Raw genomic sequence first — 56021 nt, forward strand, 5'->3', positions numbered from 1 at the left:
CACCGCCGAGGAATGGCTCGACGTCCACAACGAGCACATGGCCGTCGAAGACGCCCACCGCGAGGTCACCGCCGAACACGACCTCACCGACGTTGCCCAGCAGCGCGCCGACGACATCGACACCGTCACCACCGCCGACGATGCCGACGACTCGGCCGAGGTCGACGTGCCCGACATTCGTGAGGTCGCGGCCGACGAGGACCCGGTCGTGGAGTCCGACGAAGTTCGGGTGCCGTCGGCGGACGAGACAGCCGAGTCGGTCGAGCGCGCGCAGCGCGCGTTGAAGGAGATCGCCGCCCGACAAGCGGCCGAGGAACAGCACGCGCACGAGGAAGCTCAGGCGGCGGAGTTGTACCGCCGCAACACCGCAGATGCCGCCGAAGCGGACGAGATGGCAGACGCCGACGACGCGGCGGTGTACGGGGGATGAGCAGGTCAGCCCTGGGAGTGGGCGGGGATGTCGAGCGGCGGAACACCGCTACGGTGCCACGCCCACTCCAGGGTGGCCACGACCGAGTCGAGCCAGCCGGGCCGATTCACGAGGTAACCCGGGATCGGCCGGCGCAGCCACAGCCGTTGAGCGGCCAGGCATTCCGCTTCGATGGTCTCTTCGTGCGCGAGCCCGGTCCGCTCGGTAACGGGAGCGTAGGCGAGGAACGTGCGGCCGGTTTCGAGCCGGACGGTCGCGCAGGCAATCCAGCGGCACACGTCGACAACACCGAGCGCGGCCCAGGTGCGTTCGCGCTCGTACTGGCGTTCGGCGGTGAGCCACAGGCGCGCGAACTCCACGACCGGCACCCGCACATTGCGGCGGGGGATCCGGTCGAAGTCGCGCCCGGTCAGCTCCATGGAATCCATGGTGACACGCGCCCCCGACAGAAACCGTCCACCGACCGGGGCAATCCGCCGACGTTCGGTCGCCGCTACCGATAACCGCCCTCTGCGGGCGGAACAAGGTCCGCGCAAGCGCGGACTGTGCTTTTGAGCTTCGCAGCCCGGCTTAGCACGGCCCCAACCTCACGGTAAAGGGGCGCATTCCAAAAACTTTTCGGACGCGAAAAGCGTGCGCCCAAAAACTTTTTGGCCTGACCCCTTGANNAAGACCAAAGCCGAACTCGACGCCGAAGCACTCGGCATGACCGTTGAGAAACTCCACGAACTCAAAAGCCAGGTCGGAGCCGCAAAAGGACGCGGCAGGCGCCCGGCAGGGACCGCCGGAGCGGACACCAAGCTCGCGACCTGGGGGGACGTGGATGGGCAGTCCGAACTGTTCCCCGTCGAGTCGAACGGTGTCGCGTCATGAGCGCGGGTGTGACGGAAACCGTTGCGGTGAAAGAAGCCCGCACCGACTGGCACGAGACGTGCGGCGGACCCAGTACCGCCGTGCTCACCGAGATCGAAACCGCCCACGTCCACGAGTGGATCACCGACGCCGTCAACGAGATCCGCATGGGCTGCACGCACTGGAGCTTCTACGTCCTCGCCGGTCTGGCCACGTGCCTCGACTGCGGCCACCAGTGGCACGTCTGAGGAGGAGAACCACATGACTACGCCGCGCGTGCTGGTCACCGGCTCCCGCACCTGGACCGACACCACCGTCATCCGTGACGCCCTCGCGAAGATCTGGCAGTGGCGACCGGACACCGTCCTGGTCACCGGGGCCTGCCCGCGCGGCGCCGACCGGCTCGCCGAAGAGTGCTGGACCCACTGGGGCGGACAGATCGAGCAATGGCTCGCCGACTGGGACCGCCACGGCCGCGCCGCCGGATTCCGCCGCAACGAGCACATGGTCGCAGCCGGCGCCGACTACTGCCTCGCCTTCATCCACGACAACTCCCGCGGCGCCACCCACTGCGCACAAGCCGCCCAACGCGCCGGGATCCACACCGTCATCCACCGCAACTGCCACTCCTCGACCACAAAGGACTGAGCATCATGACTGAATCCATGAACCAGGCCGCATTCTTCGCCGCCCTGTCCGTGCACATCAACGCCCACCCGGGCCTCGCTGAACTGGCCAGTGTCTCGAACTCGACGCTTCAGATCTCCGGCGCTGAGGGAGTCCCAGCGGCGATCGCGTGGGCGCACACCCTGAGCGGGGACAACACAGTCACGTTGGGAGCCCATCCACACGGGGACGTCGGGGTCAAGATCACCGGCACGGTGGCCGGTCACCGCGTCACAGTCTTCACGATCGACGACGACCGGCTCCACGAACTACTCCCGCCTGATGTGGGACAGCCCTACTTCCAGCGCAAGTGCACGCTCACCCTGGCCGACCTCGAAGCCCACCTGGACACCGAAGCGTCCGCCGACGAGACCGACGCACCCGTCGTCCAGGCCGACGCCGAACGCACCGACCAGGACGCCCACCTCGCAGGGGAGGAGGCATGAGCCGCACGGCCACGCACCGGCCCGCGAAGCGCCGACGGCATTCCCGCCACGACGACCCGGTCGCGGTCGAGCTGTTCTCCGGGTTCGGGGGCTTGACGCAGGGGATCAAGCTGGCCGGGTTCGAGACGATCATGGCCGCGAACCACAACGAGTTCAAGGTCGAGGTCCACGAGGCGAACCATCCGGAGGCCGAGCACTGGATCGCGGACTTGGTCGATCCGGAGTCGGGGGACTATCACGACGCCCGCGACTTGCCCGCCGGTGACCTCCTCTCGGCCGGGGTGAGCTGCGTCAACCACTCGATCGCCAACACGATCAAGGCATACGAGCAGGGCCTAACGTTGTTCTCGATGACCGATCCGGAGTTCGAGGAGCGGGTGACACGGTCGGAGCGGGACCGGGCGACGGCCAACTGCGTGCTGCACTACGCCGCCGTGCACCACCCCCGGCTGATCCTGGTCGAGTGCACCACCGAGCTGACCTCATGGGGACCGGCGATCCCCGGAAAGCCGAAGGTGGGCGACGGGTCGACGTACCGGTGGTGGCTCAAGCAGTTCGACACGCTTGGCTACGACCACAAGATCATGTACCTGAACAGCATGTTCTTCGGAGTGCCGCAGTCCCGCGACCGCTACTACGCCGCGTTCTGGGACAAGAACCTCCCCGCCCCGGACCTGGAACACCGGCCGGAATCGTGGTGCGCCCGCTGCGACACGACCGTCGAAGCGGTGTGGTCCTGGAAAACCGGTGTCCCGGCCAGCGGGTCCGTGCGGTATGGCAAGCAGTACAACTACCGGTGTCCCCGGTGCCGCGTCGAGGTGTTCCCGCCGATGACGCCGTCGCTGGCCGCGCTCGACCTGACCAACCTCGGTACCCGCATCGGGGACAAGCCACACAGGAAGCAGCGGGACGGGTCGGTCGGGCCGCTCGCCGCGGCGACGATGGCCCGCGCGGAACGCTGCCGCCAGCGCTTCGCCGACTTTCCCGCCGTCCTCATGCCCGCGAAAGCCGTTCACGGTACGGAGAAGCACCTCTGGCAGCCGATGGCGACGCAGACCAGCCAGCAGGAAACCGCGATCCTGTCCACCGGTGCGGTGATCGCCGCGCACCGCCACAACGGCGACGGCCAGCACATCACCCGGCCAATGGACACCGTGACCTCCACCCACGAGAAGGCGATGCTGCTCGCGGTCGCGAACTTCCAGGGCGCCCCGCGCGGTGCGGGTGACCCGTTGCCGACACAGGCCGGGTCGGAGACGCTCGGCATGGTGTCGGCCGGGGTTGTGCCGTTCCGACAGAACACGATCCCCACCGTGCACACCGAGTCCATGCCCACCGTCACCTCCGACCAGATCCCCGGCCTGCTCACCGCCGCCGGGACGATCAAGAACAACGGCGCCATCACCGAAGCCGACTACCGCGCCCACCCCGTCAGCAACCCGCTCGGCACCATCGTGTCGACCGCCGCCAGCCAGGCCGTGTTGTTCTCCGGCTGGCACGGCACCGACGCCGCCACGGCCGCGAACTTGAACGCTGATTGGCGCGCCAAGCTCGTCGACCTCACCCTCGACGACTGCTACTTCCGGATGCTCGGCAAACACGAGATCGGCCGCGGCTGCGGCTTCGACGTGGACTTCCCCGGCTACCAGGGAACGTTCATCGTCTGGGGCACCGCCCGCGCCCAAACCGACGGTTTCGGGAACGCGGTGTCCCCGGCCGTCGGCGCGTGGATCGGCGCCCGGCTGCGCGCGGTTCTCGACACCCCGGAAGCGATCGCCTGACCACCATCACGTCCGAAGTCCACGCAGAAGTCTCCCGTCATCACGACGGGGTCTTCTGCGTTCGAGGTGTTGCGTAAGGTTTCCCGAGGCGGAGTCCGGCCGTGAACGTCGACGATGGTCAAGCAGCCGAACCTGGCCGGAAGGTCGAAGAGTGGTCAGCGCGGTGTTGTAACGCTTGCGCTTCCCCGGCGACTCCACGACGTGCGCCCGACGCAGGCGAACGTTTCGGCGCAAGCATCTGCTGATTTGTCGACCACTAGTGCGAATTGGGAACTTTAATCAGCGGAGATGCGTTCTTCCGCACCTGCATACGCACGTGCAGATGCGCGTGAACTTTTGTGTTCTGCGTCACACTGTCCGGTGACCGAACGCGCCGGTTGCTCAAAGTTACGCTACGTAGCGTTATTGCAGTACTCAACTACTACGCGGTAGCTTTGGGCTTTTCCGCTATGCGAAAAGTCGCCTGCCGGGTAAACCGGTCACCGTCTGTGCAGGTCTGAGCTGTGACAACGGTGACATGCGGGATGAAAGTGACGGCCCTTTCTCGGCCGCTTGGCGGCTTACCGTGCCTCGTGCGTCCTCGACCGATGTGACACCTACTCGCGTGGCGGCACCCACACTGTGTCGCACTGAGCCTGTACGCTCCTGAGCGGATCTCATCAATTGGGTTTCTTAGCTCTTCCTGGCCTCGAGGCAGCTTTAGTGCCGCGGCATGAACCTTCCTCGTGTTCATGGCAGAAAGGGCTAGGCCCGATGGATGAACCGCATGGCTCTTCGGTCGACTCGCCTGACGGCGAAGTGCCGGAGAGTAGAAGTCGCGACTGGTTAGTAACGATCCTTCGCGTCACTCAGGGAGCCGCTACAGCTGCGGAGATCTGGGGCGAGGCCTCTAACAAAGAGGCCCTGACGTGGATCGCCAGGGCCTCGCGGATGTCGCTCAACTTAGTTGTCGGCTGGAGGTTGCGAGCCCTGCGCCGACGCCGCTAAGTGGTGGTAGCGACTGAATGAGGAAGTCCGTCGGCGCACAGCCAGTGTGTCCGGCGGATTTCTCATGTTCGACTTCGATCCGCTATCGGTATCGTAGCTCGACTGATCAACTTGTGCGCAACAAGCGGACAAGCTCGTATCGTTGGCTGCTCACCCGTTGTCGCTTGTGGTTCGGCGCAATCATGGGGTACGGATTGCAGGTAGCGCCTGTGACCTGTAACACAGTTGTGTAAGCGTGACCAAGTGCGAGGAGTAGCTGTCGCAGATCAGAGAGTAAATCCGGTATGTCGCAACGCTTGTCCTGGAGAAGTTTCCTGCTGGTAAAGCAAGCGATTGCCATCTCTCGTGGCAGACTGTGGCGATCTTCATCCGATAGTGGTCACGCCACAGTGGTGCAGACCTTGTCGTGACGGTCAACAAAGTATTGACGTAGAGTGTCAATGAAATGTTGACACAGCGAGTGGGTTGATCATGAAATATAGCCGCGACGACCTGCGGGAGTTAGCTTCTCTGGCTAGCAACCTCGCGCGCCGTGTGGGGGCACGCCGCTTCGTGATGCGGCCGGGCAAGCTGATTCAGCTGCTGAATCAGATCGTCAACTCTCCACGAGTGTCAGGGCCGCCCGTCGGCAAAGATGAGCTAGCTGACGCGCTGAGACTGCTTCCTCTGGCTCAATATCAACTTGAGCAGATCGAACTTCGCCTTCTTAGTGAAGCTCGTGAACAGAAGATGAGCTGGTCTGACATCGCCGAGCACCTGTCATTACGCAGTCGCCAAGCCGCCGAACAGCGTCTTATGAGGCTAAAGACAGCACACGGCACGCCAGACGGCGGAAAAGATGTCGCGCCGGCGCGCGCCCAACGACGTCGGCACAACGAGGTGCTTGAGCTGCTGACTCCTCAACTGCCTTTGTTTCGAAGGCTTGCCAAGCTCCTGCCTGAGGCTTTCGAGGAGCACTTATATGCGACATCGACAGGGCCGATATCCAGGAGCACAGGTGCGACGTGGGATCGGCTCCCGGTTGATGAGCGAGCCAGCCGACGCGACAGGTTGCTGGGCGACGTATCCCCCTCGCTCCGGTTTCTCCGGTTCCTCGCTGCTGAGGAAGAGAACGACCCAGTCAGGTACTTCCGAGTGCTAGGCCAGCTCATCTACCTGCTCGACCGCGCTGGCTATCAGTTCGACGGATTCCCTGCCGATCTTCTTCAGGATGTCAACGCGCTCCGTGAAGTGCTGCTGAAGGTGGGTGCTGGGGTCATCGTTTCGCCCACGTCTTCGACCTGAAGGTAGCCCTGGCAGTCACAGCCCGGCATATCTCCGAAACTGACGAGGTAGTCACCGCGCGGTCAAAGCTCTTGAATCTGTGGGTCCGATGAGCTGCTCAGCGTCGTCTGACTCCAGCGGACGGCGTCTTTGGGATGGCTAGCGACCGAACGTCCGGTCATCCGTCGTCCTGTGTTAGAGAGAAGAGATCTGGCTCTTGACTGCCAGGCTCATGGGCGCCAGGGAAGTACGGCACGTCCACCCAGACGTCGTCGACCTGTGTGCCGATCGGGAAGTCATCCTTGTCGTAGGTCAAGAACACGTCCGCCTCAGCGGACAGTGCGCTGGCAAGATGAATGGCGTCGCAGGTCTTCAGTCCACGCTCCAAGACCAATCGCCGGGCGATGAGCGCTGTATATCGATCGAACTCGATGGGCAACAGCGATGGGCTGTCGAGGAACGACAGCACGCGGGCTTCGACGCCAGGGTCGTAGTTACTCGCCGGCGGCTGTCCGAGAGCTTCGACCAGCAGCAGCGGGGACACGAAGAGCGCGATAGTTCCTGCCTGATTGGCCTGCATGATCCGCTCGACCGAACTCCATCCCTCGCCGCGCGTGAAGTACCGGATGATCGCGGACGAGTCGAGGAACGCTTTCTGGTACGAGCTAGGACGTCCCACGTACCGACTCCAGGTAGGCGCGTACGGAAACACCACCAGTGAAATCGGGGAACTCGCCCGCGGCTTCGCTCAGCAACCTGCCCTGATCAGGCTCCGGCAGGATCTCCAAGGCTGCGAGATCGAGGACCATCGGCCTACCCCTGTAGTCCCTCTGAAGTACTCCACGTGCTTGGACGCGTTTACCCATCGCTTGCTGGACGGACAGTTGCTGCTCAGGGCCGAACTTAACGACGACTCGCTCGCCGCGGCGGTCCGTCCAGATGGCGCATTCCCGCTTCTGGTGCAAGGTCAGGCTCTCCAAGTGACCGATCACGCTGCCGATGCTGGAGCGACGGACACGGAGCGCCTTGAGGTTCTTCGCGGTCTGAGCTGTCAGCACGACTCGTGAAGAGTCGTCATGCACCAGACCGATCTCGGTGCCGGCCGCAGTCGCTGAGCTCAAGGCATCCGACGCTTTGAGTGCTGCATCGACCGCTGCGGCGTTCCAGCCAGAGGGCACCTGGATCGCTGTCTCCGTCACGTGGATGCCACGGACGAGGGCCTGGAACATTGCATCGACCGAGTCAGCGTCAATGCCTGGCGGCATGTCCAGCGCAGCGATCTGCGTCTCGACACTGTTGAGCCTCAGCTTCGAGAAACGCCAGGCAACATGCTGTCCGCCTGCGCGAGGTGGCTGGAGCGCACCTAGCAACGCTAGGAGACTGCGCAGGCCAGCCAGAACCTGCCCAGCATCAATCGAGTCCGGGTCGCCCCGCACGTAGACTGACAGCTCCGGTTCCATGTCCGCCAGCTTCGCATAATTCTCCCTTGCGAACAGCCCCCAATCGATCTACCAGCATCTTTATGGTGGTTGATCAATGGGGTCCACGATGGGTGCGAACCCAAGTCGGAAGGGGCCAGACATGCCAGTCCAGGCGCGTCCTGGGTCAGGTCAAGCAGCGACAGACGCCCCAGATGCCTACGACCAGCACTTTTGCAAGGCGGGGGTCAGGGGTTCGATTCCCCTCAGCTCCACGCGCGACAAAAGGTCTGACCGGAGAATTCCGGTCAGACCTTTTCTGTTACCCGCCATGCCCGGCTGACCGGGACTTGCGCTCAACCACGCTTCAGTTTGCACGCTGGTTCCGGCGGCGCGAAACCAGTGCCCGCCGGACTGGAGGGTCGTGGTGAGGAGAGAAAACGCGGGCTCGGTGCTCGAGGCCGCGTTGACGGAGCGGCGCACGGAAACGTCGGCGAGATCGCTCTGGCCGTCCACAAGGGACTCGCTGTACACGGCACCGCTGGATCGTCGGGCGCTCCGAACGGAGAACCGGCATGACGCCCAGTCGTGGTGAAGGCGCGGTCCTCGCCTTGGCCTGTGCCGGAACGTTCGTGGTCATCCTCGACGCGACCATCGTTTCCGTTGCCCTGCCCGCGATCCGGTTCGGGCTCGGGTTCTCGCCCAGCGCCCTGACCTGGGTGGTGAACGCGTACACGCTCGCGTTCGCCGGTTTCTTGTCGCTCGGCGGCCGGTTGTCCGACGAATTCGGGATACGGCGGATGTTCGTGCTCGGCATGAGCCTGTTCACCGTCGCGCGACTCCGGGCGTGCTGAACACCGTCCGCCAGACCAGCGGCGCGATCGGGCTGGCGGCGTCGACCGCGCTCGCGGCAGCGGTGACGGCGACCTGGCGGTCGGCCACCGGACCGGCGGAAGCCCTGGTCCACGGCTACACGGCCGCGTTCATCGCTTCCGCGGTCTGTCTCGCGGCCGCCGCGATCGTCGCGGCCGTGGCGATGCCGGGTCTCAGCTCGCTGCCTGTACGGGCAGGTCGACCCGGTCGCGGAACCAGGGGCAGTCCTCAAGGCTCCCTTCGCGACGACAGGTGAGGAGTTCGACGAGGTAGTCGTGCGCGGCGTCCAGCCGCGCACGCTCCTGTTCGATCTCGGCGAGCTGACCGACCACGACGTCGCGCCAGCGGTGCTCCTCGGCGAGCAGTTCGGTGAGCTTGGTCAGGCCGAGGCCGCCGATCTGCCGCCAGTGCTTGATCAGGGCGATGCGGTACAGCTGGTCGTCGTCGTAATACCGCCGTCCCGACCGGCGGAAGGCGGTGATCAGGCCGCGGCGTTCCCAGTAGTGCAAGGCCGAAATGGCCAGCCCGAAGTGGTCGGCGGCCTCGCGAACCGGCGTCAAGGCATCCACGTGAGCATTGCACCGCGCCACGATGAGTTAGGCACCCTAAGTTCGAAGTAATCGCTCGTCGAGCTTCGCCAGGTAGTCGCGGCCGAACTCGCCGTTCTCCAAATCGCGCCACAGCACCGGCGGCAGGTCCCGGGCCACCTCGGGTGACCGCGACGCGGCGGCCAGCGCGATGGTCGCGGCGGTGTCGACGTCGCCGGTGAACGCGACACAGGTGTGCAGCATCCGGGCGAGGCCACCGCCGTCGGCGAGCACGGTCAGCGCGGCGCGGACGCTCATCCAGCCCCGCGGCCCGATTTTGCCCGACCAGGGCCGCGCCCAGCCGCCGTGCCCGACGTCCTCGGGAAGCACCCCGTCGATCCACCGCGCGACCTCGGCCAGCGGGCCGAGCCGATGGTGGCAGTAGTGCACGGCGAGCGCCGCCGCCTGGGCCGCGGCGATCCCCGCCGGGGTGTCGTGCGTGATCCTGGCCTGCAGTTTCGCGTGATAGAGAACGTCGTCGACGGTCGGCAGGACCCCGATCGGCCCGGCGCGCATGGCCGCCCCGCTCTTGTCGCTCTGCGGTTGCAGCCGTCGCAGCAGCTCTTCACCGTCCCGGACCTCGCTGAGCAACTGGTGGAAGCGCGGCGCGTAGCCGTCGTGCGGATCGCGGTGGTAGGCGAGGACGAACTGCTCGGCGAGCAGCAATGGTGTCCACCGGCGACCCGAGACGAGCAGTTCGGCGATCGCGATCGTCATCTGCGTGTCGTCGGTGTAGCGGCCGCTCGGGACGCCGGGAGAGCCGGGATGCGGCACGTACCCGGTCAGCGTGTTGTGCTCGGCGACGAAGCTCGGGTACGCGTGTTCGAAGGAGCCTCCGTAAGCGTCACCGATGGCCAGTTCGACCAGCATCCGAACTCCTTCAGGCGGTGAGGCGGGCCGTCTCCGAAGGGAGTTTGCCGTAGGTCTGGCGGTAGAAACCGGAAAACCGGCCGAGATGCGTGAAGCCCCATCGCAGCGCGACGTCGGTGACGGTGCCTTCGGCCCGTCCCTGCGCGATCGCGAGCAGGTCCTGGTGCACGTAGTCGAGCCGGACACGCCGCAGGTATTCCATCGGCGTCAGCCCGAGTTCGGTGCGGAACGCCAGTTGCAGGGCGCGCACGCTGACTCCCGCGACCATCGCCAGCTCACCGATCGACACCGGGTCGGTGGCGTGTTCCTCGCAGTGGATCATCGCGCGGCGGACCGCCGCCGACTTCGGTCGTGGCCGTTCCCCGGCGAGGTCACCGGACAGCGAATGCGGTTGCGTGTCGAGCAGGCCGTGCAGCAGCAGCTTCTCGAAATGCGCGGCGGCCAGCGGTGACCGGTCGAACAGGCCGGAGGCCGCGGTCTCGCTGAAGGTGTGGAGCAGGGTGATCCACTGGCCCATGCCCGAAGTCTCGACGACCGCCGGATCGAAGTGCAGGGTCGACGTCGGGGTCTCGCCGAGCCGTTCGCGCATCGCGTCCGCCACCAGTCGCTTGCCGACCCGGAGCAGCAGGATGTCGGGGTGCTCGAATCTGGTCCGGAACCGGGTCTCCGGTCCGGTCACCACGTGGCGCGACGGCACGATCTCCTGGCCGAGGGTGATCTGGTTGCGGCCGTTCATGGTCACGATCACGGTGTAGGCGTCGGGGGTCTCCTCACCCTCCAGGACGACGTCGGAGTCCAGCGTCAGTTCGTAGACCGAGAGGCCGTTCGGGTCGATTCCGGGAGTGCGAAGGCCGCTGAGCTGCGAAATGTCGAAGAATCCGGTGGGTGCCGGGGTGTGCAGCTTGACCGTGTCCGGCGCGAGGAACGCCTGGAAGGTGTGCTCGAGCTCGTCGAAGTCGTCGCCGGTGATCACCGTCGACGCGATCGGAGAGCCTTCCGCGAACCGCTTGCGCACCTGTTGATTATCCAGAAATCGGCCATTCGGGGCACCGAAGAACAAAGTGGATCATGCTACAGGCTCATGGCGTCGCGAACGGTCGATCTCGAGAACCGAGCGGGATCAGGCCCCCGCCTCGTTGATCAGGATGTCGACGGCCTTGTCGTTGCGGGCCGTCTGCTCCGGGATCACCGAAGCGGGTGGGTAGAAGCCGTCGATTCCGCCGTCCTTCGGGTACATCTCGAAGGTGTAGCTGAGGATCTTGTGCTTGCCCCACGCCCAGTCGTTGACGTCGCCGTCGGTGACGTACAGATCGCTGGCCTGCTCCGGCGTGTAGCCGTTGGTTGCGGCCATCTTCTTGCCGACGTCGGCGAACCGCCGCGCTTCGGCCTCTGTCATCCCCTGCTCGGTCTCGTTCTTCGTGTAGCCGAAGGGCCAGAGCACCAGTTCCGAGAAGGTGTGGAAGTCGATGTGCGTCTTGATCTGCTGCGCGCCGCCGACCACCCGCGAGTTCACGAAGTCCGCGACAGCCTTGGTTTCGGACTCGGAGAACGCCGACGGACCGTGGTAGTCCTCGGCGGACGGGCTGTCGCTCGACCCGCCGCAGCAGTTCCACTTGTAGTCCCAGTTGCGGTTCGGGTCGGTGCCGACGGCGCTGCTGCCCGGCACCGGCTTCCGCGTCTTGCGCCAGCCCTGGTACTCGCCGCCGGAAATGTCGTACTCGGAACCGTCCGGGTTGACGTTCGGGATCACGTGGATCTCGTGCTCGTCCACCATCTTCCTGATGGCGGGGTCGCTCGCGTATCCGCTGGTAAGCCGCTGCACGATCCGCAGGCACATCTCGGTGGTGAGGTGTTCGCGCGCGTGCTGGTTGCAGGTGAACAGGACCTCGGGCTCGTTTTCGTCCGTGCCCGCGTTGTCGCTGATCTTCAGCAGGTTCAGCGCGCGGCCTTCGTACGACTTGCCGACGCTGGACAGCGTCGCGATGTCGCCGTGGTCCTTCGCGGCCTTCTGCAGATCAGCGGTCGTTTCGGCGTAGGTGTGGTACGCCTCGTCGCCCGGCGGGAAGTCGCCGGCGACCGCCGAGGTGCCCGCTCGGCCACTGCGCTGTTTCAGCATGCTGTCGAAGTCACCGAGCGACTTCAGCGTGAACCCGCCGGCGCGCAGGCTCGCGGCCTGCTCCGGCGTGGCGACGACGGTCAGCGCGCCACCGCGCGAGCCGGCCACGTCGACACCGGTGCGGGCGACGGCGGTGCGCTTGCCGGTGTCGTTCGCGCCCTCCACCGAATAAAGCCCTCTCGCCGGGTCGCCGTTCCGGGCGCTCGCGACGGGCGTCGTGACGGCCAGCAGGGCGAGCCCTGTGGCGGCCAAGGCGCCCCCGATGCGACGGCGTGTGGACATTTCGCCTCCGAACGATCATGGGACAACGTGACGTTCACCGTCGTCGAAGAGAATCCTCCACGACAACCCGACGATCGTCGTTACCGATTACCGGTTACGGCCAGAGGCGTTCTTTGCGCCAGGAGTCGTTCTCACGCCGATAGCGGAGACGCCGGTGCCGCCGATCGTGGCCTGCCTGCCAGAACTCCACTTCGGACGGTGTCACCAGATAGCGCGTCCAGGTTTCCGGTGCCACGCCGGGATTCTCCTCGACCCAGCGCTCCGCTTCCGCTGCCGCGCGGTCGAGGTCGGCCGGATCGTCGAGCACCTGGGACTGCCTGCCGATGAACGCCTCCACCCGGGACGCCGGCGGCCGAGCGGTGAAATCGGCCGCGGAGACTTCGGGATCGGCGACCGCGACCGGACCGCGCAGGCGGACCTGACGGCCGCGTCCCGGCCAGAAGAACGTCAGCGCGGCGTAGGGATTCTTCGTCAGCTGCACGCCTTTCGGGCTTTCGGAACTCGTCGCGACCGCCCAGGTGTCGCCGTCGACGTCCTTGAGAATCACGACCCGAGCGTCCGGTATCCCGTCGGCGTCCACTGTGGACAGAGTGACGGCATGCGGCGCCAGTACGTGTTCCCCGGCTTCGTCGAGCCATTCCAGGAAGAGCTCGCTCGGCATGTGCGGCGTCTTCTCGGTGTCGAACTCCGGCAACTCTTCGGGGAACGACGGCCAGCCGCGCAACGTGCGGTTCATCAGTATCCCGGCGGGCGCTGGCCGTGCGTCGGATAACCGGGCGCGGGCGGCGGGTAGTGCGGCGGATGCTGACCGGGCGGCGGTCCCTGCGCGGGCGGCGGCCCGACCGGGTACTGCGGCGGCGGTGGTTGCTGCGGCTGCCAGCCGGGAGGCGGCGGGCCCTGGTGCGGCGGCATCGGCGGTTGCTGTCCCTGCGCCTGCTGCCACTGCACCTGCTGATAGACCTCGGCGGGCTGCGGGAAACAGAACGTCAGTTTCGCGTTGACCGAGCCCTGCACCGCCGCGCCCCACAGCTTCCCGCCGACGAACGCGTACATCTGCGCCGCCGAAACGTCGACGGCCACCATGCGTGTTTCGCCGCCGAACTGGTTGCCGGACTTCGCCGACGCGGCCTGCGCGGCGTCCGGGTACACCCGATCCCCGATCAGCCCGGCGATGACCACGGAAGCCGCCGTCCAGCCGACCGTGCCCATCACGTTCGCCCGCGCGTGCTGTGTCGCCAGCCCGGTGAAGTCGTACAACGCGGGCGCCGTCACCTCCGGGATCGCCGCGGCGACCACGCAGTAGTTCATCGTCGACATCATCACGGATTCGGTGAACAGGCCGACGACGGCCGCGCTCGGGCCGATCTGGACCGTGTTCAACCTGCCACCGCTGCGCTGGATGCGTTCTGCCACCGCACCCAGGTACTGCTCCTTGGTGAGCACTGATGCCTCCTGAAGACCCGTCACGCATCGCCATCGTCGCATGAACAGGGCGGATGGTCGCACCGACGCGGTGATCCGATCTGCTTCACTGGACGCCACTATGCGACGTCTTCTGATCCTGCCGCTCGTCGTACCGCTCCTGGTGGCCTGTGGCCCGAAGGAACAGCCGCCCGCGACGAACCCGCCCGCGCCGTCGAGCAGCCCGGTGCCCCAGATCCCGCCGTCGCCGGAACCCACCGGCAAAGGCCCGTGCCCGTATCTGAGCGCCGAGTCCGTCTCGGACGCCAACGGGCAGAAGGTCTCCAAGGTCAAGACGTCGGCGGATCAACCGCATCCGACCTGTTTCTTCTACGCGCTCAGCGGGAAACTACAGCTCACGGTACGCGTGTACGTCGGTGAACCCGCCGTGGCGAAGGCGCTGGTGGACCAGGCGGCACCCATCGACACGTCCAACCCCGCCGACGAGCCGGCGGGGTGGAAAGGCGGCTACCAGCCGTCCGGTGACGGCGCCGTTTACGCCGTCGCGAAAGGCGGGAACGCGGTGGTCGTGACGACCAACCAGAAGCAGAGCGTCAAGGCACGCACGGTGGCGAAGGAGGCTATCGGTGAGCTGCGTCTCTAGGTAGTGGTATCCACACGTCAGAGTGAAGTTGATCTTGTACTACCCTGTGCCGCACGCGCGACGGTTCGCGGGACCAGCGCAACGCCAGATCCGGCGGAGGCCGCCTTGCGGTGTGGCTCGGCGGCACAAAAGATCAGTTCTCCCCATAAGACAAAAAGGACAGGTTTCGTGGCTGACACCCTCAAGGAAATCTTGCTCGACTCCAGCCGTCGTCCGGCGGTCGTGAGCGACTTCGAAGGTCTCGTCGACGCCGAGGTGTCGGACAAGGGCGGCGTTTCGGGTGCCGTCGTGAAGACCGGCTTCGCGGCCGTCAAGAAGATCAAGCCGGGCATCATCCCCGCCGCCGTCGACACCCTGCTCGACGACTTCGCCGGTGCCCTCGAGCCGTTCTACGGCGACTACAAGGCCAAGGGTGGCAACGACTTCGGCGCCTACCTGGCCAGCCGTAGCGACGAGGCCTCGGACGCGCTCCTGTCGGTCACCGACGCGCGCGCCGAGAAGAGCAGCCGCGACAGCATCAAGAAGGTCTACGGCAAGCTGCGCCCGAACGGCAAGAAGAACGTCGAGGAGGCCCTTCCCCGCGTTGGCCAGCTGATCGACAAGCACGCCGCGTCTGCCTGATCTCGCGCTGGCGTAAAAGCGCCGAAGGGGCGTCGATCCGCTGCAACGTCAAGTTGAGCGGTGAGGCGCCCCTTCGTCGCGTTTACGTGTCCTTCGGAGCGTTGATCTTCGGCACCAAGACGTGAAAGGGCCGCCCAGTGACCGGGAGGTCGCTGGACGGCCCTTTAGCGACAAGCAGAAGACGAGTGTGAGGCGTCAGTTCTTCTTGTCGGCCGAGCTGGTGCTCGAAGCCTGGTGCCCGTTCTTCGGGGCGTTGGGCTTCTGTTCCGCAGGCTTCTGTCCCTCGGGCTTCGCCGGAGCCGGACCGGAAGCCGACGGAGCGGAAGCGGCAGGCTTCGCGGGTGCGGGCTTCGGAGCCGCGGAGGCCGGAGCAGCGGGCTTGGCGGGGGGAGCGGGCGGTGCCTTGGGCGGAGCAGGCGCGACGGGCGGCTCCTGCTTGGAACGCAGGGCGTAAGCCGCACCGGCACCGACCGCGGCGATGCCGAGGACCCACGGCCAGCGACGACGCTTACGCGTCCCCTTGGCTGCGGCCTTCGCCTCGACGAGGGCGGCGCGGAAGTCCTTCTTCGCGGCCTTGAAATCCTTCTTGCCGCGACGCTTCGACTCGCCGGCGGCCTTCGCCGCCTGGATGGCGGCCTTGCGCGCCTTACGGCCCGGCTTCCGCATCTCGGAAAGCCTGGCCAGCGCCTCCTTACGAGCCGCCTGCGAGCTCTTCTTGAGCTCCTTGCGGGTCAGTTCCGTCTTCTTCGCGAGCTTCTTGCGCGCGCGACGGCTGGACTTAGCGATCTCACCGGCGCTCTCGGAGAGCTTCTGCTCGGCTACCTCAACGGCGTGGGCGGTGGCTTCCTTGCCCACCTCAACCGCACGTTTGCGCAGGCCGAGCGCGCCGGCCTTCGCCGACTCGCTCACCGAATCTGCGGCCCGGGTCATGGCCTTCACCTCATCAATCGTTTTGATTCTGCTTCGTTGCTTGTAACCTATCGTGCCCCTTTACGGCAGATCTTGCCGTAGATGGCACGATGAAGCTCGTGACTGAAAGCAAGGGATCCCTCAATGGTGGCGCGCTGAAGGCCACTCTGCACACCAACCAGGGTGATATCAACCTGAACCTGTTCCCCGACCACGCACCGAAAACGGTCGCGAACTTCGTCGGGCTCGCCGAGGGCAGCAAGGAGTACACCCAGCCCAACGCGAAGGGCACGAACTCCGGCCCGTTCTACGACGGTTCGATCTTCCACCGCGTCATCGACGGCTTCATGCTCCAGGGCGGCGACCCGACCGGCACCGGCCGCGGCGGTCCCGGCTACAAGTTCGGCGACGAGTTCCACCCGGAGCTCCAGTTCTCCAAGCCGTACCTGCTGGCCATGGCCAACGCCGGACCCGGCACCAACGGCTCGCAGTTCTTCATCACCGTCGCCCCGACGACGCACCTGAACTTCAAGCACACGATCTTCGGCGAGGTCGCGGACCAGGCCTCCCGCGAGGTCGTCGACGCGATCGGGCGCACGGCGACCGGCCCGGCGGACCGTCCGCTGGACGACGTCGTCATCGAGAAGGTCAGCATCAGCCGCGAGGGCTGACCACGCTGATCACACGGCCTGTTACGGGGGATTTCGGTAGGTTGGTGGCATCGTGAGCCAACCACCGAATCCCCAGTACCAGCAGGCCGCCATGCCCGGCTGCTGGTGGCACCCGAACCGGCCGACCGGGCTGAGCTGTTCACGCTGCGAGCGTCCGGCCTGCCCGGATTGCCTGCGCGAAGCCGCCGTGGGCTTCCAGTGCACCGACTGTGTGCAGGCGGGCCGCCAGCAGGACCGCGTCCAGCAGAAGCAGTACCGCGACGCCGGCTACGGCGCGACCACCATCACCGGCGCCCGGCCGCCTCGCGCGGCCGTGGTGACGCCGGTCCTCCTGGCGCTCAACGTCGTCATCTTCTTCATCACGGTCGCCCAGTCCGGCAGCATCGCGAGCAACAACTTCTCGGAGCTCTTCCAGCTCGGTGAGCTGTGGAATCCGGCGACCCTGGCCGCCAACGAGTGGTGGCGAATCTTCACCTCGGGGTTCCTGCAGTTCGGCCTGCTGCACATCGCGGGCAACGCGTTCTCGCTGTGGTTCATCGGCCGCCCGCTGGAGACCATCCTCGGCCGGGTCCCGTTCGTCGCGCTCTACTTCATCTCGATGCTCGGTGGTTCGGTCGCGAACCTGGTGTTCACCGACCTCGGCGCCGTCCCCGTGGTCGGCGCCTCTGGCGCGATCTTCGGGCTCATGGGCGCCTACGCGGTCATCGTCGTCAAGCTCAAGCTCAACCCCACGTGGCTGCTCGTCATGCTGGGGCTGAACGTCTTCATCACCTTCCAGGTCCCCGGTATCTCGATCCTCGGGCACGCGGGCGGGTTCGTCGCGGGGCTCCTGGTGACGTTCGCGCTGCTCTACGCGCCGGAGAAGAACCGGCTCAAGTGGCAGATCGGCGGGCTGGCGATCGTGGTCGTCGCGTTGATCGGCCTGGTCGCGTGGAAGGACTCGCGGACCATTTCCGCCTCCTGTGAACTGACGACGAACCGCGGCCAGCCCACTTACGTCTGTTACCCGGAGTAGGCCTGCTCCCACCGATCACCGCCGTTCCGGGCTGGTCACACGCCCGAACGGCAATGTCCACTACTACGACAACGCTTGCCCCTTGAGGGCGGTGAGGACGTCCAGGACGTCCCTGGGGTCCTCGCCGAGGTCGATCCGGCCGAACACCAGCAGGTGTTCGCCGGATTCGACCTCGAGGGTCACGCTGTCCCGGCCCAGGCGTCGCGTCGTGCGCAGCCGGAGCCGGGCTTCGGTCCAGGAATAGCGGTGCGCGCCGCCGACCGTCCTGGCCAGGATGCCATCGGGACCGGCGGCCAGCCGAGGTCGGAGCAAGGTGCCGTGGAGCGCGAGCGCCCCAGTGGAGAGCATGGCCATCCCCGTCAGCAGGGTGCCGCCGACGTCGCCGCCGAAGGCCAGCCATACCGCTCCTGCCAGCAAGAACAGGGAGATCACCCAGGCCACTACCACAACGTTCTGGCGCGGGGCCCACGAGGTGGGGTAGTTATCCACAGGGGTTATCCACACTGGGGATGAGTCACACCGGTGTAATTCGGCGTCAAGCCGCCAACCGGGGTAATCGTCACCGCCACCGCATCGTCATGAGCAGCCCGGCGATCATCAGCACGAAACCGATGGCGAAGTTCGTGTTGCCCAGATCCGCCATGAACGGGATCTTGTCGCCCGCGATGTAGTTGACGACCAACCACAACAGGCCGACCAGCATGAGACCGAACATCACGATCTTGTAGAACAGATTCGACGGGCCCGCGGCCTTGACCTTCACCGGCGTGCGGCGGTCGGTCGGCGGGGTGTACGCCGTCTTCTTGCGGACCTTGGACTTCGGCATCGTGTTCCTCGCGTACTGTTCGGCTTCCCTGGTGGCGATGACCCGCTTTCGGGTGCGCAACCAGCGCCACGTGCACACGTTAACGTAAACGAGCGCCGCTGGGCACCGTCCGGGACCGGTCGATTTCCCGCACTGTGACACTGGTGTCACACACGGTTCGACATTGTGCTGGTTCGTCACTGCGGCTTGGTTCGAGACTGAGGAGCTTTGCGTGGCTGAGCGGGAAGAGCCGGGCGGGGGCCGACGGCGGTACTCCGAACGACCACCTGGTGAGGGCCGGCCCGCCCCCCGGCGTAGGCCGGACGAGGCGATTTCGTCGCGTCGCGCCCCTGGAGAGGCGCCGACCCCGCGTCGGAGGCCGCCGGAAGGGCCGCCACCGCGCCGTCGGATGGACGGGCCTCCGCCGCGTCGTCGTCCCGCGCCACCACCGGGTTCGACCGAGGAGACCGTCGTCTTCGAGCCGGTCGGCGGCGGCACCGCGACCGAGGAGCGCCCCCCGCGAGAGCTGGGCAAGGGCGGCGTGGCCGTCCGGACCGTCGGGGAACTCCTCATCACCGCCGGCCTGGTGGTGCTGCTGTTCATGGTCTACGAGGTCTACGTGACCGACCTGTTCTCGGCGGGCAAGCAGTCCGAGGCGAGTTCGGAACTGGACGGCGACTGGTCGAAGGACCGGCAGCTGCATCCGGAACTGGTCGACGGGAAGGCGTTCGCCCGTATCCACATCCCGGTGTTCGGCGCCGACTTCAACTTCACCATCCAGGAAGGCACGACCGAAGCCGCGCTCGAAGTGGGCCCCGGCCACTACAAGGGCACCGCGATGCCGGGCGAGCCGGGCAACTTCGCGGTCGCCGGCCACCGCGTCGGCAAGGGCGCGCCCTTCAACGACCTGGACAACCTCAGCTCGTGCGACCAGATCGTCATCGAGACGCAGACCGACTTCTACATCTACAAGGTGCTGCCCTACAAGGACGAGGTCGAGGGCTGGGCCGCGGGCAAGGGCGCCGAGCCGAAATGCAAGAACGTCGGGACGCTGCGTGACCCGAACGCCACCGACGGTGGCGCCTACGGCGAGACCAACGGCCGCCGCATCGTGTTCCCGACCAAGGGCGAGACGGTGAACCCGGTGCCGTACAAGGATCCGGAGATCCTCCCGAAGGCCGAGCAGGTCGCGTTGCTCACGCTGACGACCTGCCACCCGCAGTTCTCGGCGCGCGAGCGGCTCATCATCCACGCGGTGCTGACCCAGCAGGTTCCGAAGGACCAGGTGGGCAACTACGCCGAACTCCTGCCCAAGATCTCGGAGGCGCGCTGATGTACGGCTGGATCTGGCGTAAGTTGCCGGGCCCCTTCGCGGTGAAGCTGGCGACGGCGGTCGTGCTGGCGCTCGGGATCGTGGCGCTGCTGATGTTCGTGGTCTTCCCGTGGCTGGAGCCCCGCCTGTGGTTCAACGAAGTGAGCGTCCAGTAGGGCCGCGGTTCGGCGTCTTTCTCGTGTCCGGGCGGTTTCCCGGCCAGGAGGACGCCGATGTCCTGCGCCGCTCGGTCGACGCCGCCATCGCCGCCGAACGGGCCGGGTTCGACGACGTCTGGTTCGCCGAGCACCACTTCATGCCCTATGGCGTCTGCCCGTCCGCGATCACCCTCGCCGCGCACGTGCTCGGCCGGACCGAACGGATCGCGGTCGGCACCGCGGTGAGCGTGCTGTCGATCGCGCATCCGGTGGCGCTCGCCGAACAATGGTCGCTGCTGGACGCGGTCTCCGGCGGGCGGCTGCGAATCGGCGTCGGCCGCGGCGGGCCTTGGCAGGACCTCGAAGTGTTCGGCACCGGTCTGGCCCGCTACGAAACGGGGTTCGAGGAGAGTCTCGATCTGCTGCTCGCGGCGATGACGTCGGAGACCGTCTCCGCCGATGGCGACCACTTCGCGTTCCGTGAGGTGCCGATGGTGCCGCGGCCGCGACGCGCCCCGCGCATGGTCGTGGCCTGCGGTGACGCCGGATCGCGCGCGGTCCGGCTCGCCGCCGATCGCGGGTTGCCGATGCTGCTCGGCCTGCACGCCGACGACGACGTCAAGATCGAAACCCTTGCCGCGTACGGGGATTCCGCCGCGGAGCATGTCTCGACGGTGATGTGCCAGGTGGGGGACGACGCCGTGGACGTCGTGCGGTCGGCGTTACCGGGCTCCCTGAAGGAAGGGTTCGCCGGGCACGTGTACCTGAACGGCAAGCGCGGCCTGGAGAAAGATCCGGTCTCCTACACCGACAAGCTGTGCGAAATGCACCCGATCGGCGGCGTCGAGTACTGCGTGGACCGGCTGGGAACGAGCATCCGGCGTACCGGGGTCTCCCACGTGATCATGATGGTGGAAGCGTCCGGTACGCCGGAAGGAACGCTCGAGAACATCGCGCGGATCGGCGCCGAAGTGCTGCCCGCGCTGCGCTGACGGGCTAGCAGTCGCGGAGTTCCGGGCTCTGGTTCAGCAGCTGACCGCGCGGCGAGACGAAGGCGCGGTAGCGGTCACTGTCCACTTGGGACGTTTTGAAGACGGCGACCCGGTGGCAGTTCTGGAACGCCAGCTTCACGCCGAAGTGCCGTTCCAATCCGCCGCGGATGGCGTCCGAGGCCAGCGCCCGCAGCAGCTGACCGCGTTCGGCCTCGCTCGGCGGCGGCGTCTCGTTGTCGGCGAACCCGTCGGGCGCGCCGTCGGCCTCCGCGATGACACCGGTGATCACGGTCCAGGCGTAGGGCAGGGATTCCCGGACACAGGCGACGAATTCGGCGTCGGAGACCTCCCCGCGCTCGGCCTTCTCAAGCAGCGCGGGCGATACATCCAGAGACATCGAACCTCCGAGGGAGACACAGTGAACGTGGGCCGTCTTCCTGACTACTCACCCGAGGGCCAAGCCACAAGAGAAAACGATCATCATCACCACTTTGGCGGAAGCGGTCGTCACTCCCAGCGAAAGAGCTTCGTCGCCACGACACAACTGCCCACCGCGAAAGCCGCCAGTACGGCGAGTTGCAGCGGCTGGGCGCCGGAGCCGGTCCAGGCGTCTTCGAGGGCTTTGACACCCGGCGGGATGTACGCGCCGATGTTCTGGATGGCTTCCGGCAGCAACGGTCGCGGCAGGTAGACGCCGCCGAGGAACATGATCGGCAGGTAGGCGATCATCGCGATCCCGCCCGCGGCGCGGCTGGTCTTGGCGACCGAAGCCGCGATCAGGCCCAAGCCGAAGATCGCCGCCGTGCCGAGGACGAACGTGAGCAGGAAGCCGAGCGGGTGACGCGGACCGGGGACGTCGAAGAAGACGGTGCCCGCCACGAGCAGCACGCCGACACCGCCGATCGTCACCGTGACGTTGATGATCAGCTGGGCGACCAGCAGCTTCGCCGGGTGTACCGGAGTGGTGGCGAAGCGGCGGAGGATTCCTTGTTCGCGGTAGGTCGCGATGATCCCGGGGATGGACTGCAGTCCCATCATCGCGATGGTGAGCACGACCATCGACGGCACCCAGGCGTCGAGGAAGCGCATGCCGGGGGTGTCCTTGCTTTCGGTCCGGATGGCCGGGATGGCGCCGAGGACGGCCATGATGGCCGTCGGCAGCACGAGTCCGGAGATGACGAAAGCCGGTGACCGGAGGGCCAGTTTCGTTTCGGTGAGGGTGATCTTGGTGAGCGTGCGCATTTCTCGTCTCCTGGATCAGTCGCGGCCGGTCAGGGTCACGAAGGCGTCGTCCAAAGTGGATTTCCCGGCGCGTTCGCGGAGTTCGGCGGGGGTGCCGGTGGCGACCACGCGCCCGGCGTCGAAGATCGCGAGGCGGTCGCAGAGCCGCTCGGCCTCGTCCATGAAATGCGTGACCAGCAGGACGGTGACGCCCGTTTCGCGTACGGCCTCGATGAGCTTCCAGGTGTCGCGACGGGCGTGCGGGTCGAGTCCGGTGGTCAGCTCGTCGAGGATGGCGACCTCGGGGCGGCCGACCAGTGCGAGCGCGATCGAGACGCGCTGCTTCTGCCCGCCGGAAAGCTTGCCGAAGTACTTGTTCCGCTGCCCGGTCAGCCCCAGTTTGGCGAGCAGGTCGCCGGTGTCGGCGGGATTCGCGTAGAAGGACGCGTAGAGGTCGAGCGCTTCGTGGACCTTGATCTTCTCCGGCAGGCGGCTCTCCTGGAGCTGCGAGCCGAGGCGCTGCCGGAGGAGGGTGTGGTCCTTGCCGGGGTCGAGGGCGAGGACCGACATGGTGCCGGAGTCCGGCGTCCGCAGTCCCTGGAGGCATTCGACGGTGGTGGTCTTGCCCGCGCCGTTGGTCCCGAGGATCCCGAAGATCTCACCCTGTTCCACGTGGAACGAAACGTCGTCGACCGCGACGTGCTCCCCGTACGTCTTCCGGAGGTTGGTGACTTCGATGAGTGGCATGCGAAAAACGTTATGGCGCAACGGGTCCGGCCAGAATGGTGCTGAATCCCCAAGTGGGGTGGGGCTGGACCCACCCCACTAGGGGAGCTTTGGTCACTGTGCCGCGCGAGGTGATGGGGAAGACTTCGTCGCATGATCCGCACCTACCTCACCGCGCTGGGCCGTGGGTTGACGCTCGCGGTCTTGGCGCTGGTGAGCTGGCTGGACCTGCTGATCGAACTGGTGGGTTTCTGCCTGCTCTGCGTCGGGCTGGTCTTCGCGTATACGCTGGCGCTGGAAGGGACACGTCCGCGCGCCGCGCTCACCCGGCGACTGTCCGGGCGTTGGTGCGGTATCGACGTCGAGCCGCCCTACCGGCCGGCGCCGCCCGAACCGGAACGTGAGCGCGATGGCTGGTATCGAGACGGGAACAGCCTGTTCAAACGGTCGTGGTTCATCCGATGGACCAAACGGTTCGAGTGGATCTCCGACGATCCGGCGACCGGCCGCGACCTGGGCTGGCAGCTGTGGAATCCGATCGCGGGCCTGCTGCTCGTCCCCGCCGTGCTGCTGACCGGGCCGCTCGCGCTGCGGATGTACGGCCACTGGACCCGATGGTGGCTGGGACCTCACGTGTCTCGGACCGGCGAAGGGTGGCTCAAGCGACATCTCGAGGCGCTGGGCCATCAGATGGCCCTGTTCGCGCTTTCGGTCGCGCAGCTCGCGATGACGGTTCCGACGATGCTCTTCCTGATCGGACCGACCCCGCTGTTTCCCACGATGGTGCTGGCCGGGCGGACGGTGACCGACACCCTGCGCCGTGAGGCGAGGAACTGGACCGGGGTGCGGATCGACCGGCCGTATCTGCCGGAACCGCCGTTCCCCCTCCCGCGGCCGGACGGGCTGTACCAGTACCGGCGGCAGCTGTACGACACGCCATGGTGGCCGGCGAGGCGAACTCGCTTGCGCTGGGTGATGCGTGATCGGGCGACCTGGCGTGACCTGCTCGCCGCGGTGGTCAACTCCGTCGTGCTGCTGCTGCTGGCGGCCCCGACGGCGGCGTTGGTGTTCTTCGGCTTCTGGGGCGTGCTGGCGCTGTGGGTGTGGCGCCCGATCGCCCAGTGGGCGGACATCTCGGGGTCGACCACGCAGTGGTTCTCGATGGTCGGGCTGCCCGAGGCGACCACCCATGTCCAGGCGCTCGCGCTGACTCCGGTGGCCGTGGCGGCCTTTGTCGCCGGGCTGGTGGCGACACCATGGCTGGCGCGTCAGGAGGCGCGTTTCGCGAAGCTGTTGCTGGGCCCGACGGAAGCTTCGCGGCTGGAACAGCGTGTCGAGCGGCTGAAGCAGACGCGGACGGACGCGTCGGTGGCGCAGGCCGCCGAGATGCGGCGTATCGAACGGGATCTGCACGACGGGGTGCAGTCGCGGCTGGTCGCGATGGGAATGAAGCTGGGGGCGGTCGAAGCGCTGATCGACACCGATCCGGCCGCCGCGAAACGGCTCGCCGCCGAGTTGCGGCAGACGTCGTCCGAGACGTTGACGGAGTTGCGGCTGCTGGTACGGGGGATTCACCCGCCGGTGTTGTCCGAGCGTGGTCTCGCCGACGCGGTGCGGGCGTTGGCGCTGGACAGTCCGTTGCGGGCTTCCGTCAGCGGTTCGCTTCCTCGGCTCGAACAGCCCGCGGAGGCGTGCGCGTACTTCGTGGTCAGCGAGTTGCTGGGCAACGCGGCGAAGCACGGCGAAGCGCGGAGGGTATCGATCGAGTTCGGTTACGACGAGGGCGTGCTGCGGATCGAGGTGACCGACGATGGGAAGGGCGGCGCGAACGCGGCTCGGGGAAGCGGGATTCGCGGGATCGAACGCAGGCTGGGCGCGTTCGACGGTACTTTTGCTCTGACCAGCCCGCCCGGCGGGCCGACGAAGGCGACCGTGGAGATCCCGTGCCAGCTCGACCCCGATGTGTCGTCGCCGAAGACCAGTACCTCCTCCGAGACGGCCTGACGCATTTGCTGACCGCGCACGGCTTCGACGTCGTCGAAGCGGTCGGGACCGGACCCGAGCTGGAACGCGCGCTGCGCGGACACCGGCCGGACGTCTCGGTCGTCGACGTCCGCATGCCGCCGACGAACACCGACGAGGGCCTGCAAGTCGCCTTGTCGATGCGGCGGGAGATTCCCGGCTTGCCGATTCTCGTGCTGTCCCAGCATGTCGAGCAGCTCTACGCGCGCGAACTGCTCGCCGACGGCGCCGGTGCGATCGGATATCTGCTGAAGGACCGGGTCTTCAACGCGGATCAATTCATCGACGCGGTACGGCGCGTGGCGGGCGGCGGGACCGCGATGGACCCCGAGGTGATCGCGAAACTGGTGGCGGGCAACGCTTCCGACCCGCTGTCCGCGCTGACTCCTCGTGAACGCGAGGTGCTCGGGCTGATGGCCGAGGGCTGTTCGAACGCCGCCATCGCCGGGCGGCTCCACTTCAGCGAGGGAGCGGTGGGGAAGCACACCGCGAACATCTTCGCGAAACTCGGCATCGTCGCTTCGGACGACACGAACCGGCGCGTCCTTGCGGTGCTGGCCTACCTGGGTTCCTGAGGGGTCCCCTTCGGATGGGGACCCCTCAGGACCTGCCCGACAGTTGTCCACAACCGAGCCCGACTGTGGACAACCTCGTCTGACCAGCCCGTTTCCCCTTCACAGCCGATAGACTGAGCTCGGGGCCGCCCCCTGGGACGGGTGGGGGGCTGGGTAGGTGAGTCAAGAGCGCGAGATGCGGGTCATTTCGTCGCGTTCCACGACCTTGACGCGGTCGCGGCCGTGCGGGGCGCCGAGGGACTTTTCGTGGGCGTCGAGTTTGCCCCAGCCTTCCCAGGTGGTGAAGGGGATGCCGCGCTCGGTCAGGAAACCGAGGATCGCGTCGGGATCGTCCACCGCCGGAGCGGCCAGATCGTCGGCGTCGGCCAGCAGGCTCGCGATCGTCTCGGCCGCGTCGCCCTTGGTGTGCCCGATGAGGCCCACCGGGCCGCGCTTGATCCAGCCGGTCACGTAGACGCCCGGCACCTGGTCGTCGTCGATGTCCAGCACCCGGCCCGCCTTGTTCGGCACGGTCCCGGTGTGGTGGTCGAACGGGATCTCCGGCAGATGCGAAGACAGGTAACCCACCGCGCGATAAACAGCCTGGACGTCCCAGTCATGGAACTCACCGGTGCCGCGCACGTTCCCGTCACCGGTCAGTTCGGTGCGCTCGGTCCGCAGGCCGACGACACGGCCGTCTTCGCCGAGCACCTCCGAAGGCGAGTGCAGGAAGTGCAGGTGCAGCCGCTTCGGCCGGTCGCCCTGGTCGCGGATCGCCCATTCCTGCAGCGTCTTCACGACCATGTCGACCTGCTTCGACGCCCGAAGCGTGGCGATGCTGCCGTCGTCGAACTCGATGTCCTCCGGGTAGACGATGACCTCGACGTTCGGCGAGTGGTCCAGCTCGCGAAGCTCAAGCGGCGTGAACTTCGCCTGAGCCGGACCACGGCGCCCGAACACGTGCACATCGGTGACCGGGCTGGCCTTCAAACCCTGATAGACGTTGTCCGGGATGTCGGTGGTGAGCAACTCGTCCGCGGTCTTCGCGAGGATCCGCGCCACGTCGAGCGCCACGTTCCCGACACCGAGCACCGCGACCGAGGTCGCGTTCAGCGGCCAGGTCCGCGGCACGTCGGGGTGCCCGTCGTACCAGGACACGAAGTCGGCGGCGCCGTAGCTGCCGTCGAGGTCGATGCCGGGGATGTCGAGCGCGCGGTCGGCCATGGCACCGGTCGAGAAGATGACCGCGTCGTAGAACTGGCGCAGGTCGTCGAGCTTCAGGTCGGTCCCGTAGTCGACGTTGCCCAGCAGCCGGATGTTCGGCTTGTCGAGCACCTTGTGCAGGGCGGTGACGATGCCCTTGATCCGCGGGTGGTCGGGCGCGACGCCGTACCGGATCAGCCCGAACGGCGCCGGCATGCGCTCGAACAGGTCGATCGTCACGTCGGCGTCGGACTTGTCGAGGATGTCGGCGGCGTAGATGCCGGCCGGACCGGCACCCACGATGGCTACACGAAGAGAACGGCTCACTCCTACCACGGTAAGTTAGGCAGCCCTAACAATCATTGTGATCTGGCGTACGGTCCACCTGGTGGGAGCCGCTAAGCTGGCGGTATGCGCGTGCTCGTCGTCGACAACTACGACAGTTTTGTCTACAACCTGGTCCAGTACCTGGCCCAGCTCGGCGCCGACTGCACCGTCTGGCGTAACGACGTGGTGGAAGTCGACAGGCTCGGCGAGTTCGACGCCGTCCTCGTCTCTCCCGGCCCCGGCACCCCGGAACGTGCTGGTCAGAGCATGGACGTCATCCGCAAATGCGCCGACGAGCGGATCCCGATGCTCGGCGTCTGCCTCGGCCACCAGGCCTTGGGCGTCGTCTTCGGCGCCACCGTCGACCGCGCACCCGAACTGCTGCACGGCAAGACCAGTCAAGTCCACCATTCGGGCGGCGGTGTCCTCGCGGGACTCCCCGAAGAGTTCACCGCCACGAGGTACCACTCGTTGACCGTTTTGCCGGAAACCATCGACGACGCCGTGTTCGAGATCACAGGACGCACCGACACCGGCATCGTGATGGGCATGCGTCACCGCGAGCTGCCGCTCGAGGGCGTCCAGTTCCACCCCGAATCCGTGCTCACCCAGGGCGGGCACCGCATGCTGGCGAACTGGATGGCTTCAGCGGGGCACCCGGTCGCCGACGCCACGGTGAACGAACTCGAACAGGCGACCCGTGCGCTGCAGAAGGCCGCTGCTGCGTGACCCCGCTGATCCGGCTCGAAGGAGTCGGTAAGCGCTATGGCCGCGGCGAACCCGTACTCGTCGACGTCGATCTCGACGTCCCGGCGGGTCGCGTGATCGGCATCCTCGGCTCCAACGGCTCTGGGAAGTCGACGCTGCTCAGGATTCTCGCGGCGCTTTCCCGGGAGACCTCGGGAAACGTCGTCGGCAGTCCGCGCGTCGGCTACCTGCCGGACCGTTTTCCCGCCGGGCAGCGGATGAGCGCCAGGGCCTACCTGCGGCATATGGCCCGCATCGACGGACTTGTCGACTTGTCGGCCATCGACCCGTTGCTGGAGCGGCTGGCGCTGGTCGGCGGGCCTGACGCACCCTTGCGGACGCTTTCGAAGGGCAACGCCCAAAAGGTCGGCCTCGCACAGGCCGTCCTGGCCGAGCCCGAGTTGCTGATCCTCGACGAACCTTGGTCCGGCCTCGACGTCGAAGCGCATACCGTGCTCGGCGAGCTCGTCGCCGAAACCAAGGAGCGGGGCGCGAGCGTGGTCTTCACCGACCACCGGGCGGCCGTCGTGCACGCCCACGCCGACGACGTTCACCGGATGGACGCCGGGCACCTGACCCGCGTCGAGGCAGCGGCGAAGGCCGAAACGGCGACCAGGGTCGTCTTGCGAGGCCCCCGTGGCGACTGGTCTTCGGAACCGGGGGTCAGCCAGGTCGTCGCCGACGGTGAACAAGTCATCCTGACGGTCGAAGCCGGACATGCGGACGCTGTCCTGCTTCGCGCTCTCAATCGGGGTTTCTCGGTCCGGGAGGTGGCGCCGTGCTCGCCATGACCCGCTATTACCTCGCGCTGCTCGGCCATTCTCAGCGCTATCTCCCCGCGATCCTCGCTTACCTCGCGGTCAACACCGTGCTCTACACCGATCCGAAGTCGCCGCTGCTGCCGCAATACGGGATCAGCGCGGGCTCGCTCCTGGTGGTCTCGTGCTGGCTGACCATCGCGCTGCTCGACATCGAGGACCCCGTCCAGCGGCTGGTGACCTTCAGCCACGCCCGCCGCTGGCGATCGGTCCTCGGCGGCGCCGCACTGGCCGTCTTCGGCTGCGCTTTCGTGCTGATCGTCGTGACGCTGGCGTGGTCGATGCTCCGATCGGGCGGCTTCCAGCTCGGCACCTTCGCCCTCGGAGCCGGCGCGCACGCGTTGTGCGCGCTGTTCGGGATCGCGATCGGGCTGCCCTGTTCCCGGCTGTTGGTCCCGCGCATCGGCTGGTCCGTACTGGCGGCGATCTTCGCTCTCGCGGCCGTGCTCCTGGTCAAATGGCTGCCGCTGGCGAACCCGCTGCTGCGCGCCCTGACCTCACAGCAGCCACTGGCCGGTGCGTTCACGGTGGCGGTGGTGGCCGCGATCGCCGCGGTCCTCGTGAGCATGACGGTCGTCGGATACCTGCTCCGCCGCAACGCCTGATCTGGGTATGGCCTCCCGACCCGTAAGTGTCGAGGAGGCCTTCGCGGCCTTACCGCCTAGGGCGTGTCCTGTAAGTGGTTGAGCTGGGTCTCTGGTAGCTATGCGCGGTGGTTGGTCGCGGTGAGTTGACGGACAAGGCGTGGGCGGTGATCGAGCCGCTGTTGCCGCCGGTGCAGGGTGGTGGTCGGCGGTGGCGGGATCACCGGCAAGTCATCAACGCGATCTTGTGGAAGTTGCGCACCGGCGCCCCGTGGCGTGACCTGCCCGAACGGTATGGCCCGTGGAAGACCGCGCATGAGCGGCTGCGGTTGTGGACCAAAGACGGTACCTGGGAGAAGATCCTCGACCGGGTGATCGTCAAAGACGACGCCGTCGGCGACCTCGAATGGATCATCTCGGTCGACTCGAGCGTGGTCCGGGCGCACCAGCATGCTGCAGGTGCCCGGAAAAAGGGGGCTGCAGCGACGGAATCGAAGCCCTCGCCCGCGACGGGGAAGGGCTCGGCCGGTCCCGTGGCGGACTGAGCACCAAGATCCACCTTGCCGTTGAAGGGCGAGGCCTGCCGGTCCGGATCGTGCTCACCCCAGGCCAAGCGGGAGACAACCCGCAGCTGCTGCCGCTGCTGGATGGCATCAGCGTCGCCCGCATCGGACCGGGCCGGCCACGCTGCCGGCCGGAGACGGTGATCGCGGACAAAGCCTATTCACATCCCTCGACCCGGGAGGCGATGCGAGACCGGCGGATCAGGTTCGTCAGCCCGGAACGGGACGACCAGGTCGCCCGCCGCGCAGCCAAGGGCTCCCGCGGCGGGCGACCACCGGTCTTCGATGCCGAGGTCTACAAGCAGCGCAACGTCGTGGAACGCTGCTTCAACCGGCTCAAGCAATTTCGTGACCTGGCCACCCGCTACGCCAAACGCGCCGCCTACTACCAGGCAGAACTCACCATCGCCGCCATCATCCTCTGGCTCCGATGACTTACAGGACAGCTCCTAGCCCTTTCGGCGTATGAAAAGAGCCCCGCACGAAACCGTGCGGGGCCCTTTCACGTCAGTCGATCACCCAGGCGGGAGGATCGACCGTGAACTCGAGGACGGCGGCCCTCCGTCACTCTCGTAGACGAACATGGTGATCGGCGCGTTCTTCGCGATCTTCGAACCGGCCTGCGGGTTGGTCTTGCTGACCTTGCCCTCGTCATCCTTGTCACCGCTCTTGTCGGCCTGGGTGTTGAGCGAGCCCGACCAGCCGAGTTCACGCAGCTTGGCCTTCGCCTCGTCCTCCGTCATGCCCTTGAGCTCCGGCATGTCGATCGATTCCTGGCTGCCGTCCGACACGCTCAGCTTGACCACACTGCCGACGGCGAGCTTCCCGCCGTTCGGGTTCTGGTCGACCACCGTGCCCTTGGGCTGGTCGGAACTCGTGGTGGTCACCGAAGGAGTGAACCCGGCGGCCTTCAAACCGGCCTCGGCTTCGGCCTGCGTCTTGCCCTTGTAGTTCGGGACCGTCTTCAGTTCCTTGGACTTCCCGACCGTGATGTCGACCTTGGAACCCTGGTCGACATCGGACTGCGCTGCCGGATTCTGCGACAGGACCTTGCCGGCCTGGTTCGGGTCTTCGGTCTCGTCCTCGGTGATCGCACCGATTTTCAGACCGACCCCGGCCAGTACGGTTTCCGCTTCGGCCTGGGACTTGCCCTTGAGGTCCGGCGTCTTGACCTTGGACGGCTTCGCGCCGACGGTCAGCGTGATCTTCTCCGTGGTCAGCGTCATCTGACCTTCCTTCGGAGCGATCGCGATGACCTTGTCGATGTCGTTCTCGTCGCAGGCGGGCAGACCGTTCACGGCCTCGCCGGTGCAGGGGACCTTCTTGGTGGTTTCGAACGAGTTGAAGCCCGCACCTCGAAGCGCGTCCTTCGCGGTCGCTTCGGACTGGCCGAGCACATTCGGGATCGCCTTGCTCTCCGCGCTGGTGCTGTTGAACGCGTTGGACAGCCACATGATCAGCAGCACCACGGCCGCCAGTGAAACGACGAGGCCGGCGATCAGCCAGGCGCGGCGTTTCTTCTTCGCCGCCGGGTCCTCTTCCTCTTCCTCGAACTGGTCGTAGCGCTGCGGCACCCGGCGGTCGGAGTCCATGACCTGGGTGCGCTCGTCCTCCGACATCACCATCGGCGCGGACGGCCGCTGGCCGGACAGCGTCCGGACGAGGTCCGACCGCATCTCCGCCGACGACTGGTAGCGGTTCGCGGGGCCCTTCGCGAGCGCCTTGAGCACGACGGCGTCGAGCTCGGGCGCCACCGCCGGGTTCACCGACGACGGCGGGTTCGGGTCCTCCCGGACGTGCTGGTACGCCACCGCGACCGGGGAGTCGCCGGTGAAGGGCGGCTCGCCGGTGATGAGTTCGTACAGCACACAACCGGCGGCGTAGACGTCGGAACGCGCGTCGACGGACTCACCGCGGGCCTGCTCCGGCGAGAGGTACTGCGCCGTGCCGATCACCGCGGCGGTCTGCGTCATCGCGGACTGGCCGTCGTGCATGGCGCGCGCGATGCCGAAGTCCATCACCTTGACGGCGCCGTTCTTCGTGATCATCACGTTCGCCGGTTTGACGTCGCGGTGCACGATGCCGTGCCGGTGCGAGAAGTCCAGCGCCGCGCAGACGTCGGCCATGACCTCCATCGCCCGCTTCTGCGACATCGGACCCTCGGTCTTCACGATGTCGCGCAGAGTCCGTCCTTCGACGTACTCCATGACGATGTAGGGCAGCGGGCCGAACTCGGTGTTCGTCTCGCCGGTGTCGTAGACGGCGACGATCGCCGGGTGGTTCAGTGCCGCCGCGTTCTGTGCCTCGCGACGGAAGCGTTCTTGGAACTGGGGATCCCGCGCCAGGTCGGCACGCAGGATCTTGATCGCCACCTCCCGGCCCAGGCGCACGTCGTGGCCATGGTGGACCTCGGACATGCCTCCGTAGCCGAGCGTATCGCCCAGCTCGTAGCGGTTGCTGAGCAGTCTTGGTGTGCTCATCTCTGCGTGCCGTTCCATTCCGTCCAAGGTGTGCTCATCATGCCTGGATTCGCCTGCCCGGCCGATTCCGGTACCGCGGGATACGCGGATGTCGGCGGAGGGCCTTCAGGGGTCTTACCCGGTGCCGGTGCCTGTTCACTCGTTTCCACGCCGCCCGACTGTTGTCCGTTGCCCGAACCGACCAGTCTCACGATGAGGAAGGCCCCTGCCACCAGTACTGCGATCAGGATCACCGCGAGCAGCACCCACCAGCCCCATTGTGGCCGTTTGCCGGGAAGCCGCCGGACCGCCATCGGGGGCGGGCCGGTGACCGGGTGCATCGCCGGATGCGACGCCGGGCCGATCGCCACCATCGGGTTCGGTGGCGAGACCGGACCGGGCTGGCCTTGCTGCGGCAACACGGGCGGCTGGCCCGCGTAGGCGACGTTGATCAGCCCCGACGGCGTCGGCAGCGGCAGGCCCGCGCGGACGGCGGCCACCGCGGCCGCGAATTCGCCGCCGCTGTTGTACCGCTGTCTCGGATCCTTGATCAGGGTCGCTTCGATGACCGCGCGGGCGCCCGGCGGTACGTCCGGCGGGAGCGGCGGCGGGATGTCGCGGATGTGCATCATCGCGACGGTCACCGCGTTCTCCGAAAGGAACGGCCGGTGTCCGGTGAGACATTCGTAACCGCACACGGCCAGCGAGTAGACGTCGCTCGCCGGTTCGGCGTTGTGCCCGAGCGCCTGCTCGGGCGCGATGTAGTGGGCGGTGCCCATGACCATGCCGGACCTCGTCACCGGTGCGGCGTCGGCGGCTTTCGCGACCCCGAAGTCGGTGATCTTCACCTGTCCGGCCGGGGTGACCATGATGTTGCCCGGTTTGACGTCGCGGTGCACAAGACCGGTTTCGTGCGCGGCCTGCAGTGCGTTACCGGCCTGCTCGAGAATGTCGAGGGTGCGCTCGGCGTTCAGCCGTCCCTCACGGGTGATGATCGCGGCCAGCGGATCGCCCTCGACCAGCTCCATCACCAGGTACGCGATCGACAGCTCGTCGGCGACGGTCTCGCCGTAGTCGTGCACCGCGGCGATGCCGGGGTGGTTCAGCGACGCCGTCATCCGCGCCTCTGTCCGGAACCGGTGCAGGAACTCCGCGTCCCCGGACAGCTCCGCCTTGAGGATCTTGACCGCGACCGTCCGGTCCAGTCGCGTGTCACTCGCCTGCCAGACCTCGCCCATCCCGCCGACGGCGATCCGGTTCGTCAGCTTGTACCGGTCGGCCAGCAGCTGACCCGAGGACAGCATGCGCTATCCACCCCCGAGCATCGCGTTGACGGCGGCGCGGCCGATCTCCGCGGCCACGGTGCCACCGGTCGCTTCGAGCCCGCGGTTACCGCCGGACTCGACGATCACCGAGACGGCGATCTTCGGGTCCATCGCCGGCGCGAACCCGGTGTACCAGGCGTGCGGCGGCGTGGCCTTCGGGTCGTTGCCGTGCTCCGCGGTGCCGGTCTTGGAGGCGATCTGGATGTCGGCGCGCTTGCCGGCACCCTTCGTGTTCTCCTCCGACGCCAGCATCATGTCGCGCAGCATCGCGGCGTTCGCGCTGGACAGCGCGGCGTCACCGGTCAGTTCGGTCGGGGTGTAGTCCTCGATGGTCGACAGGTTCGGCGCCAGCAGCGACTGCACGAGCTGCGGCTTCATCGCCATGCCGTTGTTCGCGATGGTCGCCGAGAGCAGGCAGTCCTGCAGCGGCGTCAGGCGCACGTCGCGCTGCCCGATGGCGCTCTGGAACAGCGCCGCCTTCGATTCGAGCGGCCCGAGGCTGGAGGAGGCGACCCGCATCGGCACGGTCAGATCCTCGCCGACGCCGAAGTTCTTCGCCGTCGCGTTCAGCTTGTCCTTGCCGAGTTCACCCGCGAGTTCGGCGAAAGGCACGTTGCAGGAGTACCGCAGCGCTTCCTTCAAGGTGCTGCCCTTGCAGGGGGCGCCGCCGTAGTTCTCCAGCGTCGTCTGCGTGCCGGGCAGTTTGACGTTGGGCGCGGTGTTGACCGGCATGTCCGGTGTCTTGCCGTCTTCGAGCGCGGCCGCCGTCACCATCAGCTTGGCCGTCGAACCCGGCGGATAGGTCTCCGAGATCGCGCGGTTCAGCATCGGTTTCTTCGGATCGTCACGCCACTCGCCCCACGCCGCGATCTGCTCCTTGCCGACGTGCGAGGCGAGCTTGTTCGGGTCGTACGACGGCGTCGAGACCATGGCCAGGATGCGCCCGGTCTTGGGCTCCATGGCGACCACCGAGCCGGTGTAACCCTTCTGCGTCATCAGGTCGTACGCGGCCTTCTGCACGGCCGGGTTGATCGTCAGCCGCACGTTGCCGCCGCGCGGGTCGCGGCCGGTGACCATGTCCGACAGGCGCCGGACGAACAGCCGAGGGTCGGAGCCGTTGAGGACGTCGTCCTCGGAGCGCTCCAGGCCGCCGGAGCCGTAGTTGATCGAGTAGTAGCCGGTGACCGGCGCGTACATCGGCCCGTCGGCGTAGGTCCGGATGAACTTGTACTTGTCGTTCGACGGGTCGACCTTCGCGAGGGCGGCACCGTCGGGGGTGACGATGAGCCCGCGCTGGCGGGAGAACTCGTCGTAGAGCACACGCAGGTTGCGCGAATCCGTGCGGTAGTCGTCGGCCTTGACCACCTGGATGTAGGTGGCGTTGGCGAGCAGGAGCACCACCATGACGAGCATGGCGACGCCGACCTTGCGGAGCGGGGTGTTCACGAGGCACTCCCCTCACCGGTCGCGGGCGGCCGCTGGACCATCACCGTGTGCGCTTCCGCGATCGGCGCCTGCGGCTGTTGCGGCTTCGGCCGCGCGGCGGGTTTGCGGGCGGCGTCGGAGATGCGGAGCAGGAGGGCCACCAGAATGTAGTTCGCGAGCAGTGAAGAACCACCGCGGGAGAGGAATGGGGCGGTGATCCCGGTGTTCGGGATCAGATTCGTGACGCCGCCGACGACGACGAAGATCTGCATGACGATGGTGAACGCCAGGCCGCCGCCGAGGAGTTTGCCGAAGGTGTCGCGGACGGCCAGCGCGCTGCGCATCCCGCGCATCGCCAGGATCAGGTACAGCATCAGCATCGCGGCGAGACCGATGAAACCGAGTTCCTCGCCGATCGCGGTGGTGATGAAGTCCGTTTTGGCTTCCGGGACCATGTCCGGTCGCCCGGCGCCGAGACCCGTACCGCCGACGCCGCCGGTCCCGAGGCCGAACAGGCCCTGCGCGACCTGGTAGCCGCCGCCTGGGTCGTCGTAGGTGGCGAGGGGGTCGATCCAGTTCCGGACGCGCTGCTGGACGTGCGTGAACAGGTTGTAGGCGATGATCGCGCCGACGGCGAAGAAGCCGACGCCCAGCACCACCCAGATGACCCGCTCGGTCGCGACGTACAGCATCACCAGCGTGACGCCGAAGAACAGCAGCGACGTTCCGAGGTCCTTCTCGAACACCAGCACGCCGAGGCAGGCGGCGGCCGCGATGAGGATCGGGCCGAGGTCACGGGCACGCGGCAGCTCGACACCGACGATCTTCTTGCCCGCGACCATGAACAGGTCCCGTTTCGTCACCAGGAACGAAGCGAAGAAGATCATCAGCAGGATCTTCGCGAACTCACCCGGCTGGATCGAGAAGAACGGCAGCTTGATCCAGACCTTCGCGCCGTTGACCTCGGAAAGGCTCGACGGCAGCACCGCGGGCAGCGCGAGCGCCACGATGCCGACCAGACCGCACGTGTAGCCGTAGCGGGTCAGCGTGCGGTGGTCGCTGATCACGATCAGCACCACCACGAACAACACCAGCGAGATCGCCGTGAACAGCACCTGCTTGGTGACGTCCGGCGTGTACTCCTTGCCCTGCTGGACCGCGCGTTCCGCGAGCGCCAGGTCGATCCGGTGGATCATCACCAGGCCGAGCCCGTTCAGCAGCGCGACGCACGGCAGGATCACCGGGTCGGCGTACGGCGCCCAGCGGCGGACCGCCAGATGCGCCGCGGTCAGCACCCCGAGGTAGGACAGCCCCAGCCAGATGATCGAGCTGGTGAGTTCCTGCTCCTGGTTCGCCTCCACCAGCACGAGCGCGACGGTGACGATGAACGTCGCGAACGCCAGGAGAACGAGTTCGGTGCCGCGCCGCTTGGGCAGCTCGCGCGGAGGATTCGTGGCGAACTGGGCCGAAGCCGGATCGGCGAGCGGCGTGCTCATCAGTTACCGCCCCCGGGTGCTGCCGTGGCCGGCGTCGAGCAGTCCCTCCCCGCTGGCTGATTCGCCGAGCTCGGCGAGGCGGGGGTAGAAGGGGGAGCCGCCGACGACGACACCGGGGGCGCCGACGGCGGCGCGGAAGGCGGCGTGGAAGTCGAGCTCGTGTTCGGTTTGCAGTCGGCCAGCTGCTTGTGCGGCCGCAGGAAGTCGTCGATGTACTTGCGGGCGTCGTCGAGATTGTCCTTCTTGACGCCGTTCTTCACCGCGATACGCGCGTCTTCCTGCAGCGCGGGCACCAGCAGTTTGTCGGTGCACAGGCCACCGGGAGGGCACGAGCCCTGCTCGTAGGCGTGCAGGTCGATGCCGAGGATGCTGCCGGGGACGCCGCGATAGATCACGACCTCCTCGCCGGGGCCCTCGCCGACGTAGTACTGACTCAGCACGAAATACCGCGTGGCTATCGCCGCCGCGGCCAGCACGATCAGGACGACCACCGCTCCCGCCAGCCAGCGAAATCGCCTCCGGCGCTTGACCTTCGGGTCCTCCTGTGGTGGCTGGACCTCGGGCCGCGGCTGCGGCGCGGGCTGCGTCAGTGCCCTGGCGCGGGCGGCGGGGGAGTCGCCCTGGTGGAACTCGTCACTGCCGTCCCCGGCGGCGCCGCCCACGATGGGCGCGTCTTCACCGAAGTCGACGTCGACGACGTCGGCGATGATCACCGTGACGTTGTCCGTGCCGCCGCCCTTGAGCGCCAGCTCGATCATCCGGTCCGCGCAGGCCTGCGGATCCGGGATCTGGATCGCCTCGGCGAGGGTCTCGTCGCTGACCATGCCGGACAGACCGTCCGAGCAGATCAGGTAACGGTCACCGGCGCGGGCCTCGCGCACGGTCAGGCTCGGCTCGACCTCGTGCCCGGTAAGCGCCTTCAACAGCAGTGACCGCTGCGGGTGCACCGCGGCCTCTTCCGGCGTGATCCGGCCCTGTTCGAGAAGTTCGTTGACGAAGCTGTCGTCGCGGGTGATCTGCGAGAACTGCCCACCGCGCATCAGATACGCCCGCGAGTCGCCGACGTGCACGACACCCATCCGCGAACCGGCGAACAGCACGGCGGTCAGGGTCGTGCCCATCCCGTCGAGGTCCGGGTCCTGCTGGACGAGTTCGGCGATGGCGGCGTTGCCGTTCTGGACGGCTTCGCGAAGCTGTGCGAGGAGATCGTCGCTGGGATCGTCGTCGTCGAGCGGGGCGAGGGAGGCGATGACGACCTTGCTGGCCACTTCACCGGCGGCGTGGCCGCCCATACCGTCGGCGAGGGCGAGCAGGCGGGGTCCGGCGTACACGGAGTCCTGGTTGCTGGAACGCACCAGGCCCCGGTCGCTGCGAGCCGCGTAGCGGAGGACGAGAGTCATGGGCGAAGCTCGATCACCGTTTTGCCGATCCGGATGGGGACTCCGAGCGGGACCCGGAGGGGTGCCGTGACCTTAGCCCGGTCGAGGTACGTGCCGTTCGTCGAGCCCAGATCTTCCACGTACCAATCCTCCCCGCGCAGGGCGATCCGGGCGTGCCGGGTCGACGCGTAGTCGTCGTCCAGCACCAGGGTCGAGTCGTCGGCGCGGCCGATCAGGATCGGCCTGCCGTCCAAGGCGATCCTGGTGCCTGCCAGCGCACCATGGGTCACGAGCAGCTGCTGTGGCGACTTTCCGCCGCGCGGCTTCTTGTTTTCCTTCTTCTTGCGACCGAAGGTCGGAACGGCGACTCGCAGCCCGGAAGCCGCGTAGAGATCCGACCGGACGACGCGCAACGCGGCGAACACGAAGAGCCAGAGCAGCACGAGAAAGCCCACCCTGGTGAGTTGAACGACCAGCTCTGGCACTTGTTGTGTCCGCTCCCGCTTCTCCTGTACGCCGCCGAGAGACCGGGCCGTCCGGGATGGTCGGCTCCGAACAGCCTTGCTCTCCGCATACGACCTGAAGTGCCGATCCACTCGAGGTCCCGCACCGCAATTCTGCGGTACCCCCTCCAGCCGCCGCCGGTCAGCCCTGCGTACGGAACACGAGCGACGAGTGGCCCACGCGGATCACGTCGCCGTCGGCCAGCTGCCAGGTCTGCACCGGAGTGCCGTTGACGGTCGTGCCGTTCGTCGAACCGATGTCCGCGAGCGTCGCGCTCTGCCCGTCCCAGGTGATCTCCAGATGACGACGGGAAACCCCGGTGTCCGGCAGCCGGAAGTCGGCGTCCTGACCACGTCCCACTACGTTCCCGCCCTGCTTCAGCGAGTACGAGCGGTTCGAGCCGTCGTCCAGCTGAAGGCTCGCGGCGAGCTGACGGGCCGCCGCCGGCTGGCCGCCGTAACCGCCACCCTGCGCGTACGGGTCCGCGGCGGGCTGGCCGTACGCCTGCTGGGCACCGCCGTACTGGTCGTATCCGCCCTGCTGCGGCTGGCCGTACTGGTCATAACCAGGCTGCTGGGCCCCACCGGCGTAGCCCTGGTCGTAACCGGGCTGTTGCTGCTGCCCGCCGTACTGGTCGTATCCGGGCTGTTGGGCGCCGCCGTAACCCTGGTCGTACCCAGGCTGCTGCGGCTGCCCGCCGTACTGGTCGTAGCCAGGCTGCTGGGCACCGCCGTAGCCCTGGTCGTAACCGGGCTGCTGTGGCTGCCCGTACTGGTCGTACCCGGGCTGCTGGGCGCCGCCGTAACCCTGGTCGTAGCCGCCCTGCTGAGCGCCATAACCCTGGTCGTACCCGGGCTGCTGCTGGCCAGCCTGCTGTCCGTAGCCGTACTGGCCCTGCTGGCCGTACGGGTCACCCTGGTCGTATTGGCCGTAGCCGGGGGGCTGGCTCATTGCTGGGTCTCCTGCGTTGCTGGGTCGTGCCGACCGTGACGAACCTTCGGCGCCGTGGGGCTTGACGTCGGGATCGACGGACGAACGGGTCTTGAACTGTCCAGTATGCAGCGCCTCATTGCGCTCGAGCGAAACTACGACGTCACCATAGGTGTCCCAACCGTGCTCGGCGAGGTGTTCCTTGACCGCCCCCGCCAACACCGACGTGACCCGAAGCTCGTCTCCGGCCATACGTTCGTGATCAGCCTGCCCCAACGACACGATGTAGTGGTTGGGAGCGAGCAGTCGACCACCGGCCAGCTCACGAACGTTCTCCTCGCTCTCGCGCTCAAGCGCCACCGCCACTTCCTGCGTGACGACGTTGCCACCGAACATCCGCGCGAAGGTATTGCCCACGAGGTTCTCGAGCCGCCTATCAAAGCGTTCGACGCGGCCCACCGGGCAACCTCCTCACACGTGTGCTTCCCCGTCGATCCTATCCGGGTACGGCCAGTCGGACACGGCCCCCGGTGAAACCCGTGAAATCAGCCTGCTACGCTTTGCGGGCTGTCAGAGAACGAAGCGCTCGGGCGAGTGGCGGAATGGCAGACGCGCACGGTTCAGGTCCGTGTGTCCGAAAGGACGTGAGGGTTCAACTCCCTCCTCGCCCACTCTTGTTCGAAGGCCCCTTCGCTCCGCGTCGGGGCCTTCTTCGCGTCTGTCGTCGCTCGTCAGCTCCCGGGGGGCCGAGCCCCCGGACCCCCACGGTGCGTGAAGCGGCGGTTGGCGGGTGGGTCGGCCTCGGGCGCGGAGCGCCCTGGCCTGGTGAGGTAAAAGAAAAGACCCGGGGGGCCGGGTCTTTGGTGGTGCGGTGGGTGTGGGTCAGTTCACGCTGACCAGGTCTACCACGAAGATCAGGGTCTCGTTCGGCTTGATGACGCCGCCGGCGCCGCGGTCGCCGTAGGCCAGATGCGGCGGGATGACCAGCTTGCGCCGTCCGCCGACCTTCATTCCGGCGACACCCTGGTCCCAGCCGGGGATGACCTGACCGCTGCCGAGACCGAAGCTGAGCGGTTCGCCGCGGTTCCAGGACGCGTCGAACTCGGCACCGGTCGAGTGCGAGACACCGACATAGTGCACGGAGACGGTGTCACCGGTCTTGGCCTCCTGGCCATCGCCGACGGTGATGTCGGTGGTCTCCAGGTCGGCGGGCGCGGCGCCTTCCGGACGGTCGATCTGGGGCTTCTGCAAAGACATGCCCACAAGCTACCTGTGCAGGTCCGGGGTTCGCAGGGCGAGTGTTCCGCCGAACGGTGGCAAGAATGCGAAAACTCTTCACAAAATTCGATACCCATCGGTAGTGTGCGCCTCGTCACGCTCCGACGACGGAGGTCTTTCATGCGACGAGGCATACGGATCCTGACTACGCTCGCGGGCCTGACCCTGGTGGCGGGGACCGTCCCGGCACTGCAGGCGAACGCGGCGGAATCCCCGCGGGACTCGGTGGTGGCGGCCGCGCTCGACGACTACTGCGGCGGTCAGTGCGGCGACATCCTGCCGCCCGGCACCAAGGGCAACGCCACCCTCGCCGAGATCCTGGCGCACAAGGCGCTCGGCACCCGCCCGGCGCATTCCGCCGACCAGCTCGGGAAGTACGCCTCGCTCGCCGACGGCTACCGGACGCTGACCACGGACAAGATCAACCAGTTCTTCAACGACGCCTCGTTCGGCGTCCCGTCCGGGCAGGTCGAGAGCACGATCCGACCGCGATCGGACGTGACGATCACCCGCGACAAGGCGACCGGCGTCCCCCGGATCGTCGGCACGACGCGGCCGGGCACGATGTACGGCGCCGGATACGCCGCCGGGCAGGATCGCCTGTGGCTGATGGACATCATGCGCCGCGTCGGCCGCGGCCAACTGACTTCGTTCGCCGGGGGCGCGCAGGGGAACCGCGAGCTCGAGCAGAGCTTCTTCTCTTCGGCGCCCTACACCGAACAGGAGCTGCAGAAGCAGATCGACAACGCGGCGGCGAGCGGCCCGCGCGGCGCGCAGGGCAAGGCCGACGCCGAGGCCTACGTCCAGGGCATCAACAAGTACATCTCCGACGCGCACAGTGGCCGCTACTTCCCCGGCGAGTACGTCCTCACCGGGCACGTCGACGCGATCACCAACGCCGGGACCATCGAGCCGTTCAAGCTGACCGATCTCGTCGTGCTCGCCGCGGTGGTCGGCGCGCAGTTCGGCGCCGGCGGCGGCGGTGAGGTGCAGAACGCCATCGCGAAGCTGGCGATGCAGGAGAAATACGGTCTCGAACAGGGCGACAAGATCTGGAAGAGCCTTCGGTCCGAAGACGACCCCGAGACCGTCAAAACCCTCCACAATGGACAGACCTTCGACTACGGCAAGGCTCCGGCGAATCCGCAGGGCGCCGCGATGCCGGACAAGGGCACGGTTTCCGGGCAGCAACTCGTCTTCGACCCGACCGGTTCGGCCGGGACGGCCACGCCCGCCAAGGTCGAGGTTCCGGCGCCGGACGACCAGAAGGCCGTCCGCGGCATCTTCGACGACGGCGTCCTGCCCGGCAACATGCTGTCCGAGAAGCACGGCATGTCCAACGCGCTGGTGGTCTCCGGCGCCAAGACCGCGAGCGGTCACCCGGTCGCGGTCTTCGGCCCGCAGGCCGGGTACTTCGCCCCGCAATTGCTGATGCTGCAAGAACTCCAGGGCCCCGGTATCAGCGCCCGCGGCGCCTCCTTCGCGGGCGTCAGCATGTACGTGCTGCTCGGCCGCGGCAAGGATTACTCGTGGAGCGCGACTTCGGCGTCCCAGGACATCACCGACACCTACGCCGTCGAACTGTGCGAGCAGAACGGTTCCGCGCCGACGAAGAACTCCGACTTCTACCGGTTCCGCGGCCAGTGCCTGCCGTTCGAGATCGTCGAGCGCAAGAACGCCTGGAAGCCCACCGTCGCCGATGGCACGGCGGCAGGTTCGTACACCCTGCGCAGCTTCCGCACGAAGTACGGTCCGGTGACGAGCCGGGCGCTGGTCGGCGGCAAACCGGTCGCGTACGCGTCGCTGCGGTCGACCTTCCAGCACGAGATCGACACGATCATCGGCTTCCAGAAGTTCAACGATCCGGACGCGATCAAATCCGCGCAGGACTTCCAGGCCGCCGCGGCCGACGTCAACCAGACTTACAACTGGTTCTACGCCGACTCCCGCGACGTCGCCTACTACAACTCCGGCTCGAACCCGGTCCGCGACCCGAACGTCGACCCGGCCATGCCGGTGAAGGGCGATGCGGGATTCGACTGGCAGGGCTGGAACCCCGACGGCAACCTCGCGAACTACACGCCTTCGTCGCAGCATCCGCAGTCGGTCAACCAGGACTACTACATCAGCTGGAACAACGCACAGGCCAAGGGCTACGCGGCCAGCGGCGCGGACAAGAGCTCCGTGCACCGCGGTGATCTGATCGACGCGCGGGTCAAGAAGATGATCTCCAGCGGCACCAGGGTGACGCGCGTGAACCTCACGCAGGCCATGGAGGAGGCGGCGCTGGCCGACCTCCGCGCGGAGAAGGTCCTGCCGGAACTGTTCAAGGTGATCGACAAGGCACCGGTGACCGGTCCGGCCGCGGACGCGGTGGCGAAGCTGAAGACCTGGCTCGCCGCGGGCGGTCTGCGCTCGGAGACGTCACCCGGCAGCAAGGCCTACGCGAACGCCGACGCGATCCGCATCATGGACGCCTGGTGGCCGCTGCTGGTCAACGCCCAGTTCAAACCCGGCATGGGTGACGCCGCCTACGCCGCCATGGTGGGTGTGCTGAAGATCAACGAGTCACCGTCCGGCTGGCAGAACGAAGTTCCGGGTAAGCACGTCGGCCAGGGCCACGTCGGTTCGTCGTACCAGTCGGGCTGGTGGGGCTACGTGCACAAGGACATCCGTTCGGTACTCGGCCAGAACGTCGCCGGTCCGCTCGGCACGAAGTTCTGCGGCGGCGGGGACGTCAACGCCTGCCGTCAGGTGCTGCTCGACTCGCTGACGCAGGCGGCCGCGCAGCCTGCCGGCACCGTGTACCCCGGTGACGGCGAATGCGCCGCGGGGGACCAGTGGTGCGCCGACACGATCATCCACCGCGCGCTGGGCGGGATCACCCAGGACAAGATCAGCACCCAGAACCGGCCGACCTTCCAGCAGGTCGTGGAGTTCCCGGCGAAGCGCGGCGACAACATCGCCAACCTCGCCACCGGCCGGTCGGCCAGCGCCAGCAGCCACGAGACCGGTTGGTTCAACTCACCGCCGTTCAAGGCGGTCGACGGCGACTCGTCGACCCGCTGGGCGAGTGACTGGAGCGACGACCAGTCGATCACCGTCGACCTCGGTTCGGTACAGCGTGTTTCCCGGGTCGTCCTGCACTGGGAATCCGCGTACGGCAAGGCGTACCGGGTGCAGGTCTCGTCGGACGGTCAGAACTGGCGCGACACGGCGTCCATAGTGGACGGGGACGGCGGACAGGACAACGTCGCCTTCGAAGCCGTGGACGGCCGTTATGTCCGGATGGCCGGTGTCCAGCGCGGCACGAAGTACGGCTACTCCCTCTACGAGTTCGAGGTGTACGCCCACTAGCGCGGGGACGGTTTACGGTGGCGGGGTGGACACGAACGCTTGGTCACCCCGCACCCTCGCCGTCGCCGCCGGACGTCCGGAGGGTCCCGGCGAACCGCTGAACGTGCCGATCGTCGCGGCGAGCACCTTCGACGCCGGCGCCGACCGCGCGTATTCGCGTGAGGACGGCACCCCGACCTGGGAGGCGCTCGAAGCGGCGATCGGCGCGCTCGAAGGCGGGCACGCCACCGCGTTCGCCTCGGGGATCGCGACGCTCAGCGCTGTCGTCGACACGCTGCCGGTCGGCGCGAAGGTCTGCGTGCCGACGTTCTCCTACGCCGGGTCCCGCGGACTGCTCGCGCACGCCCAGCGCACCGGTCGCCTGGTGGTCACCGAGATCGCCCCGGACGACACGGACGCGTGGGTCGCGGCCGCGGACGCCGACCTGCTCTGGCTCGAATCGCCCACGAATCCGACGCTCGACGTCATCGACATCGAGACGATCGCCGCCGCCGCGAACGGGTTGGTCACCGTCGACAACACCTTCGCCACCCCGCTCGGGCAGCGGCCACTGGACCTCGGCGCCGACATCGTGGTGCACAGCGCGACGAAACTCATCGGCGGGCACAGCGATCTGCTGCTCGGACTGACGATCGCGGCCGACGAAGCCGTCGCCAAGGATCTGCGCGACGCGCGCACCAGGATGGGGGCGACTCCTGGAGCGCTCGAAGCCTGGCTGGCCCTGCGCGGACTGCGGACGCTGCCGGTCCGGCTGGCCGAGCAGACCCGCACGGCCGCGCTACTGGCCGCCCGGCTGCTCGACCATCCCGCGATCACCCGGGTGCGTTATCCCGGCTCCGGCACGATGATCGCGTTCGAACTCCCGGACGCCCAGACCGCGGACAAGGTCATCGGCTCGCTGCGGCTGATCCGCGCCGCCACCAGCCTCGGCGGGGTGGAGAGCCTGGTGGAACGGCGGGCGTGGCTCGCGGGTGACGCGCACGTGCCCGCCGGGCTCGTCCGGTTCAGCGTCGGGCTCGAAGATCCGGAAGATCTCTGGACGGATCTGGCCTCGGCGCTCGGCTAGCGCCTTAACCTGGAGCGCGTGGAGGAGACGAAACCGCCCCGGCGGCTCGGTCAATGGATGTGGGGCCTGTTCTGGCTCCTGGTGCTCGGCTTCCTCGCGATCGTCGCGGCGGGTCTGCTCGCCGAATTGGCGTCGCGGCCCTGCCCGAGCGCGGAGGTCTGGGCCTGTGCTGCCGAGAACCGGACTCTCGCCACGTTCATCCCCGCGATCGGGTTCGGCGCCGGGCTGCTGACCGCGGCCGTGGGCGGTGGCCGGGCGGTGCGGAGGAGGACGTCGCCGAAGCCGTGGTTGCTCGTCGCGGGTCTCCTCGGCGCGATCTCCCTCGCCGTGTCGTTGTTCTTGGTGTTCTGATCGTTACCTTCAGGTTGCCGAGCACCGGTTTCCGCCCTCGGCTGGGCAATTCTTCACCCGCGGGTACTCCGAACTGTGGAAGCGGAAAGAATGCTTCCGCAGCGCGTCCTTTCCGCCGCTTCGGGTGTTAACATTCCTTCGTCGCCGCGAGGATTTCCCTCTGTTGAGCCGACTTCGGGCCCTTGTATCGGGTCGGATCGGGTCGGCGTTACCGGTTTTCCCAGTGGGTTTTGTCACCGTTTAATCGCTACAGTCCGAAGGCGTTTTTACGGCAGGATCGCGCTGTCACCCGAAAGAGGGAATCCCCTGGGGTGGTCGCATGGTGGGGGTCACCATGCGTTGCGATGCCTTTCACTGGGAGATCACTTTGAAGAAGACGTTGGGTCGCGTCGCGGGCGCGGTGCTGGCCGGCGCCGTCATCTCGCTGGCCGTGACGCCGGTCGCGATGGCGCAGACCGAAACCACGACCTCGTCCCCCTCGGCTCCGCCCGAGACGACGTCCTCCGCACCGGCGGGGCCCACCTACACGGGTGGTCCGGTGACCTCGGCTCCGCCCGAGACGAGCGCTCCGGGCTCGTCGTCGCAGCAGCCGACGTCGACCCCGACTCCGACCAGCGGCAAGCCGACTTCCGGCTCACCCTCGCCGACCTCCACCTCGGAGAAGCCGACCCCCACCACCCCGCCGAAGCCGGTGCTGAACGTCGGCGCCGGATATGTCGAGGGCACCGATGGCGCGCTGGCCATCTTCTGCGGTTCGGAGCCCACCGACGTCAACGCGCCGGACTACGACATCGTCGAGGTGTTCCAGGACGGTGGCGAGGCCTACCTGTGGGTCTACATGATCAAGGCGAAGCCTGGCTTCAAGGGCACCTCGAGCACCTTCACCTGGACCTGCGACGGCAAGCCGGGCAAGGGTGACATCGAGATCGAGGGGACGGTCGGCGGCGGCTCGAACGCGCCGGGTGTCAAGCCGGAGAAGCAGGTCAAGCTGAAGCCCAAGGGCGGCATCGAGACCGGTTCCGGCGCCACCGCGGCCTGATCGGATGAAGCTCCTGACGCAGGGCGGCCGCCTGGTCGCGGCCGCCCTTGTCCTGTCCCTCGCGCTGACGGGCTGCGGCACTGACGAACCCGCCCCGCCCGCCGCGCAGGCGGCGCCGTCGGAATCGGCTCCGCCGGTCGTCAAGCCGTTCAACGGCGTTCGCCCGACAAACGTGAAGATCCCCAAGATCGGCGCGGAATCGAGCCTGGTCACGGTCGCGATCGGCAAGGACGGCAAGATGTCCGTCCCGTCGGCGAAGAACCCGATGCAGGCCGCCTGGTATCGGCTTTCCCCGGTGCCCGGCGACGTCGGCCCGGCCATCCTGCTCGGGCACGTCGACGGCAACAAGCAGCCGGGCATCTTCTACAAGCTCAAGGACGTCAACCCCGGCGACGAGATCCTCGTCGACCGCAGCGACGGCAAGGTCCTGAAGTTCGTGGTCGAGAAGAAGGACCAGGTTCCCAAGGACCAGTTCCCCGAGGACGCGGTCTACGGCAACACGGACAAACCGCAGCTTCGGGTCATCACCTGTGGTGGTGTCTTCGACAAGGAAGAGCACAGCTACAAGGACAACGTCATCGTCTACGCGAACCTGGTCGCCTGACCAAAAGCTCGCAATGAAAGGCCCCTTCATCGCAAATTTTGCGATGAAGGGGCCTTTCATTGCATTGGGGGACGCTCAACCGAGGCCGGACTTCGGGAAGGGGAACCCCGCCGGAGCCGCCGCCTCGCGCTCGACCCACCGCCGCATCCCCGCGTCGCAAGCCGCGTAACCCCAGTTGATCAACCGCTCCTGCAAGACTTCCGGCAGTTTCGTCAACCGAGTGGGTGTTTCCGCCAGCTTGTGCGTGAGGGCGACCGGCGCCGGGAGCGAATCCGCCAGTTCGAAGTTCTCCAGATCGACGTACGTTCCCCAGTAGCCGCCCGCGAATTCCTTCTCCACATAGGACTTCAGCAGCGCGCCCCGTCGCAGCTCGCGGACCTGATTGTCGATCACGTCGAGGACCCGCAGCAACTGCCGTCCCCAGTCGTGGTTGACCTTCTGCTTGATCTTCATCCGCTTGCCGGCGTCGCTGACCAGCACCGTCGCGCACTGTCCTTCGACGGGGTCGAGGCCGAGGTTGTCGTAGACGCCGGCGTCACTCAGCACGATCTTCTTGCGCGCCTTGGCCGAAAGCGGATCGTGGATGACCACCGGAGAGAGCATCGGCGGGAACGCCGACGACGCGGCCACCGCGGTCGCGAGCGGGATGTTGCCGTGCGGCCCGTCCTGCCGGAAGAACCACCACAGCGCGCCGTCCTGCAGGTTGGTCGCGGTGAAGACGAACTGCGGTCCCGCCGGGTCCAGATCCCGGAGGCAGCAGTCGCCGAAGAGGTGTTTCGCGTACACCCGCGCGAGCTCCTCGCCGGCGCTTCGCCACGGAATGACCATGGCGCGCAAGGTGACCGGGATGTCGAGCCGCGTGCGCGCCAGGCTGCGGACCGGCGCGACGACCTCGTCGTGGAAGTTGTTCGCGACGCCGTCGCGGAAGTCCAGATCCGGCCACGCGTGGGCGAGTATCCCGGCCGCGATCGAACCGCCGGAGACGCTGGAGAACGTCGAGATCTTCGACAGCCAGCCGAGTTCGTTCAGTCGCCACAGGGCTCCGGTGTGGAAGAGCATCGCGCGATAACCGCCGCCGGACAAGGCGAGACCCACACCCCGCCGGGCTGTCGAAGGCTCCATGGCATCCCCCACTTGAGCGAGTGTAGAAGTGAGTCGGCCCGGCGCGACAGAGTGTTACGAAAGTAGTGGCTGTAAGAGACGACGTTGTTCTTCGGGGACGTGCTCGGCGTAGTTGTCGTACAGCGCCTGCTTCGCCAGCCGTGAGGCGCGCTCGCCGTCCGAGTCCCGGATCGCCCCCAGTACCTCTTCGTGATGCGTGAGCCAGTTGCGCATCAACGCCGTCCGGTCGTCGGCGTGCTCCAGTTTGTCTTCGATGAGTTCGAGCACGACGCCACGCACGACCTCGCCGCTGATCACCAGAAGCGGATTGCCCGTCGCACGGGCGATGGCATCGTGGAACGCGACGTCCGCGTGACTGAATTCGGCGAACCCCGCCGAAACCCCGGCGCGCATCGCCGCCAGCGCGGCGTCCAGTTCGGCGAGGTGGTCTTCGGTCCTGAGCTGCGCGGCGAGCAGATGTGCGGAACCGTCGAGCACCATGCGGAACTGCAGCAACTCGGAGAGGCCGATGTGGTCGGCCCGCGCCAGCCGGTGCATCGACCGGTGCAACGCGGCGGGCGAAGCGGCCAGTACCTCGGGGCCGCGTGGATCGCCGGGCCGCGAGCGGATCATTTCCGCCGCCTGCAGCACTCGGAGCGCTTCCCGCACCGTCGAGCGGCCGACGTCGAACTGGACCATCAGCTCGCGTTCGCTCGGGAGCCGGTCGCCGGGTTTGATCCGGCCGCTGAACACGGCTTCCTCGATCTGCTCGACGACCCGCTGGTACGCGCGGACAGGGGAGACCGGCTCGAATTCCATCTTGACCCTGCCGTCTCGTCTGGTTTACTGGTCAGACCAGTCTACCGGTCAGGGGGCAGGATGAAAGCCCGGATTCACGCGGCAGTGGTGGCGTTGCTGCTGGTGGCGTCCGGCTGCTCCGCCGGTTCGAGCGCCACGGTGGCCAAGGATCCCGGCACACTCGCCGTCGGGTACCCCGCCGAACCCGCGAACTTCGACTTCACCCGCACCGACGGCGCCGCCATCCCGCAGGCCTTGCTCTACAACGTCTACGAGGGCCTGGTGAAACTCGACGCGGACGCGAAGATCGTGCCGCTGCTGGCCGAATCGTGGACGATTTCCCCCGACGGCAAGACCTACGACTTCAAACTGCGCAAGAACGCGAAGTTCAGCAGCGGCGCGCCGTTCACCGCCGAGGACGTCAAATTCTCGCTGATGCGGGTCAAAACCGACTGGACCGTGTCGATCAAGTCCACAATGGACGTCGTCGACCGGGTCGACGTCGTGGCGCCCGATCACGCGCGGGTCGTGCTCACGAAGCCCAGCAACGGCTGGCTGTTCAGCCTGACCAGCCGTCTCGGCGCGATGTTCAGCCCGACCGGGATCGCGGATCTGGCGAATAGACCGGTCGGCACCGGGCCGTACACGGTGTCCTCACGACGGCGCGGCGATTCCATCGTGCTCAAGGAGAATCCCGCGTACTGGGGTACGAAACCGGCGTACTCGACGGTGGTGCTCAAGTACATCAAGGATCCGACGGCGCTCAACAACGCCTTGCTCAGCAACGGGATCGACGTCATCTCCGCGATCACCGTGCCGGATTCGATCCCGCAGTTCCAGAGCGACGACCGGTTCACCGTCGTCGAAGGCACGACCAACAGCGAGGTCACGCTCGCGTTCAACAACGCCCGCCCGCCGCTGAACGACGTCCGCGTCCGGCGCGCGTTGTCCTACGCGATCGACCGGAAAGCCTTGCTGGACACGGCTTGGGCCGGGCGCGGCACGCTCATCGGCAGTATGGTCCCGCCGACGGACCCTTGGTATGAGGATCTCTCGAACGCGTACCCGTTCGACCCCGCGAAGGCGAAAGCCCTGCTCGCCGAAGTCGGACGGCCGATTCCGCCGCTGCGGCTACGGATTCCCAACCTGCCGTACGCGGTCTCGGCCGCGCAGGTGGTGGCGTCGCAGCTGGCGGACGTCGGGGTCACGGTGACGATCGAGCCGCTGGACTTCCCGGCCGTGTGGCTCAAGCAGGTCTTCACCGATCACGACTACGACCTCTCGATCATCCAGCACGTCGAGGCACGCGACATCGTCACCTTCGGCAGGCCGAAGTACTACTGGGGTTACGACAGCAAGCCCGTCCAGCAGAACCTGGCGAAGGCCGACAGCGGAACTCCCCAGGAACAGATCGAAGCGATGCGGAAGGTCGCCCGGCAGTTGTCCGAGGACGCCGCCGCGGATTGGCTCTTCCTGTTCCCCAACGTGATCGTGGCGAAGAACAAGGTGACCGGCTTCGTGCGCAACCAGGTCAGCGAGTCCTTCGATCTCACGGGATTGGCGCCGCGATGACGGTCCGGATCCTTCGCCGCTTGGCGATCCTCGTGGCCAGTGCGCTGGTCGCGTCGATCGTGGTGTTCCTGTTCATGGCCGTGTTGCCGGGTGATCCGGCGCAGGTCGCGCTCGGCGTCAATGCGACACCGGAACTGGTCGCGAAAACCCGCGCGGAATTCGGCATCGACAGGCCGCTGGTGACGCAGTACTTCGACTGGATCGGCGGTGTCGCCCACGGCGACTTCGGCCGCTCGTACGTCACCCGCGAGGAGATCGGGCCGGCGCTGGCCGACCGGCTCGGGGTGACGTTGTGGCTGGTCGGCGCCGGAATGCTGGTCGCGTTGCTGATCGCCGTCCCGGCCGGGACGTTCGCCGCGGTGCGGCACCGGAAGGCCGACGGCACCGCGGTTTCCGGGCTGTCGCAGCTCGGTGTCGCGATCCCCGCGTTCCTCGCCGGCATCATCCTGGTGCAGATCTTCGCGGTGCAGCTGCGGTGGCTGCCCTCCGGTGGCTGGACGCCGCCGGTGCAGGATCCCGGCGAATTCCTCCGTGGCCTGGTTCTTCCCGCCTTGTCGCTGGGACTGGTGCAGGGGGCCGTGCTGACCCGATACGTCCGGTCCGCGGTGCTCGACACGCTCGGGCAGGACTATCTGCGCACGGCGCGTTCCAAGGGGCTTCGGCCCTTCCAGGCGTTGTTCCGGCACGGACTGCGCAACGCCGCCGTGCCGGTGGTGACGGTGCTCGGCCTGCAACTGGCGACGCTGCTGGTCGGCGCGGTCGTCGTCGAGCGCGTGTTCGTCCTGCCGGGATTGGGCAGCATGCTGCTCGACTCGGTGGCGTCGCGCGATCTGCTGTCCGTGCAAGGGATCGTGCTGGTACTGGTGGTCGGCGTGCTGTTGGTGAACTTCGTGGTCGACGTCCTCTACACGGTGCTCGACCCGAGATTGCGGGGTTCCTGATGCGCGACCGGAGTCTCCTCATCGGCGCCGTCCTGATCGCGTTGATCGTGCTCGCCGCGCTGCTTTCGTTCGTCTGGACACCGTTCGACCCGGTGCGGGTCGACGCGACCGGCCGGCTGCACGGGTTCAGCGGCTCGAACCTGCTCGGCACGGACAGCTTCGGCCGTGACGTGCTCAGCCAGCTCATGGTCGGCGCGCGGACGACGTTGTACGTCGGCGTGGTCGCGGTCGGCATCGCCGCGTTGATCGGGACGCCGCTGGGGATCCTCGCCGGGATGTCGTCGCGCTGGCTGGGCGAACTCGTCATGCGCGTCAACGATCTGGTGCTCGCGTTCCCCGCGCTGCTGCTGGCGATCATGTTCGGCGCGGTGTTCGGGGCGGACACGCTGACCGCGATGGTGGCGATCGGCATCGCGACCATCCCGTCGTTCGCCCGGATCGCGCGGTCGGGGACGCTGCAGGTGATGAGCAGCGAGTTCGTGCTGGCCGCGCGGTCGGCGGGCCGGTCGCGGCTGAACATCGCGGCCCGGCATGTGCTGCCGAACATCTCCGGGCTGCTGATCGTGCAGGCGTCCGTGTCGTTCGCGATCGCCGTGCTCGCGGAAGCGGCGTTGTCGTTCCTCGGTTTCGGCACGCGCCCGCCGACCCCGTCGTGGGGCCGGATGCTGCAGGAATCGCAGGTGTTCCTGACCCTGCACCCGCGGCTCGCGCTCGTGCCAGGGGTCGCGATCGCCATCGCGGTCCTCGGCTTCAACCTGCTCGGGGACGGCCTCCGTGATCGCCTCGACCCCCGATTGGCGGCGCGGCTATGACCCTCGAAGTCCACGGCCTCGGGATCGGCGACCTGGTTCGCGACGTCTCGTTCGGCATCGCGCGAGGTGAGCGGGTCGGGCTGATCGGCGAGTCCGGTTCGGGAAAGTCGTTGACGGCGTTGGCGATCATGGGACTGCTGCCCGAAGAACTCGCCGCGTCCGGCTCGGTGGAGCTCGACGGCCGCGAGTTGCTGGGCGCGCCGGAGAAGGAGCTTTCGCGGCTGCGCGGCAACGAGATGTCGATGGTGTTCCAGGAGCCGATGACCGCGCTGAACCCGGCGATGCGCGTCGGCGCGCAGGTGGCGGAGCCGATCCGAATCCACCGCGACGGCGGGAACGCGCGTGCGGAGGCCGAGGCCTTGCTGGAGTCCGTCGGCTTGCCTGGTGTCGCTCGTGCGTATCCACATCAGCTGTCCGGCGGGCAGCGGCAGCGCGTCGTCCTCGCGATCGCGCTGGCCAACGATCCGAAGCTGCTGATCTGCGACGAGCCGACGACGGCGCTGGACGTCACCGTGCAGGCGCAGATTTTGGATCTGATCCTCGACGGCGTCCGGGAGCGGGAGAGCGCGCTGCTGTTCATCACGCACGACCTCGCCGTCGTGGCGTCGGTCTGCGAGCGGGTACTGGTGATGCTGGACGGCGAGATCGTCGAGTCCGGAACCACGCGCGAAGTCCTGACCACGCCGAAGCACGAGTACACCGAGAAACTGCTGGCTGCTTCGGATCTGGGGGCGAGCCGATGATGATCGAAGTCCGGGACCTGGAACGCCGCTATCAGCGGCGCGATGTGCACGCCTTGCGTGGCGTCTCGTTCGACGTCGAGGCAGGTCAGCGCTTCGGCATCGTCGGCGAGTCCGGTTCGGGGAAGTCCACTTTGGTCAGATTGCTGGCCGCCCTCGACAAGCCGACCGCGGGCAGCGTCTCGTTCCAGGGCAAGCGCGTCGACACCCTGCCCGAGCGCGAACTCGGCTTCCTGCGGTCGGAACTGCAGATCGTCTTCCAGGATCCGATGGGCTCGCTCGATCCGCGGATGCGGGTGCGCGACATCATTTCCGAGCCGTTGGGTCGCCGGGATCCCGCGCGGGTCTCCGAGTTGCTGCAGGCAGTCGGCCTGCCGGAAGACGCCGCCGGACGGTATCCGCACCAGTTCTCCGGCGGGCAGCGGCAACGCATCTCGATCGCACGGGCGCTCGCGCCGAACCCGAGCGTCCTGATCGCGGACGAACCGGTCAGCGCGCTCGACGTCTCGGTGCGGAAACAGATCCTCGACCTGCTCGCGTCCCTGGTCGAGCTGTACTCGTTGACGTTGATCTTCGTCTCGCACGACCTCGGGGTGGTGCGGCACGTCTGCGACCGGGTCGCGGTGATGCGGCGCGGGGAGATCGTCGAACTGGGCGACGTCGACCAGGTCTACGACGCGCCACAACACGAATACACCAGGGAACTGCTGGCCGCCGCGCCGAATCTGCGGGCCGAGCTGGCGCGGTTGCGGGGAGGGGACGATGGCTGAGTATCCGGAAGGCCTGCCGATCGGTGACCGCTGGGTGTCCACTATGGACATAGCACCGGTGACCTTCCCCTACGACGGAAGCGAGATCGGCCGCGCGCCGGTCGGGACACCGGAGCTGGCCACCCGGGCGATCGACGAGGCAGTTGCGGTGTTCAAGCAGGTCGCGGCCTTGCCGTCACGTACGCGGCGTTCACTCTTGAACGACGTCGCCGCGGCCTTGGAAGCCCGGCGCTCGGAATTCGAGCAGCTTCTGGTCCTCGAAACCGGAAAGCCGTTGGTCGACTGCCGGGTCGAGGTCGCTCGCACGATCGTCACCTGGCAGGCCGCCGCCGAAGAGGTCTCGCGGCTGCACGGGGAGACCGTGCCGCTCGACCTGCTGCCGTCCGGTGACGGGCTCGTCGGATTCTGGAAGCGCAAACCGATCGGTGTCGTGGTCGGCATCGCCGGGTTCAACTACCCGCTGCTGCTGGCGTCGCACAAGATCGCGCCCGCCATCGCGGCCGGTTGCCCGGTCGTGGTGAAACCCGCGCCGCAGACCCCACTGGCGACGTTGTGGCTGGTCCACCTCGTCCGCGAGCTGACCGACGTGCCGTCGATGGTCCAGCTGGTCACCGGTGACGCGGCTGTCGGATCGGCGCTGGTCACGGACCGGCGCGTCGGCGCGGTGTCGTTCACCGGCTCCGCGCTGGTCGGACACCGGATCGCACGGGACGCGGCGCCCACGAAGACGTTGCTGGAACTGGGTTCCAACGCCGCCCTGGTCGTCGCCGAGGACGCCGAACTCGACGCCGCCGTGGACGCGGTGCTGCGCGGTGGGTTCTACGCGTCCGGGCAGGCGTGCATCTCGGTGCAGCGGGTGCTGGTGGTCGAGGCGGTGGCCCAAGAGTTCACCGAACGGCTGCTGGCGCGGCTCGGCGAGGTCGTCGCGGGAGACCCGCGTGACGAGAAGACGCGGGTGTCGGCGCTGATCGACCCAGCGTCGACTCAGCGCGTCCAAAGTTGGGTCGACAAAGCGACTTCGGCGGGTGCGCGGCTGGCCGGAGGCGGGGTGGACGGCACTGTGCCGCGGCCGACGGTGCTGCTCGACGTGCCCGACGGCCTCGAATGCTGGGACGAGGAGATCTTCGGCCCGGTCGTCTGTATCCGCACTGTGGCGGACGTGGACGAGGCATTCGAAGCGGTCAACGCGTCACGCTACGGCCTGCACGCTTCCGTGTTCAGCACGTCCTTGAAGACCGCGTTCCGCGCGCTCGACGAACTCGAAGTCGGCGGCGTGGTGGTCAACGAGGTACCCGGTTTCCGCTCCGACACCATGCCCTACGGCGGCGTGAAGGACTCCGGGATCGGGCGGGAAGGGCCGCGGTTCGCGGTCGAAGAACTGACCGTGACGAGGATGGCGGTGCTGCGGCCGTGAGCTATGAGAACCTGTTCCGTCTCGACGGACGGCGAGCCGTGGTGCTCGGCGGTGGCAGCGGGATCGGCCGCGAGGCCGCGCGTGCGCTGGCCGCCCATGGCGCCGAGGTGATCGTCGCCGACCGCGATGTGGCCGCCGCCGAGGAAACCGGCGCGGGGCAGGCGTACGAGATCGACCTGCTCTCGGCCGGTGCCGCCGCACGAGCGGTGGAGGAACTCGGGGAGATCGACGTCGTGGTCTTGACCGCCGCGACGAACGTGCGCAAACGACTGCTCGAGTACACGCGCGAGGAATTCGACCGGGTGATCGCGTTGAACCTCGGCGCGACGTTCGAGGTCGTCCGCGCGTTCGGTGCCGGAATGGTCGAGCGCGGGAGGGGCAGCATCATCGGGTTCTCCTCGATCCGCGGCACCACCGTCGAACCGGGGCAGGGTCCGTACGCGGCGACGAAAGCCGGGCTGGTGCAGCTTTTCCGCACGGCCGCGGCGGAATTCGGCCCGGCCGGGGTGCGGGTGAACGCGATCGCGCCCGGTGTCGTCGAGACCCCGTTGACAGCGCAGATCAAAGCGAATCCGGCCTGGTACGACGCTTACGCGACCAAGGGCGCGCTCGGCCGATGGGCTCGTCCCGACGAACTCGCCGGCGCCGTCGTCTACCTGGCCTCGGACGCGTCGTCGTTCGTGACCGGAGCTGTGCTGGCGGTGGACGGCGGCTGGACCGCGGTCGACGGCCGCTTCGAACCGCCCGCTACGTGAGGAGGCCCGCTGTGCCGGAGT

58 protein-coding genes, 1 tRNA gene and 1 pseudogene (1 of these 60 running past the window's edge) are annotated in these 56021 nt (G+C 67.3%); 34 read left to right on the forward strand and 26 right to left on the reverse strand.

The genetic code is table 11. The annotated features are described in order from the left end of the window. A pseudogene (locus tag AVL48_RS39495) lies at positions 1 to 430 on the forward strand (hypothetical protein); the annotation flags it as partial. Between the two features lie 5 nt (positions 431 to 435). On the opposite strand, the gene AVL48_RS09415 reads toward AVL48_RS39495, so the two are convergent. Further along, positions 436 to 849 carry a hypothetical protein gene (locus AVL48_RS09415; RefSeq protein ID WP_143178236.1) on the reverse strand — a complete coding sequence of 138 codons (414 nt, stop codon included), beginning with the start codon at positions 847 to 849 and terminating at the stop codon, positions 436 to 438. Positions 850 to 1311: 462 nt separating this feature from the next. On the opposite strand from AVL48_RS09415, the gene AVL48_RS09425 reads away from it, so the two are divergent. The 5 genes from AVL48_RS09425 to AVL48_RS38965 all read left to right on the forward strand — a co-directional run bounded on the left by AVL48_RS09425 (position 1312) and on the right by AVL48_RS38965 (position 6446). Further along, positions 1312 to 1530 (forward strand): hypothetical protein, encoded by a 219-nt coding sequence (locus tag AVL48_RS09425; RefSeq protein WP_143105003.1) that lies wholly within the window; start codon positions 1312 to 1314, stop codon positions 1528 to 1530. A gap of 13 nt (positions 1531 to 1543) precedes the next feature. Beyond that, positions 1544 to 1930 (forward strand): SLOG family protein, encoded by a 387-nt coding sequence (locus AVL48_RS09430; protein WP_061980560.1) that lies wholly within the window; start codon positions 1544 to 1546, stop codon positions 1928 to 1930. Between the two features lie 5 nt (positions 1931 to 1935). Continuing rightward, on the forward strand, positions 1936 to 2394 hold the full coding sequence (locus AVL48_RS09435; protein ID WP_143105004.1) for a hypothetical protein: 459 nt from the start codon (positions 1936 to 1938) through the stop codon (positions 2392 to 2394). Continuing rightward, complete coding sequence (locus AVL48_RS09440; RefSeq protein WP_061980558.1) at positions 2391 to 4175, forward strand: DNA cytosine methyltransferase; 1785 nt, start codon at positions 2391 to 2393, stop codon at positions 4173 to 4175. Before AVL48_RS09435 ends, AVL48_RS09440 begins: the two co-directional genes overlap by 4 nt. Before the next feature lie 1452 nt (positions 4176 to 5627). Next, entirely contained in the window at positions 5628 to 6446 is an 819-nt protein-coding gene (locus AVL48_RS38965) for a hypothetical protein (RefSeq protein WP_143178235.1), read from the forward strand. Positions 6447 to 6603: 157 nt separating this feature from the next. Here AVL48_RS38965 and AVL48_RS09445 read toward each other — a convergent pair whose 3' ends face one another. After that, entirely contained in the window at positions 6604 to 7104 is a 501-nt protein-coding gene (locus AVL48_RS09445; protein WP_061980556.1) for a type II toxin-antitoxin system VapC family toxin, read from the reverse strand. Continuing rightward, a complete protein-coding gene (locus AVL48_RS09450) occupies positions 7091 to 7885 on the reverse strand; it encodes a hypothetical protein (protein ID WP_061980555.1) in 795 nt (264 codons plus the stop codon). The genes AVL48_RS09445 and AVL48_RS09450 overlap by 14 nt, the downstream gene beginning before the upstream one ends. A gap of 533 nt (positions 7886 to 8418) precedes the next feature. On the opposite strand from AVL48_RS09450, the gene AVL48_RS39990 reads away from it, so the two are divergent. Then, on the forward strand, positions 8419 to 8697 hold the full coding sequence (locus AVL48_RS39990; RefSeq protein WP_061980553.1) for an MFS transporter: 279 nt from the start codon (positions 8419 to 8421) through the stop codon (positions 8695 to 8697). Between the two features lie 192 nt (positions 8698 to 8889). Here the strand turns inward: AVL48_RS39990 and AVL48_RS09465 are convergent, their stop codons facing one another. From AVL48_RS09465 to AVL48_RS09490, 6 genes are all read right to left on the reverse strand, one after another. Beyond that, the gene (locus tag AVL48_RS09465) at positions 8890 to 9285 is read right to left on the reverse strand and encodes a helix-turn-helix domain-containing protein (RefSeq protein WP_061980552.1); all 396 of its coding nucleotides are present in this window, start codon (positions 9283 to 9285) and stop codon (positions 8890 to 8892) included. Positions 9286 to 9321: 36 nt separating this feature from the next. Continuing rightward, on the reverse strand, positions 9322 to 10173 hold the full coding sequence (locus AVL48_RS09470; RefSeq protein WP_061980551.1) for an ADP-ribosylglycohydrolase family protein: 852 nt from the start codon (positions 10171 to 10173) through the stop codon (positions 9322 to 9324). A 10-nt stretch (positions 10174 to 10183) separates the two neighbouring features. Further along, the gene (locus AVL48_RS09475) at positions 10184 to 11188 is read right to left on the reverse strand and encodes a helix-turn-helix transcriptional regulator (RefSeq protein WP_061980550.1); all 1005 of its coding nucleotides are present in this window, start codon (positions 11186 to 11188) and stop codon (positions 10184 to 10186) included. Positions 11189 to 11293: 105 nt separating this feature from the next. Then, the gene (locus AVL48_RS09480) at positions 11294 to 12571 is read right to left on the reverse strand and encodes a M14 family metallopeptidase (RefSeq protein ID WP_061980549.1); all 1278 of its coding nucleotides are present in this window, start codon (positions 12569 to 12571) and stop codon (positions 11294 to 11296) included. A gap of 94 nt (positions 12572 to 12665) precedes the next feature. After that, positions 12666 to 13307, reverse strand: coding sequence for a pyridoxine/pyridoxamine 5'-phosphate oxidase (locus AVL48_RS09485; protein ID WP_061980548.1), 642 nt, complete (start codon positions 13305 to 13307; stop codon positions 12666 to 12668). Continuing rightward, positions 13307 to 14014, reverse strand: a complete 708-nt coding sequence (locus AVL48_RS09490; RefSeq protein ID WP_061980547.1) for a hypothetical protein — start codon at positions 14012 to 14014, stop codon at positions 13307 to 13309. Before AVL48_RS09490 ends, AVL48_RS09485 begins: the two co-directional genes overlap by 1 nt. A gap of 100 nt (positions 14015 to 14114) precedes the next feature. Here AVL48_RS09490 and AVL48_RS09495 point away from each other — a divergent pair, with 100 nt between their 5' ends. Next, positions 14115 to 14636: a DUF2020 domain-containing protein gene (locus tag AVL48_RS09495; RefSeq protein ID WP_061980546.1), complete on the forward strand. Its 522-nt coding sequence runs from the start codon at positions 14115 to 14117 to the stop codon at positions 14634 to 14636. Between the two features lie 168 nt (positions 14637 to 14804). Next, complete coding sequence (locus AVL48_RS09500; RefSeq protein ID WP_061980545.1) at positions 14805 to 15257, forward strand: DUF6918 family protein; 453 nt, start codon at positions 14805 to 14807, stop codon at positions 15255 to 15257. Positions 15258 to 15452: 195 nt separating this feature from the next. Here the strand turns inward: AVL48_RS09500 and AVL48_RS09505 are convergent, their stop codons facing one another. Then, positions 15453 to 16187 carry a hypothetical protein gene (locus tag AVL48_RS09505; protein WP_061980544.1) on the reverse strand — a complete coding sequence of 245 codons (735 nt, stop codon included), beginning with the start codon at positions 16185 to 16187 and terminating at the stop codon, positions 15453 to 15455. Between the two features lie 89 nt (positions 16188 to 16276). Here AVL48_RS09505 and AVL48_RS09510 point away from each other — a divergent pair, with 89 nt between their 5' ends. Further along, entirely contained in the window at positions 16277 to 16837 is a 561-nt protein-coding gene (locus tag AVL48_RS09510; RefSeq protein WP_061980543.1) for a peptidylprolyl isomerase, read from the forward strand. A 52-nt stretch (positions 16838 to 16889) separates the two neighbouring features. Further along, entirely contained in the window at positions 16890 to 17852 is a 963-nt protein-coding gene (locus AVL48_RS09515) for a rhomboid family intramembrane serine protease (RefSeq protein WP_074038230.1), read from the forward strand. Between the two features lie 63 nt (positions 17853 to 17915). Here AVL48_RS09515 and AVL48_RS09520 read toward each other — a convergent pair whose 3' ends face one another. Together AVL48_RS09520 and crgA are read right to left on the reverse strand one after the other, a co-directional pair. Then, complete coding sequence (locus AVL48_RS09520) at positions 17916 to 18293, reverse strand: PH domain-containing protein (protein WP_061980542.1); 378 nt, start codon at positions 18291 to 18293, stop codon at positions 17916 to 17918. A gap of 118 nt (positions 18294 to 18411) precedes the next feature. After that, positions 18412 to 18678, reverse strand: a complete 267-nt coding sequence (gene crgA, locus AVL48_RS09525; protein WP_037308756.1) for a cell division protein CrgA — start codon at positions 18676 to 18678, stop codon at positions 18412 to 18414. Positions 18679 to 19066: 388 nt separating this feature from the next. On the opposite strand from crgA, the gene AVL48_RS09530 reads away from it, so the two are divergent. The 3 genes from AVL48_RS09530 to AVL48_RS09535 are packed head-to-tail and all read left to right on the forward strand — an operon-like array spanning position 19067 to position 21119. Next, a complete protein-coding gene (locus AVL48_RS09530; protein ID WP_143105006.1) occupies positions 19067 to 19990 on the forward strand; it encodes a class E sortase in 924 nt (307 codons plus the stop codon). Further along, positions 19990 to 20145, forward strand: coding sequence for a hypothetical protein (locus tag AVL48_RS38970; RefSeq protein ID WP_005161850.1), 156 nt, complete (start codon positions 19990 to 19992; stop codon positions 20143 to 20145). Before AVL48_RS09530 ends, AVL48_RS38970 begins: the two co-directional genes overlap by 1 nt. Continuing rightward, a complete protein-coding gene (locus AVL48_RS09535; protein ID WP_061980540.1) occupies positions 20118 to 21119 on the forward strand; it encodes an LLM class flavin-dependent oxidoreductase in 1002 nt (333 codons plus the stop codon). Before AVL48_RS38970 ends, AVL48_RS09535 begins: the two co-directional genes overlap by 28 nt. Before the next feature lie 4 nt (positions 21120 to 21123). Here AVL48_RS09535 and AVL48_RS09540 read toward each other — a convergent pair whose 3' ends face one another. From AVL48_RS09540 to AVL48_RS09550, 3 genes are all read right to left on the reverse strand, one after another. Continuing rightward, positions 21124 to 21516, reverse strand: a complete 393-nt coding sequence (locus tag AVL48_RS09540) for an SCO5389 family protein (protein ID WP_061980539.1) — start codon at positions 21514 to 21516, stop codon at positions 21124 to 21126. 110 nt (positions 21517 to 21626) lie between these two features. Further along, on the reverse strand, positions 21627 to 22361 hold the full coding sequence (locus tag AVL48_RS09545; RefSeq protein ID WP_061980538.1) for an ABC transporter permease: 735 nt from the start codon (positions 22359 to 22361) through the stop codon (positions 21627 to 21629). A 15-nt stretch (positions 22362 to 22376) separates the two neighbouring features. Further along, a complete protein-coding gene (locus AVL48_RS09550; RefSeq protein ID WP_061980537.1) occupies positions 22377 to 23087 on the reverse strand; it encodes an ABC transporter ATP-binding protein in 711 nt (236 codons plus the stop codon). Positions 23088 to 23219: 132 nt separating this feature from the next. On the opposite strand from AVL48_RS09550, the gene AVL48_RS09555 reads away from it, so the two are divergent. Both AVL48_RS09555 and AVL48_RS09560 read left to right on the forward strand, forming a co-directional pair. Next, positions 23220 to 25070 (forward strand): sensor histidine kinase, encoded by a 1851-nt coding sequence (locus AVL48_RS09555; RefSeq protein ID WP_061980536.1) that lies wholly within the window; start codon positions 23220 to 23222, stop codon positions 25068 to 25070. After that, positions 25010 to 25663, forward strand: a complete 654-nt coding sequence (locus AVL48_RS09560) for a response regulator (protein ID WP_061980535.1) — start codon at positions 25010 to 25012, stop codon at positions 25661 to 25663. Before AVL48_RS09555 ends, AVL48_RS09560 begins: the two co-directional genes overlap by 61 nt. 162 nt (positions 25664 to 25825) lie before the next feature. Here AVL48_RS09560 and AVL48_RS09565 read toward each other — a convergent pair whose 3' ends face one another. Then, a complete protein-coding gene (locus tag AVL48_RS09565; protein ID WP_061980534.1) occupies positions 25826 to 27145 on the reverse strand; it encodes an FAD-dependent oxidoreductase in 1320 nt (439 codons plus the stop codon). A 111-nt stretch (positions 27146 to 27256) separates the two neighbouring features. Between AVL48_RS09565 and AVL48_RS09570 the strand changes: the two genes are divergently transcribed. The 4 genes from AVL48_RS09570 (at position 27257) to AVL48_RS38165 (ending at position 30318) form a co-directional block, all read left to right on the forward strand. Then, positions 27257 to 27901, forward strand: coding sequence for an aminodeoxychorismate/anthranilate synthase component II (locus AVL48_RS09570; protein ID WP_061980533.1), 645 nt, complete (start codon positions 27257 to 27259; stop codon positions 27899 to 27901). Beyond that, a complete protein-coding gene (locus AVL48_RS09575) occupies positions 27898 to 28710 on the forward strand; it encodes an ATP-binding cassette domain-containing protein (protein ID WP_082857595.1) in 813 nt (270 codons plus the stop codon). Before AVL48_RS09570 ends, AVL48_RS09575 begins: the two co-directional genes overlap by 4 nt. After that, the gene (locus AVL48_RS09580; protein ID WP_061980532.1) at positions 28698 to 29342 is read left to right on the forward strand and encodes a hypothetical protein; all 645 of its coding nucleotides are present in this window, start codon (positions 28698 to 28700) and stop codon (positions 29340 to 29342) included. The genes AVL48_RS09575 and AVL48_RS09580 overlap by 13 nt, the downstream gene beginning before the upstream one ends. A gap of 107 nt (positions 29343 to 29449) precedes the next feature. Then, positions 29450 to 30318 (forward strand): IS5 family transposase gene (locus tag AVL48_RS38165; RefSeq protein WP_244162530.1). Its coding sequence is split into 2 segments (ribosomal slippage): positions 29450 to 29821 and positions 29824 to 30318, totalling 867 coding nucleotides; the frame shifts between segments, so codons are not numbered across the junction. An 81-nt stretch (positions 30319 to 30399) separates the two neighbouring features. Here AVL48_RS38165 and pknB read toward each other — a convergent pair. From pknB to AVL48_RS09625, 7 genes are all read right to left on the reverse strand, one after another. Beyond that, the gene (gene pknB, locus AVL48_RS09595; RefSeq protein WP_061980530.1) at positions 30400 to 32364 is read right to left on the reverse strand and encodes a Stk1 family PASTA domain-containing Ser/Thr kinase; all 1965 of its coding nucleotides are present in this window, start codon (positions 32362 to 32364) and stop codon (positions 30400 to 30402) included. After that, entirely contained in the window at positions 32361 to 33647 is a 1287-nt protein-coding gene (locus AVL48_RS09600; RefSeq protein WP_061980529.1) for a protein kinase domain-containing protein, read from the reverse strand. Before AVL48_RS09600 ends, pknB begins: the two co-directional genes overlap by 4 nt. Positions 33648 to 33650: 3 nt before the next feature. After that, the gene (locus AVL48_RS09605; protein ID WP_061980528.1) at positions 33651 to 35114 is read right to left on the reverse strand and encodes a peptidoglycan D,D-transpeptidase FtsI family protein; all 1464 of its coding nucleotides are present in this window, start codon (positions 35112 to 35114) and stop codon (positions 33651 to 33653) included. Further along, positions 35111 to 36589: an FtsW/RodA/SpoVE family cell cycle protein gene (locus AVL48_RS09610; RefSeq protein ID WP_061980527.1), complete on the reverse strand. Its 1479-nt coding sequence runs from the start codon at positions 36587 to 36589 to the stop codon at positions 35111 to 35113. Before AVL48_RS09610 ends, AVL48_RS09605 begins: the two co-directional genes overlap by 4 nt. Continuing rightward, a complete protein-coding gene (locus AVL48_RS09615) occupies positions 36589 to 37989 on the reverse strand; it encodes a PP2C family protein-serine/threonine phosphatase (RefSeq protein WP_061980526.1) in 1401 nt (466 codons plus the stop codon). Before AVL48_RS09615 ends, AVL48_RS09610 begins: the two co-directional genes overlap by 1 nt. Beyond that, positions 37986 to 38453, reverse strand: a complete 468-nt coding sequence (locus AVL48_RS09620) for an FHA domain-containing protein FhaB/FipA (RefSeq protein WP_007030429.1) — start codon at positions 38451 to 38453, stop codon at positions 37986 to 37988. The genes AVL48_RS09615 and AVL48_RS09620 overlap by 4 nt, the downstream gene beginning before the upstream one ends. Before the next feature lie 160 nt (positions 38454 to 38613). Next, a complete protein-coding gene (locus AVL48_RS09625; RefSeq protein WP_061980525.1) occupies positions 38614 to 39861 on the reverse strand; it encodes an FHA domain-containing protein in 1248 nt (415 codons plus the stop codon). 129 nt (positions 39862 to 39990) lie between these two features. Here AVL48_RS09625 and AVL48_RS09630 point away from each other — a divergent pair. Continuing rightward, positions 39991 to 40073, forward strand: a tRNA-Leu gene (locus AVL48_RS09630). 211 nt (positions 40074 to 40284) lie between these two features. On the opposite strand, the gene AVL48_RS09635 is transcribed toward AVL48_RS09630, so the two are convergent. Next, positions 40285 to 40659: an FKBP-type peptidyl-prolyl cis-trans isomerase gene (locus tag AVL48_RS09635; RefSeq protein ID WP_061980524.1), complete on the reverse strand. Its 375-nt coding sequence runs from the start codon at positions 40657 to 40659 to the stop codon at positions 40285 to 40287. A 141-nt stretch (positions 40660 to 40800) separates the two neighbouring features. On the opposite strand from AVL48_RS09635, the gene AVL48_RS09640 reads away from it, so the two are divergent. The 5 genes from AVL48_RS09640 (at position 40801) to AVL48_RS09660 (ending at position 47097) form a co-directional block, all read left to right on the forward strand. Further along, the gene (locus AVL48_RS09640) at positions 40801 to 44037 is read left to right on the forward strand and encodes a penicillin acylase family protein (RefSeq protein WP_061980523.1); all 3237 of its coding nucleotides are present in this window, start codon (positions 40801 to 40803) and stop codon (positions 44035 to 44037) included. A gap of 25 nt (positions 44038 to 44062) precedes the next feature. Continuing rightward, positions 44063 to 45103 carry a trans-sulfuration enzyme family protein gene (locus AVL48_RS09645; RefSeq protein WP_061980522.1) on the forward strand — a complete coding sequence of 347 codons (1041 nt, stop codon included), beginning with the start codon at positions 44063 to 44065 and terminating at the stop codon, positions 45101 to 45103. A gap of 18 nt (positions 45104 to 45121) precedes the next feature. After that, positions 45122 to 45454 (forward strand): hypothetical protein, encoded by a 333-nt coding sequence (locus AVL48_RS09650; protein WP_061980521.1) that lies wholly within the window; start codon positions 45122 to 45124, stop codon positions 45452 to 45454. Positions 45455 to 45821: 367 nt separating this feature from the next. Beyond that, a complete protein-coding gene (locus AVL48_RS40510) occupies positions 45822 to 46493 on the forward strand; it encodes a hypothetical protein (RefSeq protein ID WP_061980520.1) in 672 nt (223 codons plus the stop codon). 4 nt (positions 46494 to 46497) lie between these two features. Further along, on the forward strand, positions 46498 to 47097 hold the full coding sequence (locus AVL48_RS09660) for a class F sortase (protein ID WP_061980519.1): 600 nt from the start codon (positions 46498 to 46500) through the stop codon (positions 47095 to 47097). Positions 47098 to 47172: 75 nt separating this feature from the next. Here the strand turns inward: AVL48_RS09660 and AVL48_RS09665 are convergent, their stop codons facing one another. Continuing rightward, positions 47173 to 48219, reverse strand: a complete 1047-nt coding sequence (locus AVL48_RS09665; protein WP_074038229.1) for a patatin-like phospholipase family protein — start codon at positions 48217 to 48219, stop codon at positions 47173 to 47175. A gap of 54 nt (positions 48220 to 48273) precedes the next feature. After that, the gene (locus AVL48_RS09670) at positions 48274 to 49017 is read right to left on the reverse strand and encodes a FadR/GntR family transcriptional regulator (protein WP_061980518.1); all 744 of its coding nucleotides are present in this window, start codon (positions 49015 to 49017) and stop codon (positions 48274 to 48276) included. Between the two features lie 60 nt (positions 49018 to 49077). Here AVL48_RS09670 and AVL48_RS09675 point away from each other — a divergent pair, with 60 nt between their 5' ends. The 8 genes in view from AVL48_RS09675 to AVL48_RS09710 are tightly spaced (at most 11 nt apart) and all read left to right on the forward strand, a layout consistent with a single transcriptional unit that may run on beyond the window. Continuing rightward, positions 49078 to 50568, forward strand: a complete 1491-nt coding sequence (locus tag AVL48_RS09675; RefSeq protein ID WP_061980517.1) for an ABC transporter substrate-binding protein — start codon at positions 49078 to 49080, stop codon at positions 50566 to 50568. Beyond that, on the forward strand, positions 50565 to 51509 hold the full coding sequence (locus tag AVL48_RS09680; protein ID WP_061980516.1) for an ABC transporter permease: 945 nt from the start codon (positions 50565 to 50567) through the stop codon (positions 51507 to 51509). Before AVL48_RS09675 ends, AVL48_RS09680 begins: the two co-directional genes overlap by 4 nt. Next, complete coding sequence (locus AVL48_RS09685; protein WP_061980515.1) at positions 51509 to 52321, forward strand: ABC transporter permease; 813 nt, start codon at positions 51509 to 51511, stop codon at positions 52319 to 52321. Before AVL48_RS09680 ends, AVL48_RS09685 begins: the two co-directional genes overlap by 1 nt. Continuing rightward, positions 52318 to 53064: an ABC transporter ATP-binding protein gene (locus AVL48_RS09690; RefSeq protein ID WP_061980514.1), complete on the forward strand. Its 747-nt coding sequence runs from the start codon at positions 52318 to 52320 to the stop codon at positions 53062 to 53064. The genes AVL48_RS09685 and AVL48_RS09690 overlap by 4 nt, the downstream gene beginning before the upstream one ends. Next, positions 53061 to 53831: an ABC transporter ATP-binding protein gene (locus AVL48_RS09695; RefSeq protein ID WP_082857596.1), complete on the forward strand. Its 771-nt coding sequence runs from the start codon at positions 53061 to 53063 to the stop codon at positions 53829 to 53831. Before AVL48_RS09690 ends, AVL48_RS09695 begins: the two co-directional genes overlap by 4 nt. After that, entirely contained in the window at positions 53824 to 55245 is a 1422-nt protein-coding gene (locus AVL48_RS09700; protein ID WP_061980513.1) for an aldehyde dehydrogenase family protein, read from the forward strand. The genes AVL48_RS09695 and AVL48_RS09700 overlap by 8 nt, the downstream gene beginning before the upstream one ends. After that, positions 55242 to 56000, forward strand: a complete 759-nt coding sequence (locus AVL48_RS09705) for an SDR family NAD(P)-dependent oxidoreductase (RefSeq protein ID WP_061980512.1) — start codon at positions 55242 to 55244, stop codon at positions 55998 to 56000. Before AVL48_RS09700 ends, AVL48_RS09705 begins: the two co-directional genes overlap by 4 nt. A gap of 11 nt (positions 56001 to 56011) precedes the next feature. Then, positions 56012 to 56021, forward strand: the start of a protein-coding gene (locus AVL48_RS09710; protein ID WP_061980511.1) for an amidase. 1370 nt of this gene lie beyond the right edge of the window; only the first 10 of its 1380 coding nucleotides appear in the window; the start codon lies at positions 56012 to 56014; its stop codon lies beyond the right edge, outside the window.

It is taken from the genome of Amycolatopsis regifaucium (assembly GCF_001613935.1).
Classification (GTDB): Bacteria; Actinomycetota; Actinomycetes; order Mycobacteriales; family Pseudonocardiaceae; genus Amycolatopsis; species Amycolatopsis regifaucium.

Coding starts and splice junctions, on each gene's coding strand:
- AVL48_RS09615 (WP_061980526.1), bottom strand. CDS start 37,989: ATGACTCTCGTCCTCCGCTACGCGGCTCGCAGCGACCGGGGCCTGGTG.
- AVL48_RS09470 (WP_061980551.1), bottom strand. CDS start 10,173: ATGCTGGTCGAACTGGCCATCGGTGACGCTTACGGAGGCTCCTTCGAA.
- AVL48_RS09570 (WP_061980533.1), top strand. CDS start 27,257: ATGCGCGTGCTCGTCGTCGACAACTACGACAGTTTTGTCTACAACCTG.
- AVL48_RS09415 (WP_143178236.1), bottom strand. CDS start 849: ATGGAGCTGACCGGGCGCGACTTCGACCGGATCCCCCGCCGCAATGTG.
- AVL48_RS09665 (WP_074038229.1), bottom strand. CDS start 48,219: ATGGAGCCTTCGACAGCCCGGCGGGGTGTGGGTCTCGCCTTGTCCGGC.
- AVL48_RS09545 (WP_061980538.1), bottom strand. CDS start 22,361: ATGCGCACGCTCACCAAGATCACCCTCACCGAAACGAAACTGGCCCTC.
- AVL48_RS39990 (WP_061980553.1), top strand. CDS start 8,419: ATGACGCCCAGTCGTGGTGAAGGCGCGGTCCTCGCCTTGGCCTGTGCC.
- AVL48_RS09435 (WP_143105004.1), top strand. CDS start 1,936: ATGACTGAATCCATGAACCAGGCCGCATTCTTCGCCGCCCTGTCCGTG.
- AVL48_RS09495 (WP_061980546.1), top strand. CDS start 14,115: ATGCGACGTCTTCTGATCCTGCCGCTCGTCGTACCGCTCCTGGTGGCC.
- AVL48_RS09690 (WP_061980514.1), top strand. CDS start 52,318: ATGACCCTCGAAGTCCACGGCCTCGGGATCGGCGACCTGGTTCGCGAC.
- AVL48_RS09530 (WP_143105006.1), top strand. CDS start 19,067: ATGGACGGGCCTCCGCCGCGTCGTCGTCCCGCGCCACCACCGGGTTCG.
- AVL48_RS38970 (WP_005161850.1), top strand. CDS start 19,990: ATGTACGGCTGGATCTGGCGTAAGTTGCCGGGCCCCTTCGCGGTGAAG.
- AVL48_RS09430 (WP_061980560.1), top strand. CDS start 1,544: ATGACTACGCCGCGCGTGCTGGTCACCGGCTCCCGCACCTGGACCGAC.
- AVL48_RS09680 (WP_061980516.1), top strand. CDS start 50,565: ATGACGGTCCGGATCCTTCGCCGCTTGGCGATCCTCGTGGCCAGTGCG.
- AVL48_RS09540 (WP_061980539.1), bottom strand. CDS start 21,516: ATGTCTCTGGATGTATCGCCCGCGCTGCTTGAGAAGGCCGAGCGCGGG.
- AVL48_RS09640 (WP_061980523.1), top strand. CDS start 40,801: ATGCGACGAGGCATACGGATCCTGACTACGCTCGCGGGCCTGACCCTG.
- AVL48_RS09610 (WP_061980527.1), bottom strand. CDS start 36,589: ATGAGCACGCCGCTCGCCGATCCGGCTTCGGCCCAGTTCGCCACGAAT.
- AVL48_RS09695 (WP_082857596.1), top strand. CDS start 53,061: ATGATGATCGAAGTCCGGGACCTGGAACGCCGCTATCAGCGGCGCGAT.
- AVL48_RS09450 (WP_061980555.1), bottom strand. CDS start 7,885: ATGGAACCGGAGCTGTCAGTCTACGTGCGGGGCGACCCGGACTCGATT.
- crgA (WP_037308756.1), bottom strand. CDS start 18,678: ATGCCGAAGTCCAAGGTCCGCAAGAAGACGGCGTACACCCCGCCGACC.
- AVL48_RS09660 (WP_061980519.1), top strand. CDS start 46,498: ATGAAGCTCCTGACGCAGGGCGGCCGCCTGGTCGCGGCCGCCCTTGTC.
- AVL48_RS09550 (WP_061980537.1), bottom strand. CDS start 23,087: ATGCCACTCATCGAAGTCACCAACCTCCGGAAGACGTACGGGGAGCAC.
- AVL48_RS09675 (WP_061980517.1), top strand. CDS start 49,078: ATGAAAGCCCGGATTCACGCGGCAGTGGTGGCGTTGCTGCTGGTGGCG.
- AVL48_RS09700 (WP_061980513.1), top strand. CDS start 53,824: ATGGCTGAGTATCCGGAAGGCCTGCCGATCGGTGACCGCTGGGTGTCC.
- AVL48_RS09485 (WP_061980548.1), bottom strand. CDS start 13,307: ATGAACCGCACGTTGCGCGGCTGGCCGTCGTTCCCCGAAGAGTTGCCG.
- pknB (WP_061980530.1), bottom strand. CDS start 32,364: ATGAGCACACCAAGACTGCTCAGCAACCGCTACGAGCTGGGCGATACG.
- AVL48_RS09505 (WP_061980544.1), bottom strand. CDS start 16,187: ATGACCCGGGCCGCAGATTCGGTGAGCGAGTCGGCGAAGGCCGGCGCG.
- AVL48_RS09510 (WP_061980543.1), top strand. CDS start 16,277: ATGAAGCTCGTGACTGAAAGCAAGGGATCCCTCAATGGTGGCGCGCTG.
- AVL48_RS09670 (WP_061980518.1), bottom strand. CDS start 49,017: ATGGAATTCGAGCCGGTCTCCCCTGTCCGCGCGTACCAGCGGGTCGTC.
- AVL48_RS09440 (WP_061980558.1), top strand. CDS start 2,391: ATGAGCCGCACGGCCACGCACCGGCCCGCGAAGCGCCGACGGCATTCC.
- AVL48_RS09685 (WP_061980515.1), top strand. CDS start 51,509: ATGCGCGACCGGAGTCTCCTCATCGGCGCCGTCCTGATCGCGTTGATC.
- AVL48_RS09480 (WP_061980549.1), bottom strand. CDS start 12,571: ATGTCCACACGCCGTCGCATCGGGGGCGCCTTGGCCGCCACAGGGCTC.
- AVL48_RS09600 (WP_061980529.1), bottom strand. CDS start 33,647: ATGCTGTCCTCGGGTCAGCTGCTGGCCGACCGGTACAAGCTGACGAAC.
- AVL48_RS09635 (WP_061980524.1), bottom strand. CDS start 40,659: ATGTCTTTGCAGAAGCCCCAGATCGACCGTCCGGAAGGCGCCGCGCCC.
- AVL48_RS09555 (WP_061980536.1), top strand. CDS start 23,220: ATGATCCGCACCTACCTCACCGCGCTGGGCCGTGGGTTGACGCTCGCG.